The following is a 54,902-nucleotide window of genomic DNA, read 5'->3' as shown; positions in this document are numbered from 1 at the left end:
GATCTGCTTGCCGCCCGGCCCGATGACCTTGCCGATCAGCTCGGGGTTGATCTTGATGCTCACGATGCGCGGCGCGGTGGGCGACAGTTCCGGACGGGGCGCCGCGAGCACCTCGGCCATCTTGCCCAGGATGTGCAGGCGGCCGTCGCGGGCCTGCGCGAGCGCCTCGCGCATGATCTGCGGGGTGATGCCGCCCACCTTGATGTCCATCTGGAGGGCCGTGACCCCTTCGGCGGTGCCGCAGACCTTGAAGTCCATGTCGCCCAGCGCGTCCTCTGACCCCAGGATGTCGGTCAGGACGCGGTACTTCTCCCCTTCCATGACCAGGCCCATCGCCACGCCCGCCACTGGAGCCTTGATCGGCACGCCCGCGTCCATCAGGGCGAGGGTGCCGGCACATACGGTCGCCATGCTGCTCGACCCGTTCGATTCGAGCACCTCGCCCACGATGCGGATCACGTAGGGGAAGTCCTCGAAGGACGGCAACACCGCGCGGATGGCGCGCTTGGCGAGGTTCCCGTGCCCGATCTCGCGGCGGGACTGGCCGCCCATGCGCTTCACCTCGCCCGTGCTGTACGGAGGGAAGTTGTAGTGCAGCATGAACTTGTCGTTGTCCTCGGTGGTGAGGTCATCGACCAGGATCTCGTCGCGCTCGGTACCCAGCGTGGCCACGCCCAGCACCTGCGTCTCGCCGCGCGTGAAGATGGCGCTGCCGTGCGCGCGGGGCAGGGGCCGCGCCTCGATCCAGATGGGCCGCACGGTCTTGCTGTTGCGGCCGTCGGCACGCAGGTCGTCCTCGACGATCAGGCGGCGCAGTTCCTGCTTCTCCACCTTGTAGAAGGCGTTCTTGAGCGCCGTGATGCGCTCCTTGGCACCCTCGGCGTCGGGATCGGGTTCGATGCCGGCGATGATGCCGTCCCGCAGGGCCTTGGTGCGCGTGCTGCGTTCCTTCTTCCCGGCGGTCAGCAGCGCGTCCTTCAGGCCGCCCGCATGGGCCTTCTCAGCCAGTTCCGGCACGAGATCCGTGCTGAGGTCGGAGTCGGCCATGAAGTTGAACTTCTCCTGCCCCAGCTCGGCCTTCATCTGTTCGATCAGGGAGATCACGCCCTGCATGCCCGCGTGCGCGAACTCGATCGCGCCGACAAGCGCGTCCTCGGAGACGCTGTGCGCGCCGGCCTCAACCATCATCACGGCGTCCTTCGTGCCCGCCACGACCAGGTCCATGGAGCTGCGCGACAGCTGATCCACCGTCGGGTTGATGATGTACTCGCCGCCGATCTGCGCCACGCGCACGCACGCGGTCGGGCCGTTCCAGGGGATGTCCGAGATGCTCAGGGCCGCCGACGCCCCGATCGGCCCCAGCACGTCCGGCAGATTCTGCTGGTCCGCGCTGATGACCGTGATGATCACCTGCGTTTCCTGACGGTAGCCCTTGGGGAACAGCGGCCGGATCTGCCGGTCTGTGATGCGGGCGCCCAGGATGGCCTTCTCGCCGGGGCGGCCCTCACGGCGGTGGAAGCTGCCGGGGATCTTGCCCACGGCGTAGTGGCGTTCCTCGAACTCCACGGTCAGCGGCAGGAAGTCCAGCGTGGAGCGTTCCTCGCGGGCCTGGGCGGTCACCAGCAGCATGGTGTCGCCGTAGCGCACGGTGACGCTGCCGCTCACCAGCTTGGCGAGCTTGCCGGTCTCGATGCTCAGCTCCTTGTCGCCGAGCATCGTCGTATACGTTTTTCCAATCATGTGCGGAGTCTATCCCGCGCCGGATGGGCCGGGGCAGACCGTGCGCCGCTCCCCGACCTGCCCGATCAGACCGGCTCCCCCCATGCAGGCGGCCGCTGTCCATGAACGGCCAGCAGGTCGAGCAGGGGATCGATGACCGCACTCGCCCGGGCCGGCACGTCGTCCAGGGTGCCGGGCGTGACGGTGAGCAGCTGCTCGATGGCTGGCACGAATCCTGCGGGCGTCAGGGGAAGCGAGGCGGCCAGCGTCAGGAGCCGCTTTTCGCCCGGATGGGGCACGCGGTTCAGGGCGTACAGCACATCGAAGTAGCTGGCGAGCAGTTTGGTCAGAATGCCGTTGACCGCCACGAGGTCCCGCCGCCGGACGGCCACGGCCACCTGAGCGGCGCGGGAATTGATGTGGCCGGAAAGCAGGGGCACGTTCAGGGCGATGATCGCCTGCGCCAGGCCATCCGGGTAAGGCTGCAGTGCCTGGGCTTGCAGGCGCGCGAACCAGCCCTCGCGGTCGAACAGGAGGCGCGAGGTTCGCAGGTTGTGCCACACCGCCGTCGAGTAGCCCTGGTGGGCTTCGAAGCGCTCCAGCAGGTAGTGGAGGTGATCCTCGAAGGACGCGGCCGGGCGAAACATGACGTCCACAGCCCGGCCGTCGCGCTCGATCCACTCGTCCCCACACTCGGCGAAGTGGTTGTCGATCTCCAGCCGCTGGGCGCGTGGAGCGGCGATGTTCCGGCGCAGCGCCACAGGCACGTCCTCGCGGCAGTAGACGTACAGGTCGATGTCCGAGGAGGCGTCCTGGTTGCCGGCCGTGACCGAACCGCCCTGCACCACCGCCAGCACCTGCGGGATGGTCGCGTACAGGTCGGCCAGGGTCTGTGGCAGATCGGTGGTGGTCACCCCGCGAGTATGCTCCGCCCCTGCGACGCGCCGATGGCCTCAAGGTGTGCGTTGTATCAACCCGCGTCACATGGTCGCGGCCACCCGACACGCGCATGATGCCTCCCGACGGAGGTTCGACATGAGTGTGCCTAATTTTGGTCTGGGAACGTTTCGCCTGAAAGATCAGGTCGTGAAGGATTCGGTGCGCAACGCCCTGGAGGTCGGGTACCGCGCCATCGACACCGCGCAGGGCTACGGCAACGAGGGCGAGATCGGCGAGGTGATCGCGCAGAGCGGCGTGCCCCGCAGTGAGCTGTACCTCACCACCAAGATCAAGCCCGACAACTACAGCGCGGACAAGCTGGTCGCCAGCCTGCGCGAGAGCGTGCAGAAGCTGGGGGTGGAGCAGGTCGACCTGACGCTGATCCACTGGCCCGCCCCGAACGGCCCCGTGCCCGCAGAGGAATACCTGACGGCCCTGGCCGACGCGCAGCAGCAGGGCCTGACGAAGGAGATCGGCGTGTCGAACTTCACGGTCGCGCTGCTCCAGAACGCCATGAAGATCCTGGGTGACACGCCCATTGCGACCAACCAGGTGGAGATCCATCCGTACCTGCAAAACCGCACGCTGGCCGGGTTCGCCCGGGCCGAGGGTCTGCACCTGACGTCGTACATGACGCTGGCGGTGGGCAAGGTTCTGGACGACCCGGTGATCCAAGCCATCGCCCAACAGCACGGTGCGACGGCCGCGCAGGTGGCGCTGGCGTGGGCCTTACAGCAGGGCTACTCGGTCATTCCGTCGAGTACGAAGCGGGAGAACCTGGAAAGCAACCTCGGGGCGCTGAAGCTGATCCTCTCGGACGAGGACATGGCGCAGATCGCCACGCTCGACAGAGGTGGCGCTGAACGCATCGCCAATCCGCCGAGTGTCGCGCCCGACTGGGACTGAGGACAGCGCGGCCCGGACGCCATAACTCACCGTGGCTCCCGACGTATATCAGGCCCACATTCAGTTCAGGGCGTATAGTGCCCATATGGAGTTCAGCGGCCCTCTCTGGCACTGGCGCGGCCCCGCCCCGCACTACTTCGTGACGGTTCCGGACGACGAGGCGGCCGAGCTGAAGGCCGCCTCGAAGTTCGTGACGTACGGCTGGGGCATGATTCCCGTGCATGTGACCATCGGCGGCACCCGCTGGCCGACCTCCCTGTTCCCGAAGGACGGCCTGTATATCGTGCCGATCCGCGCGAACGTCCGCCAGAAGGAAGGACTGGAGGAGGGGCAGGACGTGACCCTGCACCTGGAACTGCGCACCTGATCCTGCGGGCGTGTCAGCCGGTCGCTCAGCAGCGCGTCCGCCTTCTCATCGACAGGTATGCGGCTGTTCCGTGTGTGACGCGACGGTTCTTGGAGTGCGGCCGACGCCCTATGATGCCGGTACATGAAATCCAGCTTTCGGATGGCCCTGGCCGCAGTTCTCAGTGTGTCCATGCTCGCCGCGTGCGGACAGGCACCGTCACGGTCGCTGGCCGCGCAGGGTGGGAACGGCAAGCCGGCGACCGGGCAGCATACGGCCGCCGCAAAGGCCTTCCTGCCCAACCCCGTGCAGACGACCGGCGACGAGTCCCTGAGCGACCAGAAGGACGCGGCCGCCGCCGTGCCCGCCAGCGCGTACTACAGCGTCACCCTCACGAACCTCGATGGCAGCGGGTACCTCAGCGGCGACTACGCGAAGGTCGTCAGCGAGACGGGCACGCCCGTGTACGGCAGTGGGCCCTTTAACTTCACACGGGATCAGGATCAGTTCGAGCAGGTCATGGCGTACTACTGGGTCACGGAAGCGCAGAAGTACATCCAGTCGCTGGGCTTCGGCACCGAACTTCCGGCGGTGCACAGGGAGCAGCAGCAGCTCAAGGTCAGCCAGTACGGGATCGACAACTCGTACCAGAACGACCAGCCAGACATCATCCGCTACGGCAAGGGCGGCGTGGACGACGCCGAGGATGGCGAGGTGATCGTGCACGAGTACGGCCACGCCGTCCAGAACGCCCAGGTGCCCGGCTTCGGCACCAGCCTGGAGGCTGGGAGCATCGGCGAGGCCTTCGGGGACTACCTGGGCCTGACGGTCGCGGACGCCGTGGCGCGGGCGAACGGCGCGCCCGTGAAGACGCCACTGCCGTGCCTGATGGACTGGGACAGCACCGCCTACACGCGCACCGTGCCGCACTGCATCCGCCGCACGGACACCAACAAGCGCTACCCGCAGGACGTGGTGGGCGAGGTGCACGCCGATGGCGAGATCTGGTCGCGCGCCCTGTGGGACATCCGCGTGGCGCTGGGCGCGTACCGGGCCGACCGAATCATCATCGACGCTCAGTTTGCCTTCAAGCCGGACACCAGCTTCACTGCCGCCGCACAGGCGACCGTGACGACCGCGCAGGCCCTGTACGGCAAGTCGGTCGCCGCCACCGTGAAACAGGCCTTCGCAGATCGCGGCATCCTGTAACACTGGTCGTGTGAATCCTGGCCGCATGACCGCTGTTCACGACCTCCTCCGGCGGTTGTGGCCTGGCGAGGCCGTGACGTCCACGGAGTCGCTGACCGGCGGCGTGTCCGCCCAGGTCACGGCCCTGACGCTGCGTCAGATGGATGGAGCTGTACGGCGTGTGGTGGTGCGAGAGTACGGCGCCCGCAACCTGAGCGCGAACCCGGACGTGGCCGCGCAGGAATTCGCGTTGCTGCGGTTCCTGCACCGCGCCGGGCTGCCCGTTCCCGAGCCACTCTGGCAGGAAAGCGGCGTCCTCGTCCAGACTTTGATGGACGGGCAGAGTGGCGCGGAAGGAGGAGCTGATCCTGAGTCACTCGCGCACTTCCTGGCCCGGCTGCACGCCCTGGAGCCGCAGGGGCTGCCACTCCGTGTCCTGCCGGGCAGTCCTGCACCCCAGGGCCTCCCGGACGAATCGCTGTCCGAGTCCCGCATCCGCGCCGCGCTGGCCGCACATCCGCCGCCTTTGGGCCGGCTGTCCGTGCTGCACGGCGACCTGTGGCCGGGGAATACCCTCTGGAGCGGCGGCGCCCTGAGTGCCGTGCTCGACTGGGAGGACGCCGGACTGGGTGATCCGCTGGCGGACGTGGGCAACACGAGGCTGGAACTCCTCTTTTTTCACGGCCAGAGCGCCATGCAGGACTTCACTCGGGCCTACGCCGGGGCAGGCGGAACCGACCTGTCCCCTCTGCCCATCTGGGATCTGCGCGCGGCCCTGCGTCCCTGTGGACGGATGCAGACCTGGGGCCTGGAGGCCGGGCAGGAACGGACGATGCGCGAGCGACACCACTGGTTCGTCGGGCAGGCGCTGGCCGCCATACCGGCGTCCTGAATCGCCTTCGCCAGATCGCAGTCACCCCACGCTGGACAGGTGCTCCTGAACCGCATCTCGAACTGCCGCACTCTGACCAGGACGTCGGTTCCGCCCGCCAGCTCAGTGCTCGACGGTGTGCGCCAGGCCGTCCAGCACCGTCTGCCAGTTCTTCTCAAATTCCGCGCGGTGCTGCTCATCGGAGGGGGTGACGCCGCCCTTGAGGTTCGACTGGCTCAGGGTCACGTCCGTCCGGTCTCCATCGGGCGTGAGGTCGAAAGTGAGCACGTGGTAGTTCTCCGGCACGTCCGCCTGACCGGACGACCCGCTCCAGTGCGAGAACTCCAGGGTGCGGGGCCGGTCGGCGCGGAGGATCTCACCTTTGTCCTCGTAGGCTTTGCCCTGGTATTCGCCGCGCATGCGGATGGGGCTGCCGACCGTCCAGTCGGAGGTCACCTCGGCCCCGAGGAAGAACCGTTTGAGTTTGTCCGGCGAGGTGAGCGCCGTCCAGATCTGCTCCGGGCGCGCGGCGATGGAACGGGACACCTGGGCGGTCACCTGCGGCATGACGTACCTCCTGAGCGCAACCGGCAGTGAAGCTGCCTCTGTGCGCTGATCGCCGCCACCAGCCGGGGACGCGTGTAGGCCAGCGGAATACGGGCGAGAAGTCCATCATGCCCGTGGGGGTTGAACCCCGCATGGGCGGGGACTTGATGGATGTTTATCCTTCCCGCGCCGCGGCGGCCCGCGCGTAGATCTCACGGATCAGGGCCGATTTGTCGTTGTTGTACTCGTGGATGTAGGCGTAGGGTCGGGTGGCCAGGTCGCGCTTCAGCGCCGCGTACGCGGCCCGGTCTGCGGGGTGTGTGCGCAGCCAGTCGCGGAAAATCACGTGCCGGATTGCCTCGGGGCTGCCGGGCGACCAGACGTGCAGGTTGATGTCCGTGTCTGGGCCTTTGAACATCCGATGTTCCAGCCACTCGGGTTCGCGGATGGTCAGGTGGTACCCGGCGGCCTCCAGCGTGGGCACATACGCGGCTTCATCGGCAGAGTCCGCCACGGTCAGGTCGAGGTCGATGATGGGCTTGGCGTGGAGTCCGGGCACGGCCGTGGAGCCCACGTGTTCCAGCGCCAGGACGCGCCCCCCGAGTAGATCGCGCAGGCGCCGGGCCTCCCGCCCGTACAGCGCGGGCCACTGCGGGTCGTAGGGAACGACCTCGATGGGGCCGGTCAGGCGGGCCGGGGGCACCACGAAGGCCGCGCGCATCTCCGCCTCCGTCACGGGCGGATCGGTCGGTACCGGGGGAAGGTCGGACATGCGGCCCTCAGTATTTCCGGCAGCGACCCCGCCCGCATCCGCCACTTGCGTTAGGACGGGGCGATGGTGGGAGGCAGCGGGAACAGGGTCACGTACCGCGCGGCGAGGTCGCGGTCGCCCTGCACGCGCAGCAGGCCGTCGGCCTCGGCCGTCTCGAGGGGCAGCCCGCCGAAGATCACGCCGCCGAGGGTGGCGACGTCGCCGCTGAGGGTGACGTCCGCCGGGCCGCTGCCGGGGTGAAGTTCCAGCGTGCCCTCCACGACGCGTGCCGTGAACTGCTCCCGGCCGACGTGCAGTGCCACGGTGGCCTCGATTCCGGCGGCGGCGGGCGCGCTGAACATGGTGCGCTGCGCGGTGATGAGGGTGGCGAGGCTGATCGGGGCGGGGGGCTTGAACGGAGACTGTGCACCCCAGCGCCCGAGCTGCATCAGCACGGGTTCCAGCTCGTGGCCCCAGGGGGTCAGGGCGTACATCGAGCCGGAGGCCGGGGCCGGGAGCGGTTCGCGTCGCAGCACGCCGATGCCTTCCAGGTCGATCAAACGCTGGGTGAGCACCGTGGCGCTGATGCCGGGCAGCGTGGTCTTCAGATCGGTGAAGCGCCGGGGGCCCAGCAGCAGTTCCCGCACGACCAGCAGCGCCCAGCGTTCCCCGATCAGGTCGAGGGCGTGCGCGGCGGCGCAGCCGTCCTCGTAGGAACGGCGTTCGGGACTGCGCGCACCGGAACCGCGCCGGGTGGTCATATCCACCAAGTGTACTCGGTTCAGTCCGAAAAACTGAGCGGGGGGTTGCAATTCCGGACTATTATGTTCTAAGCTAAACAGGTACAAGACGTTCCATTCCCAGCCCATTCCCGGAGGCCCCATGCGTCCACACCCCACCGGAACCCGCCCATGAGCCGGGTGTTCCTCGACCTCGCCGTGTCCCTCGACGGCTTCATCGCTGGCCCCGACGGCCAGGATGGTGGCCTGCACGACTGGTATTTCGCCCAGGACGCCGCCCATGACATCAAGGCTGAACTGCTGGGCGGCATCGGCGCGATCATCCTGGGCGCCCGCGCCTTCGGGACGGCCCCCGACGGCTTCGACACCGAATACCACGTCCCGCACTTCATCATGACGCACACGCCCCGGCCCACCGTGGAGCGCGGCGGGGCCACCTTCGTCTTCGTGACCGACGGCCTCCAGAGCGCCCTGACCCAGGCCCGCACCGCCGCCGGCGAGCGCGACGTCTGCGTGGCTGGCGGCGCGGACGTGGCCCGGCAGTTCCTCGCGGCGGGCCTGCTGGACGAGATCCAGCTCCATGTGGCGCCCGTCCTGCTGGGCGGCGGCCTGCGCCTGTTCCCGGAGCACGGCCCGGCCACGCCGCTGCAGCGTGTCCGCAGCGTGCCATCCGCCCATGCCACCCACCTGACCTACCGCCTGAAGGAGGCTTCCCATGCGTAAACTCAATGCCGGCCTGTTCATGTCCCTCGATGGCGTCGTCGAAGGGCCCGGCCCCGCCGACACCTTCGAGCGCGCCGGGTGGACGATGCCCTCCTTCTCGCCCGAACTCGGGGAGTTCATCGGCACGTCCGCCGACGACAGCGACGGCCTGCTGCTGGGCCGCGAGACCTACCAGATGTTCCAGTCCTTCTTCGGGCCCCAGGGAGACAGCAACCCGCCGGCCGCCAGGATGAATGGCGTGCACAAATACGTGGTTTCGAGCACGCTGGAACACGCCGACTGGGCGAACTCCACCCTGATCGGGGGCGACCTCGTGCCCGCCATCACGCAGCTTAAGCAGGCCGGTGACCGGCCCCTGAACCTCAGCGGCAGTGTCACGCTGGTGCAGTCGCTGCTGGAGCACGGGCTGCTCGACCGCCTGGATCTGCTCGTGCATCCGGTCGTGGTCGGCGCAGGCCGCCGCCTGTTCGAACCGGGCCGCGAGCACACCCTCCCGCTGACCCTGCGCGAATCGCGCACCTTCCCGCACGGCGTGGTGCTGCTCTCCTACGCCGCCTTGCCGACGACCTGAACACGATTCTCAAGGCGCTTCAAAGGAGACCCATGGGCAGATTGATCATCTCGGAATTCCTCTCGCTGGACGGCGTCATCGATACCCCCTCCTGGAGCGCGCCCTACTGGAACGACGAGATCGCCGCGTTCAAGGCCTCGGAGATGGAGACGACCGACGCGCTGCTCCAGGGCCGCGTGACCTACGACGGCATGGCGGCCGCGTGGCCGGCCAGGGGCGACGACGATCCCGGCGCCGCCGCCATGAACAGCCTTCCGAAGTACGTCGTTTCGACCACGCTGACCGAGGCGACGTGGAACAACTCGACCATCATCCGGGGCGACGTGGCCCACGAGATTCAAGCTCTGAAAGACAAGTACGCCGGCGACATCCTGGTGTACGGCAGCGGCCAGCTCACGCGCTTCCTGCTGGAGCGCGGCCTGGTGGATCAGCTCAACCTGCTCGTGTACCCCGTGACGGTGGGCGGCGGCAATCGGCTCTTCGAGGAGGGTGCCCTGAACTTCACGCTGACGGCGTCGCGCACTTTCAGTTCCGGCGTGGTGCTGCTCCAGTACCAGCCGGCCGCCCGCTGATGGGCACGGTGCTGCTGTCCATGTTCGTCTCGCTGGACGGCTTCGTGAACGACCCGCAGGGCAAGGTCGGCGCGCTGTACCCCGATCCGGCGGTGCTGATGGAGACGGCCTTCATGCAGGACTCCATCCGGGACACCGGCGCAGTCGTGATGGGACGCCGCGCCTTCGACATGGGAAAACCCGACGACTACGTGGGCCAGTACGAGTACCAGGTTCCGATCTTCGTGCTGACCCACCACCCGCCCGCCGTGGCCCCGAAACAGGACGAGCACCTGACCTTCACCTTCGTTACCGGCGGTATCGAGGACGCCGTGGCGCGGGCGCAGGCCGCCGCCGGAGACCGGGAGGTGCTAGTGATCGGCGGAGCGAACACGGCGCAGCAGGCCCTGGAGGCCGGGGTGATCGACGAAGTGGAGATCGGCGTGGCCCCCCTGCTGCTGGGCAGCGGCACCCCCCTGTTCGGGCCGCTGCGTCACCCGGTTCGTCTGGAACGCCTGCGGGCCACCGACATCGGGGACGCCACCCTCCTGCGGTACCGCGTCATTCGTTGAGATCCGAGCCACCAAGGAGACCCATGTCATTTCAGGCGTATCTGGACAGCGTCAAAGCACAGACGGGCAAGACCGTGGCCGACTTCCGCGCGCAGAGCAGCGAGAAGGGCCTCTCCAAGCACGGCGAGATCGTCAGGTGGCTCAAGGACGAGTACGGCCTGGGGCACGGACACGCGACGGCGGTCGCCGCTGCCCTGCTGAAGCCCGAATTCAAGAAGACGCCGAAGGACGAGAAGGTGGACGCCATCTTCAGCGGCAAGAAGGCCGTGTGGAAGGATACCTACGAGAAGCTCCTGGCGGCCGTCCAGGACTTCGGGGACGATGTGGACATCGCACCCACCGACACCTACGTCAGCGTGCTGCGCGGGCGGAGCAAGGTCGCCATCGTGCAGCCCGGCGCCGCGTTCCTCGATCTGGGGATCAAACGCCGGGGCGCCGACGCCACCGAACGGTTCGAGGCCGCCGGCACCTGGAACAGCATGGTCACGCACCGGGTGCGGATCACCGACGCCGCGCAGATCGACGCGGAGGTCATGGACTGGCTGCGGGCGGCCTACGAGGGAGCGAACTGAGATGCGGAAACTCGTTTCATTCACGCACCTGACGCTGGACGGCTACGTCTGCGGGCCGCAAGGAGAACTGGAATGGGCGAACGTCGCGCCGGAGATCGCCGCCGACGTGGACGTTCGCCTGACGGCCGTGGGGGCCGCCGTGTATGGCCGAGTGGTCTACGGCATGATGGAAGGCTACTGGCCGACCGTGAACGCCAACCCGGACAGCACCGAGCATGACCGCGCCCACATGGCCTGGGTGGAGGCCATTCCCAAAGTCGTGATTTCCCGCACGCTGGATCGGGCCGACTGGAACAACACCATACTCATCCGCGAGGACGTGGCCGGGCAGGTGGGGGCGCTCAAGGCGCAGCCGGGCGGCGATCTGATGGTCTTCGGCAGTCCCCGGCTGGTGCACGTGCTGGCGCAGCTCGGCCTGGTGGATGAGTACCTGATCTACCTGAACCCGGTCACGCTGGGCGGCGGCACGCCCCTGTTCGAGGCCGGGCAGGCAACGAAGCTCACGCTGCTGGAAACGAAAGCCTTCCAGGAAGGTGTGGTCATGCTGCGCTACACGGTTCTTCATGACGAAGTCCCCGTATGAGCAAAGTCATCATTGACATCACCATGTCCCTCGACGGCTTCGTGACCGGCCCGAACGACGGCCCCGGCAACGGCCTGGGCGATGGCGGCAAGGTGCTGCACGAGTGGGTGTACCACCCCACGCCGGACGACCTGAAGCTGCTGGTCGAGGAACCGCAGCAGCGGCTGGGCTCGTGCGTGCTGGGCCGCCGCACCTTCGACATCGCCAACACGGCATGGGGCGACCAGCCGCCGTTCGGGCCGAGCACCGTGTTCGTCCTGACGCACCGCCCGCACGACACGCTCGAGCGTGGCCCTACGACCTTCGTGTTCGTCACTGACGGCCTGCACCGTGCCCTGGCGCTGGCGCGGGCCTCGGCGGCCGGGAAGGACGTGATGCTGATGGGCGCGGACGTCAGCCAGCAGGCCCTGAAGGCGGGGCTGGTCGACGAACTGGAAATTCACGTCGCCCCCCTGCTGCTGGGCGCGGGCCGCCCCCTGTTCGCCCACATCGGCGGGCCGGTTCCACTGGAACGCCTGCGCGTCATTCCCACGCCCGCCGCCACCCACCTGCGCTACCGCGTGGTGAAGGCGGGCGACACGTCACAAGGAGCACCCCATGTTTGAGAATGCCCCCGCCTTCAGCGGTTTTTCCGTGCAGGACATCGCCGTCGCCCGCTCCTTCTACGAGAACACGCTGGGACTGCAAGTAAGCGAGGAGCACGGCATGCTGCATCTGCACGTCACGGGGGGGCGGCCCGTCCTGGTGTACCCCAAGCCAAACCACCAGCCCGCCACCTACACCGTCATGAACTTCCCGGTGGACGATGTGGACGCCGCCGTAGACGCTCTGGCCGCCGCCGGTGTGGACACCCTGAAGTATGACGGCATGAACCTCGACGCCAAGGGCATCATGCGCGGTCAGGGCCCGACCATCGCGTGGTTCGCCGATCCGGCGGGCAACGTGCTGTCCGTCATCCAGAACGCCTGACCCACCCCGACCCCGGAGGTCTGTCCATGACTGCTCCACCTGAGACGCTGGCCCCGCGTGACCGCGCGGTGATCGTGATCCTGCTGATCGCGACCTTCGTGGTCATCCTGAACGAGACGATCATGAACGTCGCCATTCCCGTCCTGATGAAGGACCTGCACGTTAGCGCCGGGAACGCGCAGTGGCTGTCCACGGCGTTCATGCTGACGATGGCCGTGGTCATTCCCATCACGGGCTTCCTGCTGCAACGCCTCGCCACGCGCACGGTGTTCCTGCTGGCCATGGGCCTGTTCAGCGCGGGCACGCTGCTGGCGGCCTTGGCACCGGGCTTCGTGCCGCTGCTGTTGGCGCGCGTGGTGCAGGCGTCCGGCACGGCGATCATGCTGCCGCTGCTGATGACGACCGTGCTGACCGTCGTGCCCGAGCGCACGCGGGGCGCAGTCATGGGGAATATCAGCATCGTGATCTCGGTCGCGCCGGCCATCGGGCCGACGATTTCGGGCCTGATCCTGCAGGCGCTGTCGTGGCGCTTCATGTTCCTGTTCGTGCTGCCCATCGCCCTGGCGGCCCTGGCGTACGGCGCGCGGATGCTGGGCAACGTGGGCGAACGCAAGGACGCGCCGCTGGATCTGGTGTCCATTCCGCTATCCGCGCTGGGCTTCGGGGGCTTCGTGTACGCGCTGAACCAGGCGAGCGGCCCCGGCGGCTTCGGCAGTCTGAACGTGCTGTGGCCGCTGGGCGTGGCCGTGGTGTCGCTGATCCTGTTCGTGCTGCGCCAGCAGATGCTGATCCGGCGGGACGCGCCGCTGCTCGACCTGCGCGCCTTCCGCCTGCCGCAGTTCACGCTGGGTGTGGGCCTGATGGTCATTGCCATGATGGCCCTGTTCGGTGGCGCGATCCTGCTGCCGCTGTACCTCCAGGGGGTGCGCGGCCTGAACACCCTACAGACCGGGCTGCTGCTGCTGCCGGGCGGACTGGTCATGGGACTGCTCTCGCCACTGGTGGGCCGCTGGTACGACCGGGTGGGGCCGCGCCCGCTGACGCTGCCCGGCACGGTGCTGATGGCGGGCGTGCTGTTCGGCCTGGGGCACCTCACGACCGGGACGCCCGTGTGGGCGCTGCTGGCCCTGCACGTGACCCTCAGTGTGGGACTGGCCCTGCTGTTCACGCCGGTGTTCACGAGCAGCCTGGGGCCGCTGCCGCCGCAGTTGTACTCCCACGGCAGCGCGATTCTGAGCACGCTGCAGCAGGTGGCGGGCGCGGCGGGCATGGCGCTGCTGGTCACGCTGTACGCCGCCCGCAGCGCGGCCCTGGCGCACGGGGGCGCGGCACCACTGCTCGCCCAGCAGGGCGGCATCCAGCTGGCGTTTACGGTGTCGGCGTGGATCGCCGTGGTCGCCATTCCGCTCTCGCTGGGCCTGCGGTCCACGCCCCAGGGAACGCACGGCGGGGCCGGCCACGGCACAGCTGAGACCCCCACGCCTCAGCCCGGCGACTGACGTGCGCCGCCTGATCGCGAACCTCGACCTCTCCGTGGACGGCGTGACCGAGAATCCCGCCGGGTGGATGCCCGTCCGCCACCCGGACGCCGACGCCTTCGTGCAGGACGTCATGCGGCACACGGACACGCTGCTGCTGGGCCGCACCACCTACGAGCACCTCGCCGCCCACTGGCCCACGCAGCCGCCGGGATCGTCGTGGATCGCGGACTTCGTGAACGGCACGCCACGCGCCGTGGTGTCGCGCACGCTGAAGGAGCCTGCCTGGGTGGGCACCACCGTCCTTCCCGATCTGGAAGGTGTGGCGGCCCTGAAGCAGCAGGATGGCGGGCACATCGTCACCCTGGGGAGCGTCACGCTGCTGGGCGCGCTGGCAGGGGCGGGGCTGATCGACGAGTATCAGCTGTGGCTTCATCCCCTGCTGCACGGCGGCGGGCACCCCCTCTTCCCCACGGATCTGAAGCAGTCCCTCACGCTGCTGGAGGCCCGCTCCTTCCCGGACGGCCTGCTGCTGCTGCGCTACGCCCCACAAGGAGGCACTCCATGACCACCACGATCCCAGGCCAGTACGCCGACGTGAACGGCCTACACCTGTACTACGAGCGGACGGGCACGCCCCGTCCGGGCAGCGTCCCCCTGATCCTGCTGCACGGCGGCTTCGGATCGACCGGCATGTTTGACGGCGTTCTCACGCCCGCCCTGACCGCGAACCGGGAGGTGATCGCCGTGGATCTCCAGGGCCACGGACGCACGGCCGACATCGACCGGCCTCTGGGGTATGACGTGATGGCCGACGACATTGCCGCGCTGCTGCGCTCCCTGGGCACCCAGAAGGCCGACGTGATGGGCTACTCGCTGGGGGGCGGCGTGGCCATCCAGACGGCGATCCGGCATCCGGACATGGTGCGGACACTGGTGGCAGTGTCCGCGCCTTTCAAACGGGACGGGTGGTACGCCGAGTCCCGTGCGGGCATGGATCAGATGGGCGAGCACATCGCGCCGCACATGCTGAACACCCCCATGTACGAGGCGTACGTCCGCGTGGCCCCCCGCCCGGACGACTGGGCGCGGATGTGGGGCAAGATGGGCGACCTGCTCCGCCAGGAGTACGACTGGGCGGAGCAGATAGGGGCCCTGACAATGCCCACCCTGATCGTCGTGGGCGACGCCGACAGCTTCCCGACCGCGCACGCCGCCGAGTTCTTCGCGCTGCTGGGCGGCGGCCAGCGTGACGGCGGCTGGGATCAGTCCGGCATGACGCCGCACCGCCTGGCCATTCTGCCCGCCACGACGCACTACGACATCTTCATGTCGCCGCTGCTGGCGGGCGCCGTCACGGCGTTCCTGGACGCCCCCACCCCGGAGGTTCACGCATGATCGACACGGCCCACGCCCACCCGCCCATCGTCGACCGGGAGGCCTGGACGGCCGCCCGCGACGCCCTGCTGCCGCTGGAGAAGGCCGGGACGCGCGTGCTGGACGCCATCGCCGCGCAGCGCCGCCGTCTGCCCATGACCGAGATCGAGAACTACACCTTCGAGGGCGAGAGCGGCCCCGTGACCTTTGTGGAGCTGTTCGCGGGCCGCTCGCAACTGATCGTGCATCACTTCATGTTCGATCCGGCGTGGGCGCAGGGGTGCGCGTTCTGCTCGGACGACGCCGACAATGCCGTGCCGCACCTGGCGCACTTCGCGCCGTACGACATCAGCTTCGTGCGGCTCTCGCGGGCGCCCATCGAGAAGCTGCTGGCCTACTCGGCACGGATGGGCTGGACCGTGCCGTGGTACTCGTCCGGCGGAACGACCTTCAACCAGGACTGGGGCTGGACGCGGCCCGGTGGCGGTGAGGTCTCGGGCTTCAGCGTGTACCTGCAACTTGAGGGCCGACCCTACCTGACGTACCGCACGGAGGCGCGCGGCGTCGAGCTGCTGTCGAGCATCGCCGGGCACCTGGATCTCACGCCGTATGGCCGCCAGGAGGCGTGGCAGGACGTGCCCGCCGGCTGGCCGCAGGACGATACCTTCACGAAGATCAAGCGGCACGATGAGTACGACCGATAACCGCAAGCAGCCACCGATCCAGCCGCGCCTCCAAGGAGTTCATATGCCCACGTTCGACGCCACCCTGAAGCAGGAAGGGAAAACCGCCACCGGCATCGAGGTGCCCACAGAGATCATGGACGCCCTCGGGGGTGGGAAAAAGCCCGCGATCACCGTCTCCCTGAACGGCTACGGGTACCGCAGTACGGTTGGCGTGATGGGGGGCCGCTCCATGATTCCCGTCAGTGCCGAGCACCGCAAAGGCGCGGGCCTGAGCGCCGGTGACCGCGTGCAGGTCACGCTGGAACTGGACACCGCTCCCCGTGAGGTCGAGGTGCCGGACGACCTCCAGGCCGCGCTGGACGGCAATCCCGCCGCCCTGACTGCGTTCGGGAAGCTCTCGTACAGCGGCAAGCGGCAGCACACCCTGAGCGTCGAGGGCACCAACAACCCCGAGACGCGGGCGCGGCGCGTGGCGAAGGCCATCGAAACGCTGTCCGGTCGCGCATGAACTGGACGCTGGAGGTCGTCATCGTGCCCGTCTCGGACGTGGATCGCGCGAAGGCGTTTTACGCGGAGGGCCTGGGCTTTCACGTGGATCACGACAGGTCCATGGATGGCGGGCGACGCCTCGTGCAGCTCACGCCGCCGGGTTCCGGATGCTCGATCGTGCTCGGCACGCACCTGGGGCAGATGCAGCCGGGCACGTTGCAGGGCGTGCAGCTCGTGGTGCCGGACATCCGGGCGGCCCGCGCTGAACTCGTGTCGCGGGGCGTGGAGGTCGGGGAGGTGCAGAACCTCGCCCGGCCCGGTCAGCCGGTGGCGCCGGACGATGACCTGAACAACGTCGGGTTCGTATTCTTCCGCGATCCGGACGGCAATGGCTGGGCCGTGCAGCAGATGGCCAACCGGGAGTAGACGGTGGCCCCGTCGCCCGGAACCACGCACCGGCGCGACCGAGCGGCAAAGGAGAGGACATGACACGGATTCCGCTGTATTGCCACGCGCCTCCGCCCGGATTTCAACCCACCAGTGAACCGGCTCGAGCGGGGGCCGCATGAGGCCGGTGATCGTCAGCAATTTCGTGACCCTGGACGGCTGCTATGAGGACGCCGATCGCGCCCTGGTGCCGCTGTTTACCTACCAGCACCCCGACTACCACGGCGACGACCAGTTCGACCACTACAACCTGGCGTTGCTGGACAGTGCCGGCACCCTGCTGCTCGCCGGACACGTCTCGGCGCTGAACAACCTGCGTTACTGGCAGGGCGTGCTGGACGACCCGCAGGCGACCGACGTGCGACGGGCCTTCGCACGGCGGATCGCGGCCATCGAGATCGTCATCGTGTCGGATGTCCTGACGCCCGCCGACCTGACGCTCTTCCCGAACGCCCGGGCCGTGCGGATCGCGGAGGCCGAGTCCAGCGTCCGCGCCCTGAAGGCCGGGCACGGGCCGCCCATCCTGATCCAGCTCAGCCGCCTGCTGTGGAACGACCTGCTGGCGCGCGGGCTGGTGGACGAACTACACCTGACGACCTTCCCGCTGCTGGCCGGGCCGGGCGGGACGCCGCTGTTCACGGGCCGCCCACCCGTGCTGTTCCGGCTGCTGCGCGTGCAGACCTTCCCCGATTCCGGCAACGTGCTCAGCGTGTACGACGTCTCCCGGCTCGGGACTTCCCCCCAGGAGGATTGAGCATGCCGCAGACCATCACGCCCGCCCTGATGTTCCAGGGTCAGGCGACCGCTGCCCTGGCCCTGTACACGTCCCTGTTCCCCCTGGCCCGCGTGGAGAACCTGCGCCTCTACGGCCCCGGCGAGATCAGCCCGGAGGGCACCGTCGCCGGCGCCGAGCTGCACCTGACGCCGGAGCTGCGCCTGCGTGTCTCGGACAGTCCGCCCGTCCATGCCTTCACGTTCACGCCGTCCACCTCGCTGTTTGTGGACTGTGACGGCGAATCCGAGTTCGACAGCCTGTACGCCGGACTCTCGGAGGGTGGCGAGGTGCTGATGCCGCCGGCCGATTACGGCTTCAGCGCCCGCTTCGCGTGGGTGAACGACCGGTACGGCATGTCCTGGCAGCTGAACGTGCCGCACCAACCGACGCCCTGACGGTACAGGACAGCCCGGTGCCTTGGGCCTGCTGGCACCGGCAGCGGCCTCAGGGAACCCAGTCCATCGCCCTGTCCGGGATATGGGTGCCAATCCGCCCATGACGATCCTGTTCGCGAGCTGACTGAGAGGAGGTCATACCCCTACCGGGTGAACTTCCCAACTATTGCATTTTGCAACCAGTTCCCTTTAAGATAGTTGCATGACGCAAGCATCTCCTCCCCTCGCCGCTCCGGAGACCGACACGGAGCACTTCCTGGCCATCCAGTGGAAACTCAATCAGGCCCTGGGCCGGCACCTCGCGCCGCTGATCGAACGCGCCCACGGCGTCGGGCTCAAGGACCTGATGGTGCTGGGCCACATCCGTTCGGGCGTGCACTACCCCACCGAACTGGCCGGCGAACTCCAGATCCCCAAGCACATGACCAGCCGCGTCCTGGACGACCTGCTCGGCAAGGGCCTGATCGAACGCAGCATCGACCCGCAGGACTCGCGCCGCACGCGCCTGAGCGTCAGCCCCGCCGGACTGGAGGTGCTGGACGCCGCGCGCGTGACGGTGGACGCCACCATCCAGCAGCTGTTCGACCACATCCCGGCGGACGACCGTGCCCGGGTGATGGACGCCATCCGGACGCTCGCGCACGCCGCGCAGACCGCCTTCGGGGGCCACGCATGACGGCCTCCGTGACCGCCCCGGCCGCCAGCCCGGCCCCCGCGCCCACGCCCCTGACCGGCTTCGACATCCAGCCCGGTCAGCGCAACGTGATCCTGGGCGCCCTGCTGGTCGTCATGCTGCTCACCGCGCTCGACCAGACCATCGTGAGCACGGCCATGCCGAAGATCATCGCGCAGCTCAATGGCCTGTCGCTGTACACCTGGGTCACCACCGCGTACCTGCTGACCAGTACGGTCATGGTGCCCATCTACGGCAAGCTCTCCGACCTCTACGGGCGCAAACCGATCCTGCTGATCGGCGTGTCACTGTTCCTGCTGGGCAGCGCCCTGTGCGGCCTGAGCGGCGAGGCCTTTCTGGGGAATCTCTTCGGGAGCGGCATGGTGCAGCTCGTGGTCTTCCGTGCGATCCAGGGCCTGGGCGGCGCGGCCATCATGTCGAGCGCCTTCGCGGTCATCGCGGACATCATTCCGCCGCTGGAACGCGGGAAGTTCACCGGCCTGTTCGGCGCGGTGTTCGGCCTGAGCAGCGTCGTGGGGCCGCTGGTCGGCGGCTTCCTGACGGATCACGGCACGGCCACGCTGCTGGGCCACACCATCGAGGGCTGGCGCTGGGTGTTCTACGTGAACCTGCCGCTGGGCCTAGTATCGCTGGCGCTGGTCACGCGGTTCATGCCGCTGCTGCGCATGGGCAACGGCAAGGGCCGGATCGACTTCCTGGGCGCGGCCCTGATCGTGGCGACCACCGTGCCGCTGCTGCTGGCCCTCACCTGGGGCGGCACCACCTACGCGTGGGACAGCGCCCGGATTCTCGGCCTGTTCGCCGTGTCTGCCGTGAGCCTGGTCGCGTTCCTGGTCACCGAGACGCGCGTGAAAGATCCCATCCTGCCGCTCGCACTGTTCCGCAACCCGGTGTTCAGCGTGTCGAACGTCGCGTCGTTCATCATCAACATGGCGTTCCTGGGCGTCGTGATGTTCCTGCCGCTGTTCATGCAGACGGTACTGGGTATCACCGCCACGAACTCCGGTTTCACGCTGCTGCCGCTGATGGCGGGCCTGATCGCGAGTTCCATCGTCGCCGGGCAGCTCGTGGCGCGCACCGGCCGCTACAAGCCCGTCATGCTGGGCGGCGGCGTGATCCTGCTGCTCGGCGCGTACTCGCTGACCGGCGTGGGCGTGGACACCACGCAGTTCGGCATCGTGTGGCGCATGGTCATCCTGGGCCTGGGCCTGGGGCCGGCGCAGAGCCTGTTCACCCTGGCCATCCAGAACGCCGTGCCGCGCGAACAGACGGGCGTGGCGACCAGCGCCAGCCAGTTCTTCCGCCAGATGGGCAGTACCATCGGCCTCGCCGTGTTCGGCACGGTACTCACCAGCACGCTCTCGACCGAACTGCCCAGGTACCTGCCGCAGATTCCGGGCATGGCCACCCAGAAGGTCGACATGGGCTCCCTCCAGGGCGCGGGCCTGGGCGGCAGCACCGGCACGGCCGACAGGATCACCGCTGCGCTGGACAAGCAGAATGCCGTGATCGAGGCCGCGCTGCGCGGGGACAAGACGGCCGCCGCGCAGGCCCTCCAGAACACCGCCCTGCCCACCCAGCTCCGTGACGTGATCGCCGGAGGCGGAATCGCCGCCCAGGTCAGGACTGGTGTGGAAGCGCAGGCCGCGCAGATCCAGACCGCCCTCACCAGCGGCAGCAAGCAGCGCCTGAACACGGTCGCGCAGACCCTCCCCGAACCGCTCAAGACCCAGCTTTCGCAGGTGCCCGCCGCCGTGATCGGCACGCCCGCTGCGACCGCGCTGGCCGCGCAGATCCGCGCGGGCATGGAGGCGCAGCTTCCCACGCTGACCGAGCGAGCCGTCACGACCACCATGACCCAGGTGCGGGCCGCGACTGCCACCGCCGCGAAGCAACTGACCGCGAAGGTCAGCCAGGGCACCAAACTGGGCTTCTCGGCCAGCGTCCGGCACCTGTTCTGGGTGAGTTTCTGGATCATCGCGCTCGGCCTGATCATCACGGGCTTCGTCCCGGAAGTGCCCATGCGCGCCCAGCCCAAGGGCGAAGCGCCCGCCGCCGCGCCCGCCCACTGACATCCACCGACCGGAGCCGGGGGCCTGCCCGCCCCCGCTCCGCATCCGTTCCCCGGAAGGAGACCCCCGTGCCCGTCACCACCCTCGACCCGCGCCCGGCCCTGATCGTGATCGACCTCCAGCAGGCCCTGCTCGCCGGCGATCCTCCTCTGCCCATCCTGGACGTCGTCCACAACGCCCGCGCGCTGGCCGGCGCGTTCCGCCAGCGCGGCCTGCCCGTGGTGCTCGTGAAAGTCAACGGCACGCCGCCCGGCCGCACCGACGCCAACCCCACGGGCGCCCAGCGTTCGACTGGCTGGACCGACGTGCTGACCGAACTGGACGCGCAGCCCACCGATCACCTCGTCACCAAGCAGCGCTGGAGCGCCTTCGCCGGCACCGACCTGGATGCCCACCTGCGCGCCCTCGGCGTCACGCAGGTCGTGCTGGCCGGCGTCGCCACCAGCCTGGGGGTCGAGTCCACCGCCCGGCACGCGCTCGACGCGGGCTACCACGTCACCTTCGCCACGGACGCCATGCTCGACCGCACGCCCGACGCGCACCGGCACGCGATCACGCAGCTGTTCCCGCTGATCGGCGAGACCGGCCCCACCCAGGACATCCTCACCCTCTTGAACGGAGTCTCCGCATGACCACCCTGTCCCCGCCGCAGTCCCCTGCCGCCCTCACGTCCAACCAGAAGACCCTGTCGCTCGTGGCGATCCTGCTGGCCGTGCTGCTCGCCAGCATGAACCAGACCATCGTGACCACCGCCGGCCCCAGCATCCAGAAGGCCCTGAACATCGAGAACAGCCTGTACTCGTGGATCACCACCGCGTACCTGCTCGCCAGCACGACCCTGGTGCCCATCTACGGCAAGCTCAGCGACCTGGTGGGCCGCCGGGCCATCCTGATCTTCGGCACGGTGGTGTTCGTGATCGGGTCCGTGTTGTGCGGGCTGGCGTCCGGCGTGGGCATGCTGATCGCGGGCCGCGCCGTGCAGGGGCTGGGCGGCGCCGCGCTGATCGGGCTGATGTACGCCGTGATCGCCGACCTGTACCCGCCGGAGCAGCGCAGCCGGTACATCGGGCTGGTCGGGGCGGTATTCAGCCTGTCCACGGTGCTGGGCAGCGTGATCGGCGGGTACGTCACCGACACCTTCGGCTGGCACAACGTGTTCTTCATCAGCGTGCCGCTGGGCATCGCGGCGGTGATCGCCATGCTGTTCATGCCGCCCCTGAAGGTGGCGCGCGAGCGCGCGCCGATCGACGGCCTGGGGGCCGCCCTGCTGACGGTGTTCAGCGTGACGCTGCTGCTGGCGCTGTCGCTGGGCAAGACCTCTGTCGCGCCGGGCGAGAGCGGCTTCCTGTGGGGCTCGTGGCAGATCCTGGCGCTGTTCGCCGGGGCGCTCGTGTCGCTGGTCGCGTTCGTGCTGGTGGAACGCCGCGCCGCCGACCCGATCATCGACGTGCGCCTGTTCGGGAACCGCACCTTCGCCGTGGCGAACATCACGACCTTCCTGCTGGGCGTGGTGTTCTTCGCCGCGACGGTGTTCCTGCCGCTGTTCATGGTGAACGTGGTGGGCCTGAGCGCCACCAAGGCGGGCCTCACCACCTTCCCACTCACGATCGGGCTGGTGCTGAGCAGCATCGTCGCCGGGCAGCTGTTCGCCCGCACCAGCCGCATGAAGCCCATCATCTACGCCGGCGGCGTGATCCTGATGCTCAGCTTCGTCCTGATGGGCTACACGCTGCGCGTGGACAGTACGCAGTTCGAGCTGACGTGGAAGATGATCGTCGTGGGCCTGGGCCTCGGCCCAATCCTGCCCATGCTGACCATCGCCATCCAGGGCGCCGTGCCCGCGCGCGATATCGGCGCGGCGACCGGCACGAACAACTTCCTGCGCTCGCTGGGCAGCACCATCGGCGTGGCCGTGCTCGGCACGCTGTTCGCCAGCACCCTCAAGGGCCACATCCAGACCACGGTGTCCACCGCCACCCAGGACCTGCCCGCCGCCCTGCGCACCCAGTTCAGTGCGCCCACCGCCCATGGCAGCGGCGCGGGCAGCGCCCAGAACTTCGACGCGGCGCAGCTCAGGCACACGGCCGCCCTGAAGCTCGATCAGACCCGTGCCCAGTACGTGGCCGCCCTGCGCGACCATGACCGGGCGGCCACCCAGGCCCTGCTGAACGACCCCGCCACCGACCCGCAGCTGCGCGCCGTGCTGCAACAGGGCGGCTTCGACGCCACCATCCGCACTGGCTTCGAGCAGCAGCGCACCCTCCTGCGGGCCGCGCTGATCACCCACGATCCGGCCGCCGTGCAACAGGTCGTGTCCAACCCGCAGCTGCCCCCGGCCCTGAAGACCCTGGCGCGTCAGGGGGCCGCCGGTCTGGTGCCCGCCGCGACCTCCCAGCGGGCCCTGACCCAGGTGCTTGCGGGCCTGGAGGTGCAGGAACGGCAGACGCTCGCCACGCAGCCGCAGGCCGCCCTGCAGAAGATCCTCGCCGGTCTGGACGACGCGCGCGCCACGGTCATGACGGTCATCGACCGGATCGGCGCGGGCGTGAAGCAGTCCTTCACGGACGCCGTGTCGCTACTGTACCGGGTGGGCCTGTGGGTCACGCTGCTCGCGCTGATCGTCAGCGTGTTCCTGCCGGAATCGACGCCCGGCGCGGTCTCCAGGGAGCAGGTGGCCGAGGACGAGCTGCGCTCCATCGAGGTCTGACCACGGCCGTCTCCGCCCCCTCCCGCCCCATAGGATGACCCCCATGCCGATCAAGAGATGGACTGACCTCAGGCCCGCCCAGAAAGCCGGGCTCGTGACCGCCGCACTCGCGCAACTCGGGCTGTTCGCCACGGCCTGGATCGACCTGAACAGCCGCCGCCCAGAGGCCGTGAACGGCAGCAAAACGGCGTGGCGCGTGGGCCTGTTCGTGAATACCCTGGGGCCGCTCGCCTACCTCCTGCGGGGCCGCAAGGCCAACCCCTGGACGGAAGCCGACGTACCGGGCCAGCGTGGCAAGGTCGTGATCGTGACCGGCGCGAACAGTGGCCTGGGGCTGGAAACCTCGCGCGTGCTGGCCCTGCGCGGCGCGACCGTGATCATGGCCTGCCGCAGCGTACCGAGGGCACAGAAGGCCGCCGATCAGATCCGCGCACTGAACCCGCAGGGTGAGGTGGTGCCGATGACCCTCGACCTGGGCGACCTGGAGTCGGTGCGGGCCTTCGCAGGGCGCGTCAGGGCAGAGTACGACCACCTGGACGTGCTGGTGAACAACGCAGGAATCATGGTGCCGCCGCTGGGCCGCACCGTGCAGGGCTTCGAGACGCAGTTCGGCGTCAACCACCTGGGCCACTTCGCCCTGACCGCGCAGCTGATGCCGCTGCTGGAACGCACCCCCGGCGCCCGGGTCGTGACCGTGAGCAGCATCGCGCACCGGTTCGGGAAAATGGAGTTCGGCGACCTGAACTGGCACGCCCGGCGGTACGCGCCCATGCCCGCCTACGGGCAGAGCAAACTCGCGAACCTGCTGTTCACGTACGAACTGCAACGCCGCCTGAATGCCGCCGGGAAGGACGTGCTGGCAGTCGCCGCGCACCCCGGCTGGGCCTCCACCGGCCTCCAGGGCGAGGGACGTGGCGCGCAGCTCTTCAACCAGTGGTTCGCGCAGTCCGCCGCGATGGGCGCGCTGCCCACGCTGTACGCCGCGACCTCGCCGGACACCATGCGCGGCGCGTTCTACGGCCCGTCCGGCCTGCTGGAACTCGGCGGCACTCCCGAACGCGTGACCTCGGTCGACCGCTCGCACGACCGGCAGGACGCCGCGCGGCTGTGGGCCGTGTCCGAGGAACTGACCGGCGTGGACTTCGAGGTGTGACGGGCGGGGGAAGGCTACCGGCCCGTCCAGCCTGTCCCGAAGTGGCCCTCGCCCGCTTGCGGCGCGGCGCGTAGACTCCGCGCATGACGGTCTTACCGACGCGTGACGTGCTGCTGACCTGCCCGCTGGACTGCCCGGACGCCTGCCGCCTGAAGGTCACCGTGGGCCGCGACGATGACGGCCCGGAGCGGATGCTGAAGGTCACGGGCGACCCGGCGCACCCGGTCACCAGGGGCTTCGCGTGCGTGAAGACCGTGCACTACCCGGCCCGCGCGAACCACCCGGAGCGGCCCCTGTACCCCCTGCGGCGAGTGAACGCCAAGACGGACGCCGAGCCCGTGTGGGAGCGCGTGACCTGGGAGGCCGCGCTGGACGACATCGCCGCCCGGCTGCGCACCCTGCTGGACACGCGCGGCCCCTCCAGCATCCTGCGGTACACCTACGCGGGCACCATGGGCCTGATGGAAGGGCACCACGCGCACGCCCTGTTCCGCGCGCTGGGCACGCCGGAACTCGACGAGACGATCTGCGCGTCCGCCGGCACGGCCGCGTGGCAGCTCGGCTACGGCACCCGCTACGGCGTCGATCCGGAAGACGTGGCGCACGCGAAACTGATCGTGCTGTGGGGCATCAATTCCCTGAGTACCAACAGCCACCTGACACCGCACCTGACCGCCGCCCGCAAGGCCGGGGCGCGCATCATCTGCGTCGATCCGTACCGCAACCGCACGGCCGCCTTCGCGGACGAGCATCTCAAGATCGTGCCCGGCACGGACGCCGCCCTGGCCCTGGGCGTCATGCACGAGCTGTTCGCCCACGGCTGGACGGACGAGTCCTACATCGCGGAGGCCACCAGCGGCATCGAGGAACTCCGCGCCACCGTGGCCGAGTGGACGCCGGAACGCACCGCCGAAATCACGGGGCTGGACGTGGAGGCCGTGCGTGCCTTTGCCCGCGCCATCGGCACCACGCGGCCCACGTACATCCGCGTGGGCTACGGCATGACCCGGCACGAGACGGGCGGCACGAACCTCCGCGCCGTCACGCTGATCCCCGCCCTGACGGGCGACTGGCGGCATCGGGGCGGCGGCTGCGCCCTCAGCAGCAGCGGGGCCTTCAAACTGAACCGCACGCGGCTGGGGGCGCAGCACCTGCTTCCTGAAGGCGTCGCGCACGTGAACATGAACGAACTCGCGTCCGCCCTGCGCCCCGAAGGCAGCTTCGGCGCGGCGTTCCTGTACAACTGCAACCCCGCCGTGGTCGCGCCGGACAGCCGCCGCGTGCGCGCTGGCCTACAGCGCGAGGACCTGCTGGTGGTCGTGCTCGAACAGGCCATGACCGACACGGCGCGGCTGGCTGACTACGTGCTGCCCGCCACCACCTTCGCCGAGCACGCCGACATGTACACCAGCTACGGACACCATTACCTGGGGTACAACGCCCAGGCCCTCGACGCGCCCGGCGAGACCCGCCCGAACTCCTGGGTCTTCCAGCAACTCGCGCGCCGACTGGAGATTACCGAGCCCAGCGTGTACTGGACCGTCGACGAGCTGATGGCCGAGCTGCTGAATACCGATCACCCGCACCTGAACGGCATCACGCCCGAACGCCTGAAGGCCGAGGGCAGCGTGAAATTGAACCTCCCCGACGTCTTCCTGCCGTACGCCCACGGCGCGGAAACTTCCAGCGGCACGGTTCAGCTCTCGCCCGCTCCCACGTACCGCCCACCTGCCGCCGCCCTGACCGCCGAGTACCCGCTGCGGCTCCTCACGCCGCCCGCTCACCACTTCCTGAACTCCACCTACGGCAACCTGGGCAACCTGAACCGCGCCGAGGGGGGCGAGCCACACGTGATGATCCACCCCGCCGACGCCGGGGCCTACGGGCTGGAAGACGGCGCCTACGCCACCCTGAGCAGCGAGGTCGGGCAGGCCCAGCGCCGCGTAAAGGTCACGGACGCCGTGCAACCCGGCGTGGCCGTGCTGGAAGGAACGTGGTGGGGCCTGAGCGCCCCCGACGGCGAGAGCATCAACGCCATCACCACGCAGACGCTCACGGATCTGGGTGGGGGGAGCACGTTCCATAACACACGGATACGGGTAGAGCGGGCATAGTAGGTGTTCGGAAACGTTCAAATGTCTTCGCAGGCAAAGATTCTGATCAGTAGACTGACCAAGCAATGCAACCAATACCGAACAGCTCTGTCATGGCTTGGACTGCGAACGGTGCTCACGTAATTCCGAACGGTGTTCGCATGCGCTGTGGACATTGCAAGGATGCCAGTGTCTTCACATTTGATAGTATTGGAACGACTAAAAAATTCGAGACATGGACTGCCACTTCTAAATGTGCCTCGTGCGGTAATCTGACCCGATTCTTTGCGGTGGTTCCAGAATCTAAAGATGTTAATATGCCGGGAACAATCATTTATGCCTATCCAACCCCAGATTCCGTGCGGCCTCCGGTCAAGGGCATTGAGTTAATCGCCGAAGATTTGCGTGCCGCCTATATCGACACTTTGGAAACATTCAACAGCAAGGCACCTAACTCGGCCGTGCTCAATCAGTGCAGACAAATGCTGGAGGCACTTGTATACACATATAATGGCGGAGAGAAATCCAAGGGACTCTATGCGGCAATCAAGGGATTACCCGACATCATCGACCTAGAAAAGCCATTTCTGGACATAGCAGATGCTATTCGCCACGCCGGCAATGTGGGCCCTCATTATAAGGCGGGCAGGAAAATTCCTAACGAGATTAGGTCAGAGATGATGGATATGCTTGATCAACTACTAGAGTTTCTGTATATAATTCCACATCAGGTAAAGGATACCCGGCAAATAATCACTAGTATTGATACAGGCAGCCCCATTGATTGATTGTGATAATGGGCGTATGTATAAAATAAATACGAACTATCCTTCTTAGTATAAAGAGTGAGTCCAGTGCCTACCCCACCGCTTTCTTGACCAGCGCGGCAATCTTCTCCTCGTCGGCCGCACTCAACTCTTTCAACGCGTACGACGTGGGCCACATCTCGCCGTCGTCCAACTTCGCCTGGTCGCTGAAGCCCAGCGTGGCGTACCGCGCCTTGAACTTCTGAGCGTCCTGGAAGAAGCACACGATCTGGCCGTCCAGAGCATAGGCGGGCATGCCGTACCACAGCTTCGGGGCCAGGTCGGGGGCGGTGGCGGTGATGACCTGGTGAAGGCGTTCGGCCAGGGCGCGGTCGGCACCAGTCATCTCGGCGATCTTCGTCCTCACGGCCTGTTCGCCTTCTTCTCTGGTGGCGCCGGCTTTCAGTTCGCGGGCGCGCTCTTTCATGGCGGCGCGTTCCTCGGCGGTGAAGGTCGGTTCTGCGGTCTTCCTGCGCGTTTTGGTGGTCATGGGCTTCCTTCGGGGATTGATAGGGTCGCGTAGTCTTCTCGTCCGGATTCTGCTTCGCTCCAAACCATCCGGGAACACGTCGGATGGTTCTCCACTTCGCAGAACCCGAACCTCTTCCTTCTCCCTTTGGTCGGATTGATTCCGCAACCACGGCGGAATCAATCGGAATCAGCGGATTTCCTGAATGCGGATCAGGTTCCCGGCGGGGTCGCGCACGGCGAAGTCGCGCACGCCGTAGGGCTGATCCATGGGTTCCTGCACGACGTCGGTCGCTCCGGCCTGCACGTGGGCGAAGGTGTCGTCGAGGTGGCGGGTGGCGAGCAGCAGGGTGGCGTAGGTGCCCTTGGCCATCATCTCGGCGATGGTGCGGCGCTCGGTGTCCGACAGGCCAGGGGTGGCGGCGGGTGGGAACAGCACAATGGACGTTCCGGGCTGCCCGGCGGGGCCGACCGTGATCCAGTGCATCCCGCCGTATTCCACGTTGTTCCGCACCTCGAACCCCAGGGTGTCCTGGTAGAAGGCCAGCGTGGCGGCGGGGTCGGTGTGGGGCAGGAACGTCGAGTGAATGGTGATGTCCATACGGACATTATTTGCCCGTGCCCAGGGCGGGCGCTTCTCGATTCCTGATGGGTCTCGTGACCTGCCGCGCCACGCAGGCGGGCAGGTCGGCCGGTGTGGCGGCGTGCGCGCTGCGGTACGTGCTGGGCGGCACCCCGACCAGTTCCGTAAAGCGGGTGCTGAAGGTGCCCAGCGACGAGCAGCCGACCTCGAAGCACACGTCGGTGACGCTCAGGTCGCCCCGGCGCAGCAGGGCCATGGCCCGCTCGATGCGCCGCGTCATCAGGTACGAGTACGGCGACTCACCGTAGGCCCGCCGGAACAGGCGGCTCAGGTGTCCGGCGGACATGTTCACGCCGCTGGCGAGCGCCTCGACGTCCAGCGGTCGGGCGTACTCCCGGTCGATCCGGTCACGGACGCGCCGGAGCCGCGTCAGGTCGTGCAGGGACAGCGGGGTCGCCTGGGTGGATGGGGGAGTTCTGGGGATCACTGATGTCCGCCTCCACTGAAATTATACTCACATTTTACGTCAGGAGCAAATTTACGCTGCTCAGGCCAGGTTTCCCGGCACGGTAGCCTGACGCATGACTCCAGTGCTTCTCATCACGGGTGGCAGTCGCGGCATCGGCGCGGCCACCGCACAGTTGGCGGCGCAGGCCGGGTACGCGGTGGGCCTCAGCTACCGGCAGGAGGCGGGCGCGGCAGCAGAGGTCGTCCGCGCCATTCAGGCGGCAGACGGCCGGGCGCTGGCCGTGCAGGCCGACGTGGGCGTGGACTCGGATGTGGAGCGCCTGTTCGACGCCGTACAGACCGAATTCGGGCCGATCTCCGGGCTGGTGAATAACGCGGGCACGCTGGAACGGCAGGCCCGCGTGGACGAACTGGACGCCGCCCGCCTGACGCGCATCCTGACCACGAACGTGATCGGATCCTTCCTGTGCGCGGGCGCGGCCGTGCGGCGCATGTCGACCCGCCACGGCGGCGCGGGCGGCGTGATCGTGAACGTGTCCTCGCGGGCCGCGGTGCTGGGCTCGGGCGGAGAGTACGTCGACTACGCGGCGTCGAAGGGCGCGGTGGACACCCTGACGGTCGGCCTGGCGCGCGAGGTGGCGGCCGAGGGCATCCGCGTGTGCGGTGTGCGCCCCGGCCTGATCGAAACCGACATCCACGCGCTGGGCGGCGAACCGGGCCGCGTGGCGAGGGTCGCGCCGAGCATTCCCCTGGGCCGGGGCGGCACCGCCGAGGAGGTCGCGCGGGCGATCCTGTGGCTGCTCTCGGACGGGGCGTCGTACGTGACGGGCACGCTGCTGGACGTGAGCGGCGGGCGCTGAGGGCCTGGGCTACTTCTTCTTCGCGGCGGCGTTGGCGGCCACGGCGGCGCGGATCAGGGCCTTGAAGGCCGCGCCGTCAAGGCTGTCTCCTTCCTTCAGGTCGATGGCCCGGCGCGTGCCGCCGCTCAGGCTGGCATTGAACAGCCCGTCCGGGTCGGGCAGCGCCGCTCCCCGAAAGAAGGTCAGCTTCACGGCCTGCTGGTACACCTCGCCCGTGCACAGGCCGCCGTGATGCGACCACACGGGCACGCCGGGCGAGGTCGTCTTGGCCCACTTCCATTCCTCCTGCACGTCAGGGTCGGCGTCGTGGATCAGCTGCCGGACGTGGGCAAGGGTCGCGGCGCGCCAGTCGCCCAGTTCCTGAAGACGCGCGGTGATGCGGTCGCTGGGGCTCTCGGCCTGCAAGGGGGTCTTCGTCATGTGCCGTTCCTCCGTCGGGACATGCTGCCACGAAGCCACGGCCGGAACGGCGGACGTTAACGGGCCTTGACTCCCTTCGCCCCTGCCGGGGGGGCGCCGCCGCCTACGGTGGACGCGGTCATGACCGTCCACACCCCCGATCTCGCCGTTGCTCCTGCCATGCCGACCACCCTTCCGGTACCGGCGTCGCGCCTGGTGGCGGTGGACGTATTCCGGGGGCTGGCGATCCTGGCCGTGGTGGCACACCACACGGCGGGGCTGGGCGTCCGGTACGTGCCCGAGGGCAGTGGGCTGGCCGTGGCGCTGTCGGTGGTCAACCGCTCACTGCTGTTCGTGGTGCCGGCCTTCGTGTTCATGACGGCGCTGGTATTGACGCGCTCGGCGCTGCGGCACTTCGACGTGGGGCGCTACTACCGGTCGCGGGTGCGGACCGCACTGCTGCCGTACCTGCTGTGGACGGTGCTGTACGTGCTGTTCCGCTTTGCCACCGGGCAGGAAGACCCCTCGGAGCTGCGGGAGCCGGGGCGCTGGCTGGTGTGGGTGCAGTACGGCAAGGGCTATTACCACCTGTATTTCCTGCTGGTGGTGCTGCAGTTCTACGCGGTGCTGCCGCTGCTGCTTCCCCTGTGGCGGCGGCGCTGGCCGCTGTGGGGCGTGCTGGGGGCCGCCTCCCTGGCGCAGCTCGCGGTGTACGGCCTGAACCGGGTGGGCGTGCTGGAGTTCGCGTACCCGGCGACGATGGCGCTGTGGTACCTCCCGACCCTGGCGCTGGGCATGTACTTCGGCGCGAACGAGGGCGCCTTCGAGGCGCTGTGGGCGCGCGGACGGGGCTGGATTCTGGGTGCGGCAGTCCTGTCTCTGGCCTGGTTCCTGCCCCTGTCGCTGGCGGCCTTGCAGGAGGAGCAGGTGAATACGTTAGCGTTCAGCGCGGCGAACTGGGCCTACACGGCAGCGGCAGTGCTGGCGCTGTTCGGCGCGTCGCTGGCGCTGGCGGCCATGCGGGGCCGCTGGGTGCGGGCACTGACGGTGCTGGGCACCCTGAGCCTGCAGGTGTATCTGCTGCACCCGGCACTGCTGTACATGATGGAGCGGTGGGGCTTCCCATCCCATCCGCTGGCCTTCACCCTGACGCTGCTGGGGTACGGACTGGCCGCGCTGCTCCTGCCGGTGCTCTTGGCGCGCGCACTGGCGGGAACGGCCGTCTCACGCTGGCTGTTCGGACGTTAGGTTCGTGACAGGCCAGCCCTGCTACCCTCGGCGGGATGAAGCGTGTGGTGTTGCCCCTGCTGCTGGGCGCGGTGCTGGTGTCTCCCGCCGTGACCGCGTCGCCCCCCTCCCCCACCGCGCCCGGATCCGCCGTACCCGTGGCTGACGGGCGCGTGTCCGAACCGCTGCGGCTGCCACACCCGCTCGGTGACGCCTTCCTGTACACGCCGACGGCCTGCGCGCCCACGTGCCCGCTGGTTGTCGTATCCCACTCACGCGGCATGACCGCCGACCTGAGCCTGACGCGCCCGCACCTGACCGCGCTATACGCCCGCCTGCAAGGCGCCGGTTACGCCGTGCTGGTCAGCAACGACGCCGGGCCGACCACCTGGGGCGCCCCCCAGGCCCTGACCTACCTGGCCGACATGCATGCCCGCGCCGTCCGCCTGTTTCCCTTCGACGGCCACACCTTCACCTTCGGGTACTCGATGGGCGGCCTGCCGGCGCTGCTCACGGCCTACGCGGGCGTCTACCCGGTGTCCGGCGTGATGCTGCTCGACGCACAGGTGAGCCTGGAGGACGCGTGGCGCGGCGGCAACCCAACCTTCATGGCCGACATCGCCGCCGCGCATGGCCTGAGGCCCGGGGAGGCGCTGCCGCCCGGCCGAGATCCGGCCCGCGACTATCCTGGGGCTGGCACGGCGCTGCCGCTGCTCGTGGCGGGCAGCGCCGCCGATTCGGCCGTGTCGTTCGCCCGCAACGGCGAGGTGCTGTATGCCGCCAACACGTCACCCGAGAGCCGCCTGCTGCACCTGGACGGGCCGCACCTGGGGGGCACGCATTTCGGGCCAGCGTTCGCGGACGAACTGCTGGCGTTCCTGGAGCGCGTGCGTCAGGCCCAGTTGGCTCCGCTCGGCCACACAAACCTCTGACGGTCACGCGCCCGCGACCATCTCCTTCCAGCCGTCCATGTCCTCACCGACCGTGAGCACCTTGCCGCCGCGCACCAGCGGCAGTTTCAGCAGTTCCGGCGTCTCGATCACCTTGGCGATGATGCCCTCCTCGGTGGTGCGGAGGAAGGCCAGGTTGCTGCGTTCGTAGGCCTTGCCCTCCAGGTCGAGCAGCGCGTTCAGACCGAACTTCTGCACGAAGCGCGTCAGTTCGCCGCGGGCGATGGGCCGCTCGTGCAGGTCGACGAAGTGGATCTTGATCTTGCGTTCCTTGAAGAAGCGCTCGGCGGCGCGGGTTTCCTTGCTCTTGCGCGTGCCGAAGACCTGCACCTGAAGGTCGGACATGCTGGGAGTGTAGCGGGCCATGACCGGGGAATTTGACCGCAAGAAACCGGTCACGCGGAAAGCTTCAGGCGCGTAGCCTGCGGGCATGACGACCACGACGTATTCCGATGACGAGGCGCGCTGGGCCGCCGTCCTGGCGCACGATACGGCCGCCGACGGCCTGTTCTGGTACGGCGTGAAGTCCACCGGGATCTACTGCCGTCCGGGCTGCCCGTCGCGCCGACCGAAGCGCGAGAACCTGTCGTTTCACGACTCGCCCGCTGCGGCGGAAGCAGCCGGATTCCGGCCCTGCAAGCGCTGTACGCCAGAGCGCATCGACGCCGGGGTCAGGGTGGTGGCCCACGCGCAGGCACTGATTGACGCGGCACAGACCGCGCCCCAACTGACCGACCTCGCCTCGGCGGTCGGCCTGAGCCCATTTCACCTGCAACGCGTGTTCAAAGCCCGCGTGGGGGTCAGCCCCAAGCAGTACGCGCTCAGGCAACGCACCGAGAAGCTCAAGGAGGCCCTGAAGATGAACACGACCGTCACGACCGCCCTGTACGGCGCGGGCCACGACTCGCCCACCACCGTGTACGCCCCCGCGACCGACCAGCTCGGCATGACGCCCGGCGCCTACGCACGCGGCGGCGCTGGCGTGCGGATTCATCAGACGGTCGCGGACAGCGTTCTGGGGCCGATGCTGGTCGCCGCGACGGAGCGGGGCCTGTGCGCGGTGCGCTTCGGCGAGCCGGAAGCCCTGCGGGCCGAACTGCGCGCCGAGTATCCGAACGCGGAACTGGTCGACGCCGCCGCGCCGCTCATGGCGTACGTCGAGGGCGTGCGGGCGCATCTGGCCGGCCGCGCCCCTTCTCTGGTCACGGACGTGCCCGGCACGGACTTTCAGCGGCGCGTGTGGGCGGCCCTCAGGGAGATTCCGCGCGGCGAGACGCGCACCTACGCACAGCTGGCGGAGATGATCGGGCAACCGGCAGCGGTGCGGGCCGTCGCGCGGGCCTGCGCCACCAACCCGGTGGCGGTGGTCGTGCCCTGCCACCGGATCGTGCCGAAGACGGGCGGCCACGGAGGCTACCGCTGGGGGCCAGAACGCAAGGCGCGGCTGCTGGAGCTGGAACGGGTCTGAGCAGCGTCAGGGCATGCAGGAGGGGCAGAACCGCCGTGTCGGCCCCTCTGCTGTCAGGTGCAGCGCCCGTATCACTCAGCTTTGCGAGGGCCAGTGGTTTTCACGTTCCCTGGTCAATGCCCTGACTGTTCCGGCTGGTAGCGCAGCAGAACCACGCCCCGGTCGAGCGACCGCGATTCCACCAGTTCGAGCGTCAACGCGGCCACACCATCCTCGAACAGCCGCTTTCCAGTGCCCACGACCCTGGGATGCACCAGCAGCTGGAGTTCATCCACGAGTCCTGCCGCCAGCAGGGTCTGCAGCAGGGTGGCGCTGCCGTGCACGAGAATGTCACCCCCGGCCTGCTCCTTGAGCCGGCCGATCTCCTCGGCCACCTCGCCCCGGATGATGGTCGAGTTGTTCCACGTCGCCTGCTCCAGGCCCGACGAGACCACGTATTTCTTCATGCGGTTCAACTGATCGGCCACGCCGTATTCGTTGTTCTTGCACGCGGACCAGCCCGGCGCGAGCATCTCGTAGGTCACCCGGCCCAGCAGGTACGCGTCACTGCCGTGGATGCCTCCCGCGATGATGGCCTGCCTGTCCTCACTGTCGTACGGGAAGTCCCACACGGCCATCTGGGCCGCGTCGAAGATCCCATCCACCGAGACGCGTTCAAGAGCGGTGAGTCTTCGCACAGCTGACCTCCCATCTGCCGTCCTGTCGGGCGGGGATTCAGTTCACGAACATCCCGAGGTCGCTGTCCGCGCCGCTGACCGGCAACCCCAGGTGGTCGTAGGCGTGCGCGGTAGCGACCCGTCCACGCGGCGTGCGCTTGATGAAGCCGAGCTGGATCAGGTACGGCTCGTACACGTCCTCCAGGGTCAGGGCGTCCTCGCTGATGGCCGTGGCGAGGGTGTCCACGCCGACGGGGCCGCCCGCGAAGCGGTGGATCAGGGTCTCCAGGTACTTCTTGTCGCGGTCGTCCAGGCCCGCCGAGTCCAGGCCGAGTTTGTCCAGGGCGCTGTGGGACCGTTCCAAGCTGATGGTGCTCTCGCCGGCCACCTCGGCGTAGTCGCGCACGCGGCGCAGCAGCCGCTTGGCAATTCGCATGGTGCCACGCGAGCGGGCGCCGACTTCCAGGGCGGCCGTCTCGTCCAGCCCGAAGCCCAGCAGGCGGGCGTCGCGCAGGAGGTTGATGGCGATCTCCTCGGGCGTGTAGTACTCGAGGTGCTCGATGATCCCGAAGCGGCTGCGCATGGGCGCGGTGATCAGACCGGGGCGGGTGGTCGCGCCGACCAGCGTGAAGCGCGGAAGCGGCAGTTCGATGGTGCGCGCGGCCGGTCCCTGCCCGAGCACGATGTCGAGCTTGAAGTCCTCCATCGCCGGGTACAGGTGTTCCTCCGCGACGCGGCCCAGGCGGTGGATCTCGTCGATGAACAGCACGTCGCCTTCTTCCAGGCTGTTGGTGAGGATGGCGGCGAGGTCACCGGGTTTCTCGATGGCGGGGCCGCTGGTCACGCGGATGTTCACGCCGAGTTCGGCGGCGATGATGTGCGCTAGGGTGGTCTTGCCCAGGCCGGGCGGGCCGAAGAGCAGGGTGTGGTCGAGGGCTTCCTTGCGCCCACGGGCAGCCTGGAGGTACACGCCCATCTTGTCCTTGAGCTTCTCCTGCCCCACGTACTCGGCCAGGGTTTTGGGACGCAGGGCGGCGTCGAGTCCGGGAGCAGCATCGGTCATGGAGCCAGCATACCGCAACTTAGCTGTGAACGGAACGGGGGCGCATGAATTTGACAGGACACGACAGCCGGCGTACACTGGAACTGTAAGAAATATGACGCTCTGAGTCCTTCCGTTGCCACCCAGTTCCGGCCTGAACCATCACCCGATCCCTGCCTGACACCGGGCCGGACGGGATGGCCTCCGCCCATGCCGCAGCCCACCCCGCGATCCAGCCTGGAGGTTCCTGTATGCCCGAAGCCACCACCCATCCCGCCGGCACCCCCACGTGGTTCGATCTGAGCACCGGCAAGCCCGAGGAAGCCAAAGCCTTCTACACGGCCCTGTTCGGCTGGGAGTTTGAGGACTACGGCCCCGAACTGGGCCACTACCACCGCGCCCGCAAGGACGGCGAGGAGATCGCGGGGATGGTGCCCCAGTCACCGCAGATGCCGGATATGCCCAGCGCGTGGTCCGTGTACTTCGCCAGCGATGACGCGCACGCCGACGCGGCACGCATCCGTGAGCTGGGTGGCAGTGTCCTGGTGGAGCCGATGCAGGTCATGAACCTGGGCCACATGATGGTTGCAACCGACCCGACTGGCGCAGTGTTCGGGCTGTGGCAGCCCATCGACTTCCACGGTTACACCGTGGCCGCCGAGCACGGCGCGCCCGCGTGGCAGGAGGTGCTGACCCGCGACAGCGGCAAGGCCCGCGACTTCTACACCACCCTCTTCCACTCGACCGCCCAGGCCGTGCCCGGCGGCCTGACGTATTACACGCTCAAGCAGGGCGATACCGAGACCGCCGGGATCATGCAGATGGACGAGGGGCACTGGCCCGCCAGCGTACCCCCACACTGGATGACGTACTTCGCCGTGGACGACGTACAGCAAGCCCTGAAGACGGCCGAAGAGCACGGGGGCCGCGTGAACGTCCCGCCCTTCGCCTCGCCATTTGGCACCATCGCCATCCTGGCCGACCCGGACGGCGCGGTCTTCAGCGTGATCCAGCTCTCGCAGCCCGCGTAAACGCTGCAAACGGAGGAGGCCCAGGGGACGCGCTCGCTCCCTGGGCCTCCTCCATGAGCTGATCTGGAGTCTAGGAACTCGAACCCCTGCAGGCTCTGGCCGACAGCCGTACGAACGGAGCTACGACCCGTACTGGCGAATCAGCCCCGGCAGGTCGCGCTCCAGGGTGCCGTCGATCACCGCGCCATTGCCGTACACCCGCACGAAGCGGCCCCTAGTGTCCACAATGCTGACCTGATCGCCGTGCAGCAGTTCGGCCGCCGTGGCACCAACCGGCGCGGCGGCCTTCATTCCTAGCATTCCCGCATGATCCACCGGGGCCGGACGGGTATCGACCAGCCCGACGAACATGGCCTTCGCCGCCGCGTTGACGGCGTCCACACTGCCGGTCAGGCCTGTAAAGGTCGGATCGAACCGGCTCAGGTACGCCCGCACCACGGCAGGGCGATCGTGAACCGGATCGACCGAGATGAACTGCACCTGCATCTTCGCCTGCTGCGCCGCAGTGAGGGTCGCCCAGATGTTCTTCAGGCTCGCCAGCGTGGCCGGGCACACGTCCGGGCAGCGCACGTAGCCGTAGAACACCAGCCGCATCCGCCCGTCCGAGTGGGCCAGCGTGGTCTGCCGCCCCCGGTCATCCAGCAGTGCCACAGCAGGCAGCGGTATGGGCACGTCGAGCGCGTCCCCTCCACTCACGCCGGGGTTCGCCCGCCGGTACAGCAGCAGACCCGCCAGGATCGCGGCCACCGCGAGCAGCACCGCCGTCAGCACCTTCATGCGCGCAGGCTAGGGCACGCGGCGCGGGCGGGGTGTCCCAGAGGAGCAATAGGCAGAAGGGCCAACCGAAGTCAGCCCCTAATTCATGCCTTTATGGTTTCAGACTCCGCCCGCCGGGGCGGCCTGCCCGTTGACGCGAGGTCTACCTCCGCGCCTGGAACCTGGTTTACCAAGCGTAGAAGATCGCCACGATGAACAGCCACACCACGTCCACCAAGTGCCAGTACAGGCTGGCGGGCGTAATGGAACCGTGGTTGTGTTTGTCCATCTTGCCGGTCATGGCCTGGTAGTACGGCAGGGCCACGCCAGTGCCGCCGATCAGGATGTGCAGCCCGTGCAGGCCAACGATGGTGTAGAAGCACGACTCCCACAGGTTCTGGCGCCAGTCGCTTTCGTGGCCGAAGAGGCTGAACTCGTATACCTGGAACAGCATGAACAGCGCGCCCAGGATCAGGGTGACGAACAGGCCGATGCGGAAGCGGGTGAGCTTGCCGTGATGGTTGTCCTGCTCGGCACGGTGGATGACGAAGGAGCTGCTGACCAGGATCAGGGTGTTCAGGGCGGCCAGCCAGATGTTCGGGCGCAGCACGGGCGGCTCGGCATGCCCGCTGATCCGCAGGTACACGTACCCGGCGATCAGCACGCCGAACAGACCGACTTCCGAGATGATGAACCACGCCATGCCCAGGAAGCCGTTGTCGTACTTGGTCAGGAAGTGGTGCTCGGTGGGTTCCTTGTACTCGGGCGTGCCCGCCCACTTGAACAGGCCGTACAGGAACAGCGGAATGCTCAGGTACAGCACGATGCTGGCAAACACGTGGCCGGGGGCCGCGTTGAAGAAGGGCTTGAGGCCATCGACCGGGGAGTAGTTGGTGAACCACCCAAAGCTCAGGCCGTAGCCCATCAGCAGCATGCCCACGGCCGTGATGAAGGGCCCCCAGGAATCCTGCGGCAGGTGGATGGTCTTCGGATCGACCGGGGTGAGGGTGTCGCCATTCTTCTCCCAGTCGTACAGGGGGCGCTCGGTGGGGAAGGTGGTGGGGAAGTCGTGCGCGAAGTTGTACGGCGCGGGCGGGGAGGCCGCCGTCCATTCCAGCGTGAAGCCGCCCCAGGGATTCGCGGAGGCCGTGGCGGGGGCGCGCACGCTCTGCCACATGTTCCACACCCACACGATGCCGCCCGCCAGCAGGGTCAGGGCGCCCAGGGTGGACACGAAGTTCAGTTCGCTCCACGCGAAGTTGCCGTCGGGGTACGTGTAGTAGCGGCGGGGCATGCCGAGCAGGCCCAGGATGTACTGCGGCAGGAAGGTCATCCACGAGCCGACCATGAACAGCCAGAAGTGCCACAGGCCCAGTTTCTCGTTCAGGAAGCGGCCGGTCATCTTGGGCCACCAGTAGTAGATGCCGCCCATGGCCAGGAAGGCCGTGCCGAACATCATGACGTTGTGGAAGTGCGCGACCACGAAGTACGACATGGTCACTTGGTAGTCGAAGGGAATCATGCCCAGCGCCACGCCGGTGATCCCGCCGATCAGGAAGTTGAAGATGAAGCCCACCAGCCAGAAGGTAGGGGTGCGCATCATGATCCGCCCGCCCCACAGCGTGCCGATCAGGTTGAAGATCTTCACGCCGGTCGGGACGGCCACGATCAGCGTGGCGATCATGAACGCGATCTGCCAGCTTTCCGGCAGGCCCACGGCGAACATGTGGTGCACCCACACCAGCAGCGACACCAGCACGATGCCCAGGATCGAGTACACCATCACGCGGTAGCCGAACAGCGGCTTGCGCGCCATGGTCGAGGCGATCTCGGCGCCCATGCCCAGGTACGGCAGCAGCATGACGTACACGGCCGGGTGCGAGTAGAACCAGAAGAACTGCTGGAACATGACGGGCACGCCGCCCCGGCCGGGGTCGAACATGCTCAGGCCCAGCTTGATCTCCAGGAAGGTCACCAGGGCCGCTGCCGTCAGGCCGCCCAGCGAGATCAGCTGCAGGATCGACGTGGCGAAGATGCTCCACGCGAAGATCGGCATCTTCCACAGGCTCATGCCCGGCGCGCGCATGTTCACGACCGTGGCCGCGAAGTTCGCCGAGCCCAGCAGTGACGCGATGCCGTTCAGGGTCAGGGCCACCATCAGCACGGCCACGCCGGTCTGGTTGGCATCCACCGAGAGCGGGTAGTAGAACGTCCAGCCCACGCCGGGTGCGCCGCCGTTCACGAGGCCCAGGATCACCAGGATCAGGCTGAAGATGAACAGCCACACGGCGAAGGTGTTCACGCGCGGCAGGGCCACGTCACGCACCCCGAGTTGCAGCGGCAGGATCCAGTTCCCGAAGCCGAACAGGCCGATGGGAATCAGGAAGAAGAAGATCATCAGCGCGGCGTGCAGGGTCAGCACCTGGTTGTAGCCGTTGCCGACCAGGAAGGTGTTGTTGGGGAACATCAGCTGGATGCGGATCGCGACGGCCAGCAGACCGGCGATGGCGAAGCCCAGGATGCTGGTGCCGATGTACAGCGTGCCGATCTTCTTGTGATCGGTGGTCATCATGTAGTCCTTGATGACCTCCCACACCGAGTGGCGTGGGGCCGACACCTGCTGCGGCTGCGGAGCGTGTTGGATGGTCACTGCGGGCCTCCTGCGGTGTTCGCGCCGATCACGGGCGTGCCCTTCCAGTAGTCCGCGTCTGCGGGGAGCTGGAGGCTGCGCAGGTACGCGGCGATGTCGTCGATTTCAGCGTCGGTCAGGGTGCCACCCTTGATCAGCTTGCCCTGGCTCCGATACTCGCTGCCGTCGTAGGAGGGCATCAGGCTGCCGGGCTTCACGGCGGGGCTGTGCTTGATCCACGCGTGCAGTTCAGCGGCGGCCTTCGGATCGGTCCAGTGGGCCTCGGTCATGGCTTCCCAGATGCCCGCGCCCAGCGTGCGGCGCGTGCCGAAGAAGCTCAGATCCGGGCCGACCGCGCCCGCTGCCGGGGTGCCCTGCACGCGGTGGCAGGACGCGCAGGCAGGAGCAGCCGCGCTGGGCTTGCCCTGCATGAACAGCGCGTAGCCGCGCGCTTCGCTGCTGCCGGGAGCGGGCTCCGGGGCCTTGTAGGCCTGCATGGCGCTGACGGTCGAGTCGTAGCGCGCCTTGTCGAGCACCACGACCTTGTAGCGCATGTTGGCGTGGCTGCCGCCGCACAGCTGCGAGCAGTTGCCCTGGTACGCGCCGGCCCGGTCGGAATCGACCATCCAGACCTTCTTGGTGGCGGGCATGGCAGCGCGCTGACCGCCGATGTTCGGCGCCCAGAAGCCGTGGATGACGTCCCCGCTGGTCACGCTCAGGGTGATCTTCTGCGCGGCGGGCATCAGCATCTCGTTGCCGTTGGTGACGACGCCACCCGCGGCGGCCGTGGCGTCCGGGTACGAGAAGTTCCACCAGAACTGCTTCCCGAGCACGTCGATCTTCGGAGCGCTGGCGTCGACGTTGTTCACCACGGCGAGGCTCTTGACGGCCAGCACGCTCAGACCGAACACGATGATCACGGGCACGACCACCAGCGCCACTTCCAGGCGGTTGTTGCCGTGGAACTGCGCGGGTTCGGCGTCGTGCTTGTCTTCACGGAATTTGTTCACCGTGTAGAACAGCGCGTACGACACGCCGATGAAGATGATGATCGACAGCGCGATGGCCCATAGGCTCATCCACCAGATCTCACGGTTGTAGGCCGAGTGCATGTCCCCGATGGAGAGGGACTGGCGGGCCTGCTGGCAGCCGCTGAGCAGCGCCATGCCCAGCGCGGCGGCGATGGCTCCCGTTCGGCCGGCGCGCCTCCGGGTGCCACGGTGGCGGTCATGGATGGTATTCAACATCACTCCTTTCCTCTTGCCCGCAGTTTAATGCGTCCAGCGGGCGAGCGTGCAGCGTCCGTCCAACCCGGCCGCGCCGTACTCCATCCCATCCCTACCGCTCGTTCAGGCATGATGCCCATACAACACCATGGGCGCCGGGCAAAGTGTCCTGCCCGCCGGGGTCTACCCCAGGTGCGCGAAGAGGATCCGGTCGGCGGCGCCCGCCACGAACAGCAGCGCCAGGTACAGCATGGAGTACAGGTACAGCGGCACGGCCACCCGGCGCTCGACCGTGTGCCCCGCCGCCACGTGCCGGTAGAGCCGCCAGGACAGCACCAGCAGCCACGCACCCAGCGCGGCGGCCAGCACGAAGTACACCGCGCCCACCTCGTGGAAGAAGACCGGCATGACCGACAGCACGACCGTGTAGATCGCGTACAGCCCGATCTGCGCGACCGTCAGCTTCTCGCCGTGCACGACGGGCAGCATGGGAATCCCGACCTCGCGGTACTCCTCCTTGATCATCAGGGCCAGCGCCCAGAAATGCACCGGCGTCCAGAAGAAGATGATGGCGAACAGGAACCACGCGAACAGGTTCAGGTCGCCGGTCACGGCCGCCCAGCCGACCAGCGGCGGGAAGCACCCGGCCGCGCCGCCCAGGACGATGTTGTGCCACGTGCGGCGCTTCAGGAGGGCGGTGTACACGCCCACGTAGGTCACGAAGCCCGCCAAGCTCATCCACGCGGCCAGCGGCGTGGCCCACACCCACAGGGCCACGAAGGACAGCACCTGGAGTGTTCCGCCGAACAGGGCCGCGTCGCGCGTGCCGATAACGCCGCTGGAGGTGGGCCGCTTGGCCGTGCGGGCCATCTTCAGGTCGATGTCGCGGTCGATGATCATGTTGAACACACCCGCCGAGCCCGCCGACATGTACCCGGCGACGCTGACGACCACCAGCAACCACAGGCCCGGCCAGCCGCGCGCGGCCATGAACATGGCCGTAACGGTCGTCCACAGCAGCAGGCTGATCACCTTCGGCTTGGTCAGCGCCAGGTAATCCCGCCAGGTGGCGCGCTCCCGCGCAGTGGACAGCATGACCGTCACGGTATCAGAGGCCGCCGCACGCTCGGAGGCCGTCATGCGCCCACCCGGCCCACCGGCAGGGAACGCCCGCCCTGCACGGTCAGCGCCGTGAGGGCGAAGTACACCAGGGTCAGGGTGCCCAGCCACAGTGCGCACGCCAGCGCCAGGTGAGACAGCTGGATCCACGCGGGCGCGCGCAGCGCCACGTTCAGGAAGCCCAGCGCGATCTGAAGGGCAATCAGGCCCCACACGGCCACGCTCCAGCGTTCCACGCTCGCCGAGGGCCGTGCCCGCCGGAACCAGCCGGCCAGCCATGCCAGGAAGGCACTGACGACGATGGCCAGCATGGGATGAATCACGCGCAGGTTCTGCAATGCGCCCGCCGTGGCCGCGTAATCGTGCTTCACCGTGTCGATGGGCGTGCCGTCGGCCGGCAGGAACAGCAGGTCGCCCAGCGCCGTCACGGCTCCCGCCATGCCCAGGATCAGCAGCAGGATCAGGGCCAGCGCGCTCAGGGTGCCCGCCCGCCCCTGCCCACGCAGCCGCAGCCCCGGCGCGCCGGACGCCCACAGCGCCGTGAGCAGCAGCGCCCCCAGCAGCAGGAAGGTGTTGGCGAGGTGCACGCCCTGCACGAAGCCGCGCGCCGGATCGGTACTGGTGGCGGTCAGGCCCAGCAGCACCTGCACGCCGCCCACCAGCCCCTCCAGGATGATCAGGCCCAGGCTCAGGGCCGCGCCCAGCCGCGCCGGGTGGCCCTGCTGGGTCACGCGGAACGCCAGGATGACCAGGGCGATGGCCAGCAGGCCGCTCGCGCCGCTGGTCAGGCGGTGACTGAACTCGATCAGGGTGTGCAGGGTCGGGCTGGGCGGCAGCACCACGCCGTTGCACAGCGGCCAGTGCGCGCCGCAGCCCGCGCCGGACGTGGTGAGCCGCACGACGGCGCCCCACAGGATCACCAGCACGTTGTACCCCAGCGCCACCCACGCCAGCCGGGACAACCAGAGGCCCGCGCCCGCGCGGGATGCCGTCAGCGTTCCACTCAACTTCCTCACCATCCCTTGCCCTCGCCCGCCGCTCGTGGCGAAGTCCAGCGTTATTTTATGCGCCCTGCTGCCCAGAGGATTGTCCCCCGGCCACGCGCGCTATCGTCTGGCTCAGGGAACGCCGTCTCCTCGGTGGTGGCCCGCGCTCCCCGGAGGCTTACCGTGCGCCGAAGTGAAATCAATGCGGCCCAACGTCAAGCCACGGCCCTGATCGAGGCGTGGCGGTTTGCGCTGCCCTCCTGGGCGACGTGGTCACCCGAGCAGTGGGCGGCCCATCCGCAGGTCGCCGCGTACTGCCGTGCCCGGCAAATGGGTTGGGATGTGACCGATTTCGGCAGTGGGGACTTCCGCTGCCAGGGCCTGCTTCTGTTCGGCGTGCGCAATGGCCGCCTGGGGATGCCCGGCGAGATCACTTACGCCGAGAAGCTCCTGATGATCGGCGAGGGGCAGGTCGCCCCCCTGCACACGCATCACTTCAAGACCGAGGACATCATCAACCGGGGCGGCGGCGTCCTGGTGCTGGAACTGGCCACCGCGACGACCGGTGGCATCAGCGACGCGCCAGTGACGGTGTTCAGTGACGGCCAGGAGCGCACCTTGGCCGCCCTGGAACCGTTGCACCTGCATCCCGGTCAGAGCGTCACGTTGCATCCGGGCACGTACCACCGCTTTTACGCCCTGCCCGGCCACGGCCCGGTCATGGCCGGCGAGGTCAGCGCCGTGAACGACGACCAGACCGACAACCTGTTCCTGGAACCAGCGGAACGCTTTTCCAGCGTGCAGGAGGACGAACCCACCCTGTACCCCCTGTGGAACGAGTTGCCCGCGCCGTCCTGAGCGGGGGGGCCACCTGACCCGACCGGCGCCCCTACACTGACCGGGTTATGGCGGAAACGATCAACCAGTGGTCTGTGATTACCATCGTCCTGAGCGGCGTGGCCCTCTGCGTCGGGGTGTACTTCATCCGCCACGGCAACCGTGAGGCGCACATGCGCGCGATGATCGTCGCCTCCACGCTCGCCACCCTGTTCCTCGTGCTGTACCTGACCCGCCTGGGCCTGGGCTACGAGAAGAAGTACATCGGCCCCAACCGCTGGGCGTACTACGCGCTGCTGATCAGCCACATCATCCTGGCCGCCGCGAACCTGCCGCTCGCGCTGGGCGCGCTGTTCAACGCCTACCGGGGCCTGAAGGCCGCCGGCAACCTCGGCAACATCGACGCGCCCGGTGCCCGCGTGTACTTCAACCGGCACCGCGCGTGGGTGCGCTGGACCGTGCCCGTGTGGCTGTACGTGGCCGTGACCGGCTGGATCATCTACCTGCTGCTGGGCCGCTGGGGCGAGGTCATCAAGGGGGCATGAACGCGCGCGCGGCCACGCCGGGGCCTACACTGCCCCGGTGAGTTCGCCGCCCCAGTCCGCCGCCGTCGCCACGTCCAGCCGTGCCGTCCTGCAACTGCCGGAATTCCGCGCCATGCTGCTGGCCGCCGTGACCAGCACCCTGGCCAGCCGCGCGGTCGCCCTGACGGTCGCGTACCAGCTGTACCAGATCACCAAAAATCCCCTCACGCTGGGCATTCTCGGGCTGGTCGAGGCGATTCCCGCCCTGAGTCTGGCGCTGCTGGGCGGCGTGGTCGCCGACCGCAACGACCGCCGCCGGATTCTGCTGACCACCATGACCGTGGAGGTCGTGTGCGCGGGCCTGTTCGCGCTGTACGCCCCGCACGCCATTCAGACCGGCATCTGGCCGATCCTGGCGCTGATCTTCACGCTGGGCGTGGCGCGCGGCTTCTCCGATCCGGCGCTGCCCGCCTTCCAGGCGCAGGTCGTGCCGCGCGAGCTGCTGCTGCGCGCCAGCGCGTGGCGGTCGAGCGCGTGGCAGGCCGCCGGGATCGCCGGGCCAGCCCTCGGCGGCGTGCTGTACGCCTCCGTCGGCGCGTCGGGCGCGTACGCCTTCGCCTTCGTCCTGTTCGTCGTGTCGCTGGGCTGCGTGCTGACCGTGAAACCCAAACCGCGCCCGCAGTTCACGCCCGGTGAACCCATCTGGGACAGCGTGAAAGCCGGTCTGGCCTTCGTGGTGCAGCGGCAGGTGCTCGTCGGCAGCATGGCCCTGGATCTGTTCTCCGTGCTGTTCGGCGGCGCCGTCGCCCTGCTCCCCATCTTCGCGTCGGACATCCTCGCCGTCGGTCCGAAAGGACTGGGCGTGCTCGTGGCCGCACCGAGCATCGGCGCGCTGCTGGTCATGCTGTACGCCACCCGGCATCCACCGGGCAAGGGCGCAGGCCGCCTGCTCCTGAGTGTCGTCGCCGGGTTCGGCGTGTGCATGCTCGTGTTTGGCCTGTCGCGCAACTTCTACCTGAGTGTGGCTGCGCTGATCGCCGCTGGCGTCTTCGACGGCGTGAGCATGGTCATCCGCAGCGCCACCCTGCAACTGAAGGCCCCGGACCACATGCGCGGGCGCGTGAATGCCGTCAGCGGCATGTTCATCGGGGCCAGTAACGAACTCGGCGCCTTCGAGAGCGGCGTGGCCGCCAAGCTGCTCGGTACCGCCCGCAGTGTGTGGCTGGGCGGGATCGTCACCCTGATCGTAGTAGGCGTGACCGCCTACCTGGCCCCAGAACTCCGCGCGATGGATCTGACGGACGTAGCCGAGGACTGAGGGAAGGGCCGGGCCCCTCTGCTACGCTCCCTGCATGAAACGCAGCATTCCGGAGTTGCAGCACTCCGAGTCGCCGCTGGTGATGGTCACCGCCTACGACTACCCCGGCGGCAAGCACGCGCAGGCCGCGGGCGTAGACCTGATCTTGGTGGGCGATTCCCTGGGCAACGTGGTGCTGGGCTACGACAGCACCGCGCCGGTCACGCTGGGCGACATGATCCACCACGCGCGCGCGGTGCGGCGGGGCGCGCCGGAGACGTTCATGGTGGTGGATCTGCCCTTCGGCACGTACCACACGGGCACGCAGGACGCCATGCGGAACGCCGTGAAGGTGATTCAGGAGACCGGCGCGGACGCCGTGAAGATGGAGGGCGCGACCACCGAGATTCTGCAGGTGGTGGACACCCTGACCCGCAACGGCATTCCCGTGATGGGACACGTGGGCCTGATGCCCCAGACGGCCACCGCCCAGGGCGGCCTGCGCGTGCAGGGCAAGGACGACGACACGGCCCGCCGCACCCTGGAAGGCGCCGTGGCGCTGGAACAGGCGGGGGCCTTCGCGGTGGTGCTGGAGGCCATTCCAGCTCGGCTGGCCAAGTTGATCTCGGAACGGCTGGGCATCCCGACCATCGGCATCGGCGCGGGCATGAACTGTGACGGGCAGGTGCTCGTGACGCACGACCTGCTGGGCGTGTACGAGGGAGAGGACAAGAAGATCGCGCGGCGCTATGCCGAGATCGGCAAGCTGTCGCGCGAGGCCATCGAGCAGTACGCGGCCGACGTGCGCGCCCGGGCCTTCCCGACGAAGGAGAACTCGTTCGTGATGAAGGACGACGTGCTGGGCAAGCTGTACTGAGGGGCGCAGGGCGAGGGCTGAGGTGCAGCGATCCGCGTCCAGTAATTGGCTGCTGAGGCGAGGCGAGCGGAGGGCCGGGAGCCTGAGGCAACCGCTTCCGGCCCAATGCACCGCGTTTTAGGGGTACAGCCCCCGCAGCGCCCGCGCTTCCAGCACGCGCGTGCAGGCGACGATATACACGGCCGTCCGTAGGGTCACGCCGTGCTGTTCCTTGACGGCCCACAGGCTCTGGAAGGCCTCGCTCATGATGCGGTCGAGGCGCTTGTTGATCTCGTCTTCCGTCCAGAAGAAGCTGGAGAAGTCCTGCACCCATTCGAAGTAACTGACGGTCACGCCGCCCGCGTTGGCGAGCACGTCCGGCACCACCGTGATGCCCTTGTCGGCCAGCAGGTCGTCGGCGGCCGGGATGGTGGGGCCGTTGGCACCCTCGACGATGAGGCGGGCCTTGATCCGGTCGGCGTTCACCAGGGTGATCTGTTTTTCCAGCGCGGCGGGGATCAGCACGTCGCAGTCCACGCCCCAGAAGTCGGCGGCAGCGATTTCCTCGCTGCCGGGGAAGTCCGTGATGCGGCCGGTGGCGCGCAGGTGGCTCAACGCCGCGCCGGGGTCGATGCCGGCCTCGCTGTGGATGGTGCCGGTCACGTCCTGGATGGCGACGATCTTCGCGCCGTGTTCATGGAAGATCCGGGCGGCGGCCTCACCGACGTTCCCAAAGCCCTGGATGGCGATCCGCGCGCCCTCCAGTGGCATGCCGAGTTTCTTCATGGCCTCGGAACCGGTCACGAACACGCCGCGCCCGGTGGCGTCGGCGCGGCCCAGGCTGCCACCCAGGCTCACGGGCTTGCCGGTCACGACGCCGGTGGCGGTGCGGCCCACGTTCATGGAGTAGGTGTCCATCATCCACGCCATGGTCTGCGGGCCGGTGTTCACGTCGGGCGCGGGAATGTCCTTGTCCGGCCCGATAATCAGCCCGATCTCGGAGGTGTAGCGCCGCGTGATGCGTTCGAGTTCGCCGGTCGAGTACTGCCGGGGATCGAGGCGGATGCCGCCCTTGCCGCCGCCGTAGGGGAGGTTCACGGCGGCGTTCTTCACGGTCATCCACGCGCTCAGGGCCATCACCTCGGACAGCGTGACGTCCTGGTGGAAGCGCACGCCGCCCTTTGCGGGACCGCGGGACGTGTTGTGCTGCACGCGGTAGCCCTCGAAATGCGCGATCGAGCCGTCGTCGAGGTGCACGGGGATGTCCACGACCAGAATCCGCTTGGGCCGCTTGAGGGTCTCGACCCAGAAGGCCAGTTTGCCCAGGTATGGCGTGACGCGCTCGACCTGCTCCAGGAAGATCTCGTAGGGCCCGATGTTGTTCGGGTCGAGGTAACTGGGCACCTTGTGCGCGCGGGCCGGAGCGGGTGCCTGGGAGGCGGGATCTTGGGTGGCGGTCATTGGGAGACTCCTTGCTGGGAACGAGGGAGCTTGGATGCGGGGTCTTCGCCGGGCAGGGCGGCCGGGCGGTGGCCGTCAGGTCTACTCATGTGCCTGAATCCTGGCGGTCATGGATACACCCCTCGCATCACGGTCGCGTTATTCAGCCGGTTCAGCGCCACGACGTACGAGGCGGTGCGCATGTCCACGTCGCGGGTGCGGGCGAAGGCCATGACCTCATCCACGGCGGCGTTCACGCGCACGTCGATGGCGCTCTCGATCTCCTCTTCGGTCCAGAAGAAGTTGCTGGCGTCCTGCACCCATTCCAGGTAGTTCACGACCACGCCGCCCAGGCTGGCGACGAGATCGGGAATGACGGTCACGCCCTGGCCCCTGAGGAAGCGCTCGGCCTCGGGCAGTACGGCGCGGTTGGTGGCCTCGACCACGTAATCGGCGCGTACGGCGTGGGCATTCCCGGCGTGGATGGCGCCGTAGTCGTACGCGAGCAGCAGCACATCGACATCGAGTTCCGTGAGTTCCTCGGCGCTGATGTCGATCGCGAAGCCCGCCACGCTGCCGGTGCGTTCGCGGTAGGCGGTGAGAGCAGCCAGATCCAGGCCGCCGCTGGCGAAGGTGCCGCCGCCCTGGTCGCTGACGGCGACGATCAGCGCGCCCTGCGCGGCGAGGGTCTGCGCGGCGGTACGGCCGACCGCGCCGAAGCCGTATACGGCGGCGCGGGCGTACTGCAGGCTGCGGCCGTGCTGCTCCAGGATGCGGCCGGTGACCAGGGCGGCGCTGCGGCCACGGGCGTCCTTGCTGCCGTAACTGCCGCCCAGCGGAATGGGTTTGCCGACCACCACGCCGCTGAGGGTCTCGCCGGTGTTCTCGGCGTAGGCGTCGAGAATCCAGGCCATGACCTGTTCGTCGCTGCCGATGTCCGGAGCCAGGATATCCTCGCCAGGGCCGACGAATTCCACGAGTTCGCTGGTGTAGCGCCGCACCAGACCCTGGAGTTCGTGGGCGCTGATGCTGTCGGGATCGACGTCGATGCCGCCCTTCGAGCCGCCCAGCGGCAGGTCGGCCACGGCCGCCTTGAGGGTCATAATGGCGGCCAGCACCTCGCACTCGTGGGCGCTGACGCCGGCCTTGAGGCGCACGCCGCCCATGCTGGGGCCACGGGAGGTGTTGTGCACGCTGCGGTAGGCGCGGAACATGCGCACGCTGCCGTCGTCCATGCGCACCGGGAGGTTCAGGCTGACGGTCCGCCGGGGGTATTTGAAGTACGCGAGGGACTGGTCGGTCACGTCGCAGTGGGGCAGGGCCAGCTGGAGCTGCTCCATGAGGCCCTGCCAGTTGAGTCCTGATGCCCGCATTCGCTGGTCTCCTTCGCGGGCCGCGCCCGGTGGCGCGGCGGGGTGGAATGTGCTGACTTCCGGAGCATACACGCATAGACAACTTGGCCGGGACGTGCAGGCCCCCTCCGGACGGGTGATGCTGGAACCTGGGCCGCCCACATCCTCACCGCACCGGCAGTCGCCGTCAACCCCGCGAAACGCCGATGAGCACGCGGAATATCGGAAGCGATTCCAGCACTCCCCTGACACGCCTTCCGGAACCCGACCTGGCGAATGAAAAGGGCCGTCCGTGTGAACCGGACGGCCTGGGCTCAGCGCAGAGGGCTGCTCAGCGGGCGCGCTCGATCTCGCGCACGGCCAGCCGCTCCAGCTGCTCACGCGCCTCGGAGGGAGCAAAGATGGCCAGCGCGTCCACAGCCAGCGCGGCGCGGCGGCGGATCTCCTCGCGGGTGCGCAGCACGGCCCCTTCCTGCTCGGCCAGCGCCCGCACCCGCTCGACGTCTCCCTCCTGCGCGGCGCGGCGTTCCAGCACCGCGCGCACCTCGGCCCCGTGCGGACCGTCCAGCAGGTACAGCAGCGGCAGGGTGGCCTTGCCCTCGCGCAGGTCGCCGCCCACCGGCTTGCCGATGACGGCCTCGTCGCCCGACAGGTCGAGCAGATCGTCCTGCATCTGGAAGGCCATGCCGTACTCCAGCCCGAACGTCGCCAGCGCCCGCTCATGCTCGGGCGCGGCCCCCAGCAGCAGCGCCGGGCCACGCGCCGCGAGCTCGGCCAGGGCCGCCGTCTTGCCGTGGATGACGTTCAGGTAGTGCTCATGCGTGTACTCCTGGTACGCGGCCACCTGGAACTGTAAGACCTCGCCCTCGCAGATCACGCTGGCCGTCTCGCCGAAGGCGCGGGTCAGCAGCGCGCCGCCCGGCATGCCGGCCAGCAGCATCAGCAGCCGCGAGAGCATGAAATCCCCGCTCATGACGCTCACCACATTCCCGAAGCGCCGGAAGGCCGCCTGATGTCCCCGCCGGGTATCGGCGTCGTCGATCAGGTCGTCGTGCAGCAGCGAGGCGGAGTGCAGCAACTCCACGCACACGCCCAGATCCACGACGTGCGTCCAGTCCAGGCCGTGCGGCGCCGCGCCCAGCAGTTGCGCGGAGGCGTACGTGATCAGCGGCCGGGTGCGCTTGCCACCGGCCGCGACCAGATCCTCACCGATCAGTTCGATGAATTCCACCTTCGAGCGCAGCACGTCCCGAAGCCGCGCTTCGAACGTGATGTCCGGCACGCCGAGGGCCGCCTTGGTGGTCATAGGGGCAGTATAGGAAAGAGCCGGAAGGCAAACGTACCTTGGGCGGCAGACTCGGCCTTCCCCCACTGGAGGGATCATCCGGCCCGGCCGCCTTCTGTCCCTGGCGGGACTTTGTCCCTGCCTGCGCGGGCGCGCGGCATGCTACAACGTCAGGATATGGAAAGCGTCGTTGCCCTCTTCCGCGAATCCACCCAGGCGCAGCAGGCCCTGGAGGCCCTGAAGACCCGCGGGTTCGAACGCGATCACCTGGGCTTCGCCCTGGCCAACGCGGTCGCCGAGGACGATATCGCGCAGGCGACCGGCGTGAGCCCGGAGGCGGGCGCGCCCGGCGGCACCGGCAGCGTCATCAAGGGCGCCATCATCGGCGTGCTGGGCGGTCTGGTCATGACCGTGCCCATCTGGGCGCTGCTGGCCATCGTGCCTGCCACGCGCGTGTATGCCGAGGGCGGCGTGCTGGGCATGCTGTTCGGCGTGATCGGCGGCGCGGCGCTGGGCGGCCTGTTCGGCGCCCTGGCGGGCAGCGACCATGGCGACTACGTGAAGCTGCTGCGCACCATGGGCGTTCCGGCCGCGCAGGCCGAGCGCTTTCAGGCCGCGCTGCGCAGCGGGCACACCCTGGTCATCGCCCGCGATCCCAGCGGCGTGCGCGCCGACGAGGCCCTGAGCCTGATGCGCCGCCACGGGGCCGTGCGCCTGGAGGACGCCATCGGCGGCGGACAGCTCCAGAGCGAACGCACCGGGCACTGAGGCGGGTAGGCCGGATCCGTCGCTCCTTTTCCCGGCCGTGACCACGCCTGCCGTCGACCCCCTCCTGGCCGCCCTGGATCGTTTCCTGGCGGCCTTCGCCGCGCTGGACATGCCGGCCTTTCGCCGCTGCTTCGCACCGGACGCCACGATGTTTCATCCGGACAGTCCGGAGACCGGGAGCCGGGCGCGGGTCGATGGGCGCGTCCAGATCGCGCGCAGTTTCGGGCCAGTGTTCGATGCCGCCAGGCGGGCCGTGGCCGGGCCGCCCTACGTCACGGTCGAGGCTCGCGATGTGCGGGTGCAGCGGCTGGGCTCCGCCGCGGTGGTGACCTTCATCTTCGACCGCCCGGCCAGGAGCGTGGGCCGCCGCACCGTGGTGTTCGAGGAACGGGCCGGCGTGTGGCTGATCGTGCACCTGCACGCCTCGAACACCGCGTGAAGAAGATCTCCGGCAAGCTGCGCCGCGCCTACGGAGCGTTCGGCCAGACCAGCGCGGCTTCCTGAACCTCGGGCCAGCGCACCGGGAGGGTCAGGTCGAGCCCGGCACCCTCCAGCCGCCGGACGGGCACGATGCCCACGCCACTGCCGCACAGCCACGCCCCGGTCAGGCGCCTCAAATCTCTGACCGGCACCGCCCGGTCTACATGCGGGCGCTCCGAGAGGAACGCGGCGCGGGTCACGCCCGGCAGCCCGCCGACCGGACAGATCAACACACCGTCCAGTTCGAGCAGCGGGGACGTGCGGCTGCCGTCCACGACGTGACCGGCCGTGTCGGTGAGCCAGCCCTCGAAGGCGGGTGCTGCCTCCTGCGCGGCCAGCCGGTACGGCAGGTAATTCCCGGTCTTGTGCGCCCCGAGCTGCGGATGCACCTGCACGCCTGTAAGCCGCACGTCGACGCCTTCTGTCGGCCGGGGGCCGGGGCTCAGGGGCCGCTGCGACCAGAACGTGCCGGTGGCCGTGACCGTGAGGCGGAACAGCCCCCACGGCAAGGCATCAAGGTGCGGGAACGCCGCACTTGGCATGGGCAGCCCCAGGAACGCGCAGGTCGCCCGGAGCCGCGCCACGTGGGCGTCCCAGAGCAGCGGGTGGCCGTTCCGGGTGCGGACGGTGGTGAACGCGGACTCGCCGTGCAATCCCGCCGGACTGTCCAGGCCGTCGGGCAGCGGCTTCATGGGCGGGCCTGGGCGCTCAGGCGCAGCCAGTTGCCGAGCAGCGTCCGGCCTGCCGGGCTCAGCACGCTCTCCGGGTGGAACTGCACGCCCCACGCCGGGCGGCCCGGCACGCGCAGCGCCATCACCTCGCCGTCCTGGCTGGTCGCGGTGGTCAGGCCCGGCGGCAGGCCCCGCACGACCAGCGAGTGGTAGCGCCCGAAGGGGGCGCCGGCCGGAACGCCCGCGAAGAGCTCCGTTCCGTCGTGCCGGACGACCTCCGGGCGGCCATGCACCGGTGAAGCGCGCTCGACCCGGCCGCTCAGCACCTGCCCCAGCGCCTGGTGTCCCAGGCATACGCCTAGCAGGGGCACGCCCACCTCCAGACAGTGGCGGGTGAGGGCCAGCGTGTGGCCGCTGGTCTCCGGCGTGCCCGGCCCCGGCCCGACCAGCACCGCGTCCGGGTGTGTGGCGAGCAGCGTCGACAGCTCCTCGTCCTGAGAGCGCACCTCCACCTGTGCGCCGAGCGCGAACAGGTCATGCGCGAGGTTCCACGTGAACGAGTCCCGGTTGTCGAGCAGCAGCACGCGCCCCCCCGGCCGCGCCGCCACGGGCGGGGGGGCCCACGGGCGGCCCGGTACCGGCAGCTCAGGCGGCTGCGCGGGCCGTCCCGGGACGCCGGCCAGGACGCTCAGCAGCGCCTGTGCTTTGTGCACCGTTTCCTGCGCCTCGCGCGCGGGATCGGCGTCGATGACGGTGCCGCCCCCGGCCCGCACCTCGACGGTCCAGCCGTTCGAGGTGCGCGTGAAGGCCGCCGTGCGGATCAGGATGTTGAGATCCACGGCGCGCCCGCTCACGAGGCCCAGCCCGCCCGTGTACCACCCGCGCGGGCCGGGTTCCAGCGCCGCGATGGCCTCCATCACGCGTTCCTTCGGGGCGCCCGTGATCGTGCCGCCCGGAAAGGTCGCGGCCAGCAGGGCGGGCAGGGTCAGGTCGGCCCGCGCCTGCGCCCGCACCACCGAGACGAGATGCATGACGTGGCTGTAGCGTTCGACGAGCATCAGGTCCGGCACCGTGACCGTGCCCGGCGCGGCCACGCGGCCCAGATCGTGCCGCACAAGATCCACCAGCATGGTGTGCTCCGCGATCTCCTTCGCGCTCGCGCGGAGTTCGGTCTCGAGGGTGGCGTCCTCGCCGGGCGTGTCGCCACGGCGCCGCGTTCCCGCGATGGGCCGCGCGTTCAGCTCCCGATCCTTCCAGCTCACCAGCCGCTCCGGACTGCACGACACCACGACCTCGTCCCCCAGGTCAGCGAAGGCCATGAAGGGACTGGGGTTCACGTCCCGCAGGCGCAGGTACGCGGCCAGCGGATCGCCGGTCGCGTGGGCCCGCACGCCGCGCGACAAGTTCACCTGGTACACCTCGCCCGCCCGGATCAGCTCCTGCACGGCCCGCACGCCCGCTCCGTAGTCCACGTCGTCGTGGCCAAAGGGCCCCACGCTCAGTTCAGGCTCGGTACCCACAGGGCCGGACAGCAGGCCTGTCCAGTCCACGTGCCCGTCCCCGACCACCGTGACCGTGCCGGCCACGCGGTCCCACACCAGGCCAGACGGATACAGACCCCACCACATGGCCGCGCCGCGGCCGTCGTGCGTGGCCAGGCCGAAGCTGCGGGCCGCCTCGTACTTCAGGCCCCCCAGCCACGCGGGAAAGTACCCGGACGCGACCGGACGTTCCGGCAGGTGCGTCTGCACGCGAACCGGCCACGCGCTCAGGAACGAGTGCCGGCTGGACGGGGTCAGCGGCCC

The 54,902-nt window shown here is 68.6% G+C and carries 60 protein-coding genes (2 of these 60 running past the window's edge); 38 read left to right on the top strand and 22 right to left on the bottom strand.

Features of this window, described 5'->3' with window-relative positions:
• Both pnp and E7T09_RS18480 read right to left on the bottom strand, forming a co-directional pair.
• A protein-coding gene (pnp, locus tag E7T09_RS18485; protein WP_136390670.1) for a polyribonucleotide nucleotidyltransferase crosses the window boundary here: on the bottom strand, positions 1-1,740 show its 5' portion. Its footprint begins 426 nt before the window's first position; 1,740 of the gene's 2,166 nt are visible here — the first part of the coding sequence; it begins with the start codon at positions 1,738-1,740; the stop codon falls past the left edge of the window.
• A gap of 65 nt (positions 1,741-1,805) precedes the next feature.
• A complete protein-coding gene (locus E7T09_RS18480) occupies positions 1,806-2,633 on the bottom strand; it encodes a DUF4037 domain-containing protein (RefSeq protein WP_240741889.1) in 828 nt (275 codons plus the stop codon).
• A gap of 121 nt (positions 2,634-2,754) precedes the next feature.
• Here E7T09_RS18480 and dkgB point away from each other — a divergent pair, with 121 nt between their 5' ends.
• From dkgB to E7T09_RS18460, 4 genes are all read left to right on the top strand, one after another.
• Positions 2,755-3,564 (top strand): 2,5-didehydrogluconate reductase DkgB, encoded by an 810-nt coding sequence (gene dkgB / locus E7T09_RS18475; protein WP_136390669.1) that lies wholly within the window; start codon positions 2,755-2,757, stop codon positions 3,562-3,564.
• Between the two features lie 85 nt (positions 3,565-3,649).
• Positions 3,650-3,931, top strand: a complete 282-nt coding sequence (locus E7T09_RS18470; protein ID WP_136390668.1) for a DUF1905 domain-containing protein — start codon at positions 3,650-3,652, stop codon at positions 3,929-3,931.
• Between the two features lie 123 nt (positions 3,932-4,054).
• Positions 4,055-5,119, top strand: a complete 1,065-nt coding sequence (locus E7T09_RS18465; protein WP_136390667.1) for a M36 family metallopeptidase — start codon at positions 4,055-4,057, stop codon at positions 5,117-5,119.
• Positions 5,120-5,144: 25 nt separating this feature from the next.
• Positions 5,145-5,990 (top strand): phosphotransferase family protein, encoded by an 846-nt coding sequence (locus tag E7T09_RS18460; protein ID WP_136390666.1) that lies wholly within the window; start codon positions 5,145-5,147, stop codon positions 5,988-5,990.
• 102 nt (positions 5,991-6,092) lie between these two features.
• Here E7T09_RS18460 and E7T09_RS18455 read toward each other — a convergent pair whose 3' ends face one another.
• From E7T09_RS18455 to E7T09_RS18445, 3 genes are all read right to left on the bottom strand, one after another.
• Positions 6,093-6,536 carry an SRPBCC family protein gene (locus E7T09_RS18455; protein WP_136390665.1) on the bottom strand — a complete coding sequence of 148 codons (444 nt, stop codon included), beginning with the start codon at positions 6,534-6,536 and terminating at the stop codon, positions 6,093-6,095.
• A 154-nt stretch (positions 6,537-6,690) separates the two neighbouring features.
• On the bottom strand, positions 6,691-7,287 hold the full coding sequence (locus E7T09_RS18450) for a GrpB family protein (RefSeq protein ID WP_136390664.1): 597 nt from the start codon (positions 7,285-7,287) through the stop codon (positions 6,691-6,693).
• 50 nt (positions 7,288-7,337) lie between these two features.
• The gene (locus tag E7T09_RS18445; protein WP_136390663.1) at positions 7,338-8,027 is read right to left on the bottom strand and encodes a helix-turn-helix domain-containing protein; all 690 of its coding nucleotides are present in this window, start codon (positions 8,025-8,027) and stop codon (positions 7,338-7,340) included.
• A gap of 150 nt (positions 8,028-8,177) precedes the next feature.
• On the opposite strand from E7T09_RS18445, the gene E7T09_RS18440 reads away from it, so the two are divergent.
• The 23 genes from E7T09_RS18440 to E7T09_RS18330 all read left to right on the top strand — a co-directional run bounded on the left by E7T09_RS18440 (position 8,178) and on the right by E7T09_RS18330 (position 27,701).
• The gene (locus E7T09_RS18440) at positions 8,178-8,729 is read left to right on the top strand and encodes a dihydrofolate reductase family protein (protein ID WP_136390662.1); all 552 of its coding nucleotides are present in this window, start codon (positions 8,178-8,180) and stop codon (positions 8,727-8,729) included.
• The gene (locus E7T09_RS18435; protein WP_136390661.1) at positions 8,722-9,300 is read left to right on the top strand and encodes a dihydrofolate reductase family protein; all 579 of its coding nucleotides are present in this window, start codon (positions 8,722-8,724) and stop codon (positions 9,298-9,300) included. Before E7T09_RS18440 ends, E7T09_RS18435 begins: the two co-directional genes overlap by 8 nt.
• Before the next feature lie 32 nt (positions 9,301-9,332).
• Complete coding sequence (locus tag E7T09_RS18430; protein WP_136390660.1) at positions 9,333-9,872, top strand: dihydrofolate reductase family protein; 540 nt, start codon at positions 9,333-9,335, stop codon at positions 9,870-9,872.
• Positions 9,872-10,423: a dihydrofolate reductase family protein gene (locus E7T09_RS18425; RefSeq protein WP_136390659.1), complete on the top strand. Its 552-nt coding sequence runs from the start codon at positions 9,872-9,874 to the stop codon at positions 10,421-10,423. The genes E7T09_RS18430 and E7T09_RS18425 overlap by 1 nt, the downstream gene beginning before the upstream one ends.
• A gap of 23 nt (positions 10,424-10,446) precedes the next feature.
• The gene (locus E7T09_RS18420; RefSeq protein ID WP_136390658.1) at positions 10,447-10,995 is read left to right on the top strand and encodes a DUF4287 domain-containing protein; all 549 of its coding nucleotides are present in this window, start codon (positions 10,447-10,449) and stop codon (positions 10,993-10,995) included.
• Position 10,996: 1 nt separating this feature from the next.
• Positions 10,997-11,578, top strand: a complete 582-nt coding sequence (locus E7T09_RS18415; protein WP_168734938.1) for a dihydrofolate reductase family protein — start codon at positions 10,997-10,999, stop codon at positions 11,576-11,578.
• Complete coding sequence (locus tag E7T09_RS18410) at positions 11,575-12,183, top strand: dihydrofolate reductase family protein (protein ID WP_136390656.1); 609 nt, start codon at positions 11,575-11,577, stop codon at positions 12,181-12,183. Before E7T09_RS18415 ends, E7T09_RS18410 begins: the two co-directional genes overlap by 4 nt.
• Entirely contained in the window at positions 12,176-12,547 is a 372-nt protein-coding gene (locus E7T09_RS18405; RefSeq protein WP_136390655.1) for a VOC family protein, read from the top strand. The genes E7T09_RS18410 and E7T09_RS18405 overlap by 8 nt, the downstream gene beginning before the upstream one ends.
• A 26-nt stretch (positions 12,548-12,573) precedes the next feature.
• The gene (locus E7T09_RS18400; RefSeq protein WP_136390654.1) at positions 12,574-14,046 is read left to right on the top strand and encodes a DHA2 family efflux MFS transporter permease subunit; all 1,473 of its coding nucleotides are present in this window, start codon (positions 12,574-12,576) and stop codon (positions 14,044-14,046) included.
• 1 nt (position 14,047) lies between these two features.
• Complete coding sequence (locus E7T09_RS18395) at positions 14,048-14,593, top strand: dihydrofolate reductase family protein (RefSeq protein ID WP_168734937.1); 546 nt, start codon at positions 14,048-14,050, stop codon at positions 14,591-14,593.
• Positions 14,590-15,423 carry an alpha/beta fold hydrolase gene (locus E7T09_RS18390; RefSeq protein WP_136390652.1) on the top strand — a complete coding sequence of 278 codons (834 nt, stop codon included), beginning with the start codon at positions 14,590-14,592 and terminating at the stop codon, positions 15,421-15,423. The genes E7T09_RS18395 and E7T09_RS18390 overlap by 4 nt, the downstream gene beginning before the upstream one ends.
• The gene (locus E7T09_RS18385) at positions 15,420-16,106 is read left to right on the top strand and encodes a DUF899 domain-containing protein (protein ID WP_136390651.1); all 687 of its coding nucleotides are present in this window, start codon (positions 15,420-15,422) and stop codon (positions 16,104-16,106) included. The genes E7T09_RS18390 and E7T09_RS18385 overlap by 4 nt, the downstream gene beginning before the upstream one ends.
• 43 nt (positions 16,107-16,149) lie before the next feature.
• Positions 16,150-16,596: a YdeI/OmpD-associated family protein gene (locus E7T09_RS18380; protein WP_136390650.1), complete on the top strand. Its 447-nt coding sequence runs from the start codon at positions 16,150-16,152 to the stop codon at positions 16,594-16,596.
• The gene (locus E7T09_RS18375) at positions 16,593-17,003 is read left to right on the top strand and encodes a VOC family protein (protein WP_136390649.1); all 411 of its coding nucleotides are present in this window, start codon (positions 16,593-16,595) and stop codon (positions 17,001-17,003) included. Before E7T09_RS18380 ends, E7T09_RS18375 begins: the two co-directional genes overlap by 4 nt.
• A gap of 139 nt (positions 17,004-17,142) precedes the next feature.
• A complete protein-coding gene (locus tag E7T09_RS18370; protein ID WP_136390648.1) occupies positions 17,143-17,778 on the top strand; it encodes a dihydrofolate reductase family protein in 636 nt (211 codons plus the stop codon).
• 2 nt (positions 17,779-17,780) lie between these two features.
• Entirely contained in the window at positions 17,781-18,194 is a 414-nt protein-coding gene (locus E7T09_RS18365; RefSeq protein ID WP_136390647.1) for a VOC family protein, read from the top strand.
• 202 nt (positions 18,195-18,396) lie between these two features.
• A complete protein-coding gene (locus E7T09_RS18360) occupies positions 18,397-18,870 on the top strand; it encodes a MarR family winged helix-turn-helix transcriptional regulator (protein WP_136390646.1) in 474 nt (157 codons plus the stop codon).
• Positions 18,867-20,960, top strand: coding sequence for an MDR family MFS transporter (locus tag E7T09_RS18355; RefSeq protein WP_136390645.1), 2,094 nt, complete (start codon positions 18,867-18,869; stop codon positions 20,958-20,960). Before E7T09_RS18360 ends, E7T09_RS18355 begins: the two co-directional genes overlap by 4 nt.
• A gap of 68 nt (positions 20,961-21,028) precedes the next feature.
• Entirely contained in the window at positions 21,029-21,592 is a 564-nt protein-coding gene (locus E7T09_RS18350; protein ID WP_136390644.1) for a cysteine hydrolase family protein, read from the top strand.
• A complete protein-coding gene (locus tag E7T09_RS18345) occupies positions 21,589-23,667 on the top strand; it encodes an MDR family MFS transporter (protein ID WP_136390643.1) in 2,079 nt (692 codons plus the stop codon). Before E7T09_RS18350 ends, E7T09_RS18345 begins: the two co-directional genes overlap by 4 nt.
• Before the next feature lie 43 nt (positions 23,668-23,710).
• Positions 23,711-24,820 carry an oxidoreductase gene (locus E7T09_RS18340; RefSeq protein WP_136390642.1) on the top strand — a complete coding sequence of 370 codons (1,110 nt, stop codon included), beginning with the start codon at positions 23,711-23,713 and terminating at the stop codon, positions 24,818-24,820.
• Positions 24,821-24,903: 83 nt separating this feature from the next.
• On the top strand, positions 24,904-26,934 hold the full coding sequence (locus tag E7T09_RS18335; RefSeq protein WP_136390641.1) for a molybdopterin oxidoreductase family protein: 2,031 nt from the start codon (positions 24,904-24,906) through the stop codon (positions 26,932-26,934).
• A 65-nt stretch (positions 26,935-26,999) separates the two neighbouring features.
• Positions 27,000-27,701: a DUF4145 domain-containing protein gene (locus tag E7T09_RS18330; protein WP_136390640.1), complete on the top strand. Its 702-nt coding sequence runs from the start codon at positions 27,000-27,002 to the stop codon at positions 27,699-27,701.
• A gap of 70 nt (positions 27,702-27,771) precedes the next feature.
• Here E7T09_RS18330 and E7T09_RS18325 read toward each other — a convergent pair whose 3' ends face one another.
• From E7T09_RS18325 to E7T09_RS18315, 3 genes are all read right to left on the bottom strand, one after another.
• The gene (locus E7T09_RS18325; protein ID WP_136390639.1) at positions 27,772-28,209 is read right to left on the bottom strand and encodes an iron chaperone; all 438 of its coding nucleotides are present in this window, start codon (positions 28,207-28,209) and stop codon (positions 27,772-27,774) included.
• A 168-nt stretch (positions 28,210-28,377) separates the two neighbouring features.
• Positions 28,378-28,788, bottom strand: a complete 411-nt coding sequence (locus tag E7T09_RS18320) for a VOC family protein (protein WP_136390638.1) — start codon at positions 28,786-28,788, stop codon at positions 28,378-28,380.
• 7 nt (positions 28,789-28,795) lie between these two features.
• Complete coding sequence (locus E7T09_RS18315; RefSeq protein ID WP_240741888.1) at positions 28,796-29,257, bottom strand: helix-turn-helix transcriptional regulator; 462 nt, start codon at positions 29,255-29,257, stop codon at positions 28,796-28,798.
• Positions 29,258-29,351: 94 nt separating this feature from the next.
• Between E7T09_RS18315 and E7T09_RS18310 the strand changes: the two genes are divergently transcribed.
• Positions 29,352-30,098 (top strand): SDR family oxidoreductase, encoded by a 747-nt coding sequence (locus E7T09_RS18310; RefSeq protein ID WP_136390637.1) that lies wholly within the window; start codon positions 29,352-29,354, stop codon positions 30,096-30,098.
• Positions 30,099-30,107: 9 nt separating this feature from the next.
• Here the strand turns inward: E7T09_RS18310 and E7T09_RS18305 are convergent, their stop codons facing one another.
• The gene (locus tag E7T09_RS18305) at positions 30,108-30,518 is read right to left on the bottom strand and encodes a DUF1801 domain-containing protein (RefSeq protein ID WP_136390636.1); all 411 of its coding nucleotides are present in this window, start codon (positions 30,516-30,518) and stop codon (positions 30,108-30,110) included.
• A 120-nt stretch (positions 30,519-30,638) separates the two neighbouring features.
• Here E7T09_RS18305 and E7T09_RS18300 point away from each other — a divergent pair, with 120 nt between their 5' ends.
• Positions 30,639-31,745 carry an acyltransferase gene (locus tag E7T09_RS18300; RefSeq protein ID WP_240741887.1) on the top strand — a complete coding sequence of 369 codons (1,107 nt, stop codon included), beginning with the start codon at positions 30,639-30,641 and terminating at the stop codon, positions 31,743-31,745.
• A 35-nt stretch (positions 31,746-31,780) separates the two neighbouring features.
• Complete coding sequence (locus E7T09_RS18295) at positions 31,781-32,656, top strand: alpha/beta hydrolase (RefSeq protein ID WP_136390635.1); 876 nt, start codon at positions 31,781-31,783, stop codon at positions 32,654-32,656.
• Positions 32,657-32,659: 3 nt separating this feature from the next.
• Here E7T09_RS18295 and E7T09_RS18290 read toward each other — a convergent pair whose 3' ends face one another.
• Entirely contained in the window at positions 32,660-33,019 is a 360-nt protein-coding gene (locus tag E7T09_RS18290; protein WP_136390634.1) for an ArsC/Spx/MgsR family protein, read from the bottom strand.
• A gap of 85 nt (positions 33,020-33,104) precedes the next feature.
• Between E7T09_RS18290 and ada the strand changes: the two genes are divergently transcribed.
• On the top strand, positions 33,105-34,142 hold the full coding sequence (ada, locus tag E7T09_RS18285) for a bifunctional DNA-binding transcriptional regulator/O6-methylguanine-DNA methyltransferase Ada (protein ID WP_136390633.1): 1,038 nt from the start codon (positions 33,105-33,107) through the stop codon (positions 34,140-34,142).
• A 113-nt stretch (positions 34,143-34,255) separates the two neighbouring features.
• On the opposite strand, the gene E7T09_RS18280 is transcribed toward ada, so the two are convergent.
• Positions 34,256-34,819 (bottom strand): dihydrofolate reductase family protein, encoded by a 564-nt coding sequence (locus E7T09_RS18280; RefSeq protein WP_136390632.1) that lies wholly within the window; start codon positions 34,817-34,819, stop codon positions 34,256-34,258.
• Between the two features lie 37 nt (positions 34,820-34,856).
• Entirely contained in the window at positions 34,857-35,861 is a 1,005-nt protein-coding gene (gene ruvB / locus E7T09_RS18275) for a Holliday junction branch migration DNA helicase RuvB (protein ID WP_136390631.1), read from the bottom strand.
• Positions 35,862-36,091: 230 nt separating this feature from the next.
• Between ruvB and E7T09_RS18270 the strand changes: the two genes are divergently transcribed.
• On the top strand, positions 36,092-36,871 hold the full coding sequence (locus E7T09_RS18270) for a VOC family protein (RefSeq protein ID WP_168734936.1): 780 nt from the start codon (positions 36,092-36,094) through the stop codon (positions 36,869-36,871).
• 120 nt (positions 36,872-36,991) lie between these two features.
• On the opposite strand, the gene E7T09_RS18265 is transcribed toward E7T09_RS18270, so the two are convergent.
• The 5 genes from E7T09_RS18265 to E7T09_RS18245 all read right to left on the bottom strand — a co-directional run bounded on the left by E7T09_RS18265 (position 36,992) and on the right by E7T09_RS18245 (position 43,608).
• Positions 36,992-37,648 carry an SCO family protein gene (locus E7T09_RS18265; RefSeq protein WP_136390629.1) on the bottom strand — a complete coding sequence of 219 codons (657 nt, stop codon included), beginning with the start codon at positions 37,646-37,648 and terminating at the stop codon, positions 36,992-36,994.
• 166 nt (positions 37,649-37,814) lie between these two features.
• Positions 37,815-40,277 (bottom strand): cbb3-type cytochrome c oxidase subunit I, encoded by a 2,463-nt coding sequence (locus tag E7T09_RS18260; protein ID WP_136390628.1) that lies wholly within the window; start codon positions 40,275-40,277, stop codon positions 37,815-37,817.
• Positions 40,274-41,503, bottom strand: a complete 1,230-nt coding sequence (gene coxB / locus E7T09_RS18255) for a cytochrome c oxidase subunit II (RefSeq protein WP_136390627.1) — start codon at positions 41,501-41,503, stop codon at positions 40,274-40,276. Before coxB ends, E7T09_RS18260 begins: the two co-directional genes overlap by 4 nt.
• A gap of 162 nt (positions 41,504-41,665) precedes the next feature.
• Positions 41,666-42,577, bottom strand: a complete 912-nt coding sequence (locus E7T09_RS18250; protein ID WP_136390626.1) for a heme o synthase — start codon at positions 42,575-42,577, stop codon at positions 41,666-41,668.
• A 41-nt stretch (positions 42,578-42,618) separates the two neighbouring features.
• Positions 42,619-43,608: a heme A synthase gene (locus E7T09_RS18245; RefSeq protein ID WP_240741886.1), complete on the bottom strand. Its 990-nt coding sequence runs from the start codon at positions 43,606-43,608 to the stop codon at positions 42,619-42,621.
• 162 nt (positions 43,609-43,770) lie between these two features.
• Between E7T09_RS18245 and E7T09_RS18240 the strand changes: the two genes are divergently transcribed.
• Genes E7T09_RS18240 through panB form a run of 4 tightly spaced genes read left to right on the top strand, consistent with a single transcriptional unit; the run spans position 43,771 to position 47,122 of the window.
• Positions 43,771-44,445 (top strand): D-lyxose/D-mannose family sugar isomerase, encoded by a 675-nt coding sequence (locus E7T09_RS18240; RefSeq protein ID WP_136390624.1) that lies wholly within the window; start codon positions 43,771-43,773, stop codon positions 44,443-44,445.
• A 47-nt stretch (positions 44,446-44,492) separates the two neighbouring features.
• On the top strand, positions 44,493-44,969 hold the full coding sequence (locus E7T09_RS18235; RefSeq protein ID WP_136390623.1) for a DUF420 domain-containing protein: 477 nt from the start codon (positions 44,493-44,495) through the stop codon (positions 44,967-44,969).
• Between the two features lie 37 nt (positions 44,970-45,006).
• The gene (locus E7T09_RS18230; RefSeq protein ID WP_240741885.1) at positions 45,007-46,266 is read left to right on the top strand and encodes an MFS transporter; all 1,260 of its coding nucleotides are present in this window, start codon (positions 45,007-45,009) and stop codon (positions 46,264-46,266) included.
• Positions 46,267-46,300: 34 nt separating this feature from the next.
• On the top strand, positions 46,301-47,122 hold the full coding sequence (gene panB / locus E7T09_RS18225) for a 3-methyl-2-oxobutanoate hydroxymethyltransferase (RefSeq protein ID WP_136390622.1): 822 nt from the start codon (positions 46,301-46,303) through the stop codon (positions 47,120-47,122).
• A 117-nt stretch (positions 47,123-47,239) separates the two neighbouring features.
• On the opposite strand, the gene E7T09_RS18220 is transcribed toward panB, so the two are convergent.
• From E7T09_RS18220 to E7T09_RS18210, 3 genes are all read right to left on the bottom strand, one after another.
• Positions 47,240-48,562, bottom strand: coding sequence for a Glu/Leu/Phe/Val dehydrogenase (locus E7T09_RS18220; RefSeq protein WP_136390621.1), 1,323 nt, complete (start codon positions 48,560-48,562; stop codon positions 47,240-47,242).
• Between the two features lie 107 nt (positions 48,563-48,669).
• Positions 48,670-49,914: a Glu/Leu/Phe/Val dehydrogenase gene (locus E7T09_RS18215; protein ID WP_136390620.1), complete on the bottom strand. Its 1,245-nt coding sequence runs from the start codon at positions 49,912-49,914 to the stop codon at positions 48,670-48,672.
• A gap of 310 nt (positions 49,915-50,224) precedes the next feature.
• Positions 50,225-51,199 (bottom strand): polyprenyl synthetase family protein, encoded by a 975-nt coding sequence (locus tag E7T09_RS18210; protein ID WP_136390619.1) that lies wholly within the window; start codon positions 51,197-51,199, stop codon positions 50,225-50,227.
• Between the two features lie 156 nt (positions 51,200-51,355).
• Here E7T09_RS18210 and E7T09_RS18205 point away from each other — a divergent pair, with 156 nt between their 5' ends.
• A complete protein-coding gene (locus E7T09_RS18205) occupies positions 51,356-51,946 on the top strand; it encodes a hypothetical protein (RefSeq protein WP_136390618.1) in 591 nt (196 codons plus the stop codon).
• 37 nt (positions 51,947-51,983) lie between these two features.
• Entirely contained in the window at positions 51,984-52,385 is a 402-nt protein-coding gene (locus tag E7T09_RS18200) for a nuclear transport factor 2 family protein (protein ID WP_136390617.1), read from the top strand.
• A 28-nt stretch (positions 52,386-52,413) separates the two neighbouring features.
• Here E7T09_RS18200 and E7T09_RS18195 read toward each other — a convergent pair whose 3' ends face one another.
• Entirely contained in the window at positions 52,414-53,118 is a 705-nt protein-coding gene (locus E7T09_RS18195; RefSeq protein WP_136390616.1) for an aminotransferase class IV, read from the bottom strand.
• Positions 53,115-54,902, bottom strand: partial view of a chorismate-binding protein gene (locus tag E7T09_RS18190; RefSeq protein WP_370294071.1) — the 3' portion only. It continues 87 nt past the right edge of the window; only the last 1,788 of its 1,875 coding nucleotides appear in the window; its start codon lies beyond the right edge, outside the window; the stop codon is at positions 53,115-53,117. The genes E7T09_RS18195 and E7T09_RS18190 overlap by 4 nt, the downstream gene beginning before the upstream one ends.

Source organism: Deinococcus sp. KSM4-11 (assembly GCF_004801415.1).
GTDB lineage: Bacteria > Deinococcota > Deinococci > Deinococcales > Deinococcaceae > Deinococcus.
The sequence above is the reverse complement of the archived record's forward strand: the minus strand, read 5'-3'. Positions and strand labels throughout refer to the sequence as shown.

Bases quoted from the DNA above. Each gene is read 5' to 3' on its own strand.
- E7T09_RS18335 (WP_136390641.1), top strand. From the start codon at position 24,904: ATGACGGTCTTACCGACGCGTGACGTGCTGCTGACCTGCCCGCTGGAC.
- E7T09_RS18410 (WP_136390656.1), top strand. From the start codon at position 11,575: ATGAGCAAAGTCATCATTGACATCACCATGTCCCTCGACGGCTTCGTG.
- E7T09_RS18325 (WP_136390639.1), bottom strand. From the start codon at position 28,209: ATGACCACCAAAACGCGCAGGAAGACCGCAGAACCGACCTTCACCGCC.
- E7T09_RS18470 (WP_136390668.1), top strand. From the start codon at position 3,650: ATGGAGTTCAGCGGCCCTCTCTGGCACTGGCGCGGCCCCGCCCCGCAC.
- E7T09_RS18295 (WP_136390635.1), top strand. From the start codon at position 31,781: ATGAAGCGTGTGGTGTTGCCCCTGCTGCTGGGCGCGGTGCTGGTGTCT.
- E7T09_RS18400 (WP_136390654.1), top strand. From the start codon at position 12,574: ATGACTGCTCCACCTGAGACGCTGGCCCCGCGTGACCGCGCGGTGATC.
- E7T09_RS18455 (WP_136390665.1), bottom strand. From the start codon at position 6,536: ATGCCGCAGGTGACCGCCCAGGTGTCCCGTTCCATCGCCGCGCGCCCG.
- E7T09_RS18290 (WP_136390634.1), bottom strand. From the start codon at position 33,019: ATGTCCGACCTTCAGGTGCAGGTCTTCGGCACGCGCAAGAGCAAGGAA.
- E7T09_RS18305 (WP_136390636.1), bottom strand. From the start codon at position 30,518: ATGACGAAGACCCCCTTGCAGGCCGAGAGCCCCAGCGACCGCATCACC.
- E7T09_RS18390 (WP_136390652.1), top strand. From the start codon at position 14,590: ATGACCACCACGATCCCAGGCCAGTACGCCGACGTGAACGGCCTACAC.
- coxB (WP_136390627.1), bottom strand. From the start codon at position 41,503: ATGTTGAATACCATCCATGACCGCCACCGTGGCACCCGGAGGCGCGCC.
- E7T09_RS18235 (WP_136390623.1), top strand. From the start codon at position 44,493: ATGGCGGAAACGATCAACCAGTGGTCTGTGATTACCATCGTCCTGAGC.
- E7T09_RS18210 (WP_136390619.1), bottom strand. From the start codon at position 51,199: ATGACCACCAAGGCGGCCCTCGGCGTGCCGGACATCACGTTCGAAGCG.
- E7T09_RS18440 (WP_136390662.1), top strand. From the start codon at position 8,178: ATGAGCCGGGTGTTCCTCGACCTCGCCGTGTCCCTCGACGGCTTCATC.
- E7T09_RS18385 (WP_136390651.1), top strand. From the start codon at position 15,420: ATGATCGACACGGCCCACGCCCACCCGCCCATCGTCGACCGGGAGGCC.
- E7T09_RS18345 (WP_136390643.1), top strand. From the start codon at position 21,589: ATGACCACCCTGTCCCCGCCGCAGTCCCCTGCCGCCCTCACGTCCAAC.
- E7T09_RS18340 (WP_136390642.1), top strand. From the start codon at position 23,711: ATGCCGATCAAGAGATGGACTGACCTCAGGCCCGCCCAGAAAGCCGGG.
- E7T09_RS18215 (WP_136390620.1), bottom strand. From the start codon at position 49,914: ATGCGGGCATCAGGACTCAACTGGCAGGGCCTCATGGAGCAGCTCCAG.
- E7T09_RS18250 (WP_136390626.1), bottom strand. From the start codon at position 42,577: ATGCTGTCCACTGCGCGGGAGCGCGCCACCTGGCGGGATTACCTGGCG.
- ruvB (WP_136390631.1), bottom strand. From the start codon at position 35,861: ATGACCGATGCTGCTCCCGGACTCGACGCCGCCCTGCGTCCCAAAACC.
- E7T09_RS18330 (WP_136390640.1), top strand. From the start codon at position 27,000: ATGCAACCAATACCGAACAGCTCTGTCATGGCTTGGACTGCGAACGGT.
- E7T09_RS18265 (WP_136390629.1), bottom strand. From the start codon at position 37,648: ATGAAGGTGCTGACGGCGGTGCTGCTCGCGGTGGCCGCGATCCTGGCG.
- E7T09_RS18320 (WP_136390638.1), bottom strand. From the start codon at position 28,788: ATGGACATCACCATTCACTCGACGTTCCTGCCCCACACCGACCCCGCC.
- E7T09_RS18420 (WP_136390658.1), top strand. From the start codon at position 10,447: ATGTCATTTCAGGCGTATCTGGACAGCGTCAAAGCACAGACGGGCAAG.
- panB (WP_136390622.1), top strand. From the start codon at position 46,301: ATGAAACGCAGCATTCCGGAGTTGCAGCACTCCGAGTCGCCGCTGGTG.
- E7T09_RS18370 (WP_136390648.1), top strand. From the start codon at position 17,143: ATGAGGCCGGTGATCGTCAGCAATTTCGTGACCCTGGACGGCTGCTAT.
- E7T09_RS18375 (WP_136390649.1), top strand. From the start codon at position 16,593: ATGAACTGGACGCTGGAGGTCGTCATCGTGCCCGTCTCGGACGTGGAT.
- E7T09_RS18435 (WP_136390661.1), top strand. From the start codon at position 8,722: ATGCGTAAACTCAATGCCGGCCTGTTCATGTCCCTCGATGGCGTCGTC.
- dkgB (WP_136390669.1), top strand. From the start codon at position 2,755: ATGAGTGTGCCTAATTTTGGTCTGGGAACGTTTCGCCTGAAAGATCAG.
- E7T09_RS18300 (WP_240741887.1), top strand. From the start codon at position 30,639: ATGACCGTCCACACCCCCGATCTCGCCGTTGCTCCTGCCATGCCGACC.
- E7T09_RS18365 (WP_136390647.1), top strand. From the start codon at position 17,781: ATGCCGCAGACCATCACGCCCGCCCTGATGTTCCAGGGTCAGGCGACC.
- E7T09_RS18310 (WP_136390637.1), top strand. From the start codon at position 29,352: ATGACTCCAGTGCTTCTCATCACGGGTGGCAGTCGCGGCATCGGCGCG.
- E7T09_RS18405 (WP_136390655.1), top strand. From the start codon at position 12,176: ATGTTTGAGAATGCCCCCGCCTTCAGCGGTTTTTCCGTGCAGGACATC.
- E7T09_RS18460 (WP_136390666.1), top strand. From the start codon at position 5,145: ATGACCGCTGTTCACGACCTCCTCCGGCGGTTGTGGCCTGGCGAGGCC.
- E7T09_RS18195 (WP_136390616.1), bottom strand. From the start codon at position 53,118: ATGAAGCCGCTGCCCGACGGCCTGGACAGTCCGGCGGGATTGCACGGC.
- E7T09_RS18205 (WP_136390618.1), top strand. From the start codon at position 51,356: ATGGAAAGCGTCGTTGCCCTCTTCCGCGAATCCACCCAGGCGCAGCAG.
- E7T09_RS18430 (WP_136390660.1), top strand. From the start codon at position 9,333: ATGGGCAGATTGATCATCTCGGAATTCCTCTCGCTGGACGGCGTCATC.
- ada (WP_136390633.1), top strand. From the start codon at position 33,105: ATGACGACCACGACGTATTCCGATGACGAGGCGCGCTGGGCCGCCGTC.
- E7T09_RS18355 (WP_136390645.1), top strand. From the start codon at position 18,867: ATGACGGCCTCCGTGACCGCCCCGGCCGCCAGCCCGGCCCCCGCGCCC.
- E7T09_RS18415 (WP_168734938.1), top strand. From the start codon at position 10,997: ATGCGGAAACTCGTTTCATTCACGCACCTGACGCTGGACGGCTACGTC.
- E7T09_RS18450 (WP_136390664.1), bottom strand. From the start codon at position 7,287: ATGTCCGACCTTCCCCCGGTACCGACCGATCCGCCCGTGACGGAGGCG.
- E7T09_RS18425 (WP_136390659.1), top strand. From the start codon at position 9,872: ATGGGCACGGTGCTGCTGTCCATGTTCGTCTCGCTGGACGGCTTCGTG.
- E7T09_RS18465 (WP_136390667.1), top strand. From the start codon at position 4,055: ATGAAATCCAGCTTTCGGATGGCCCTGGCCGCAGTTCTCAGTGTGTCC.
- E7T09_RS18380 (WP_136390650.1), top strand. From the start codon at position 16,150: ATGCCCACGTTCGACGCCACCCTGAAGCAGGAAGGGAAAACCGCCACC.
- E7T09_RS18445 (WP_136390663.1), bottom strand. From the start codon at position 8,027: ATGACCACCCGGCGCGGTTCCGGTGCGCGCAGTCCCGAACGCCGTTCC.
- E7T09_RS18360 (WP_136390646.1), top strand. From the start codon at position 18,397: ATGACGCAAGCATCTCCTCCCCTCGCCGCTCCGGAGACCGACACGGAG.
- E7T09_RS18220 (WP_136390621.1), bottom strand. From the start codon at position 48,562: ATGACCGCCACCCAAGATCCCGCCTCCCAGGCACCCGCTCCGGCCCGC.
- E7T09_RS18270 (WP_168734936.1), top strand. From the start codon at position 36,092: ATGCCCGAAGCCACCACCCATCCCGCCGGCACCCCCACGTGGTTCGAT.